We start from the raw sequence: 55,686 nt of genomic DNA on the forward strand, positions 1-55,686 counted from the left end.
CCCCCACGACCGTGAACCTGCAGACCTTGCCTTCCATGCCGTATCGCATGCTGCCCGACAGCTGCCAGTTCGAACTGCTGGATGTGGACGCGCTGCAGGACCCGGCCAGCGGCCGCCTGCTGCACCTGTACTCGCTGGTCGCCCGCTGCCTGTCGTGCGAAACGGTGTTCAAGGCCGAGGAAGGGCAGGGACTGGTCAGCCACTCCGCATCGCGGGTGGTGCGTTGCCCTGCCGGCTGCGGCCAACAGGCATTCAAGCCGTCGTTGTTGCGTGCCTGGAAGCCGCAGGTGGCCGCGCAGGCGTGAGGGCGCTGATGGGTGCTCACAGCACCCCGGGGTTGGCACGCCACACGGCGAAATTGAGTGCCGAGGCGAACGAGATCCAGGCAAGGTAGGGCAGTAACAGTACTGCGGCGCCACGCTGGATGCGCAGGAAGCCAAGGATCGTCGCGCACACCAGCACGATCAGGACAAGAATGTCAGCAAAGGCAAGCGCGCCCAGCTTCCAGCCGAAGAACAGCCAGCTCCACAAGGCGTTGACCGCGAGCTGCACTAGATAGAGTGTCAGCGCCGGACGCGCACCGCACCAGCCGCGCTCCCGCCAGACCAGCCAGGCGGCAACCGCCATCATTGCGTAGAGCAGGGTCCAGACCGGCCCAAATACACCGGCAGGCGGTGCCCAGGCCGGCAGGGTGAGGCTGGCGTAGAAGCTGGCAGCGGACGTGGAGGCCCATGCGCCCAATGCGGCCGCCGCAAAGGTAGCCGCGAACCATCCCAGAAGACCCAGTGCCTGTGAACTCCGCTTCATTGCGTACAACTCCATGATGCCTATGCCCCCTCATACGAACGGAGGAGGCAAATGGATGCGGGCCGGCGTCGATCAGTCTGAAGTGCCCGCGGCGCTCCCGCCCTGGCTTGAAGGCAGCAGGGAAGGGCGCTGGTCGAACCACTCGCGCGCCTTGGCGAGGTGCCAATGGCGCTGGTCGCCATCCAGCTCGATCCCAGCACCCAGCAGCCCCCAGCGCAGATATAGGTCGCCACGCTTGCGCTGCTCCAGCAGATCCAGGCGTGCGCGCACCGAAAGGCGATCATTCTCGGCCTGCAGGCCGTCGATGATCAGGTGGCCCGGCCGCCAGCGCAGCCTGGCCTGCGCATCGACCTGCCCGGAATCCAGCAGCGACAGGGTCCAGCGCGGGTAGTCGGTGCGCGTGGCAAACACCGCCAGCAGGGGGCGCGCATCGCTCAGGGTCAGGTCGGTGGTAGCGTCCACCTGGAATGGGGATTGCGCGTCGATGCGGCCCCGCTTGAACGCAGCACGGCCTTTCCATGCTGCGCTGGACCCGGTACCGGCCACCTGCACATTGCGCAGTTCGACGGTGGTGCCGGACAGGTCGAAGTGGCGTTGGTTGAAGTCGCCGCGGCGCAGGGTTGCGTTCACGTCCACATCGCCGCCCATGTCCAGGCCTGCGACCTTGGCGCTGGCGTTGCGACCCAGCAGGCGCGCCGTGCCATGGCCAACGCGGCCATCGGTGTCGAGCGTGGCATCGCCACTGAGGCTGCCAGTGCCACGCAACAGCCGCAGCTGCGACGACCCCAGGTAGCGGTTGTAGGCGGCAAGGTCCGGTATGGTGGCTTCGCTGAAACGCAGCCGGGCGCGTACACCCTTGCGCAGTTCCTGCAGGCGGCCGTCGCCGGTCAGGTCCACGGCCAGGTCGCGACCGTCGAACAGAGATACGTCCTTGGCATCGCTGGGGCGTGCACTGAAACGGGGCAGCCGGATCGCCAGCTGTGCCTGACTGGGCGTGCCGGCCTTCAATTCGCCATGCGCGCTGGCGGTGCCGGCCAGGCGCACGCCGGCAACTTCGGCCACGGCGGCCGCTGAGGGAATGTCCACGGTGCTGCCTTCGATCAGCTCGCCATGGCGCAGGCGCAGGTCGGCCTTCAGTGTGCCGCCGCCATCCAGCTGCAGCCACGGCTTGCGCACGAACAGGGCAGGGATCCAGTTGAGCGAGGTAAAGGTCCATTCGCCGCGCACGGTGCCGGAACTGCGCTCCAGCAGCAGGGCCGGCGCCTGGAACGGGATGTCGCGCCCGGTGATGTGGATGTTCGCATCGACTTCGCTGCCCGAGCCCGGCCGAGGCGGCAGGCGCGCCTGCAGGCGCAGGTCGTTGGCCACGTTGAGCTGCAGCGCGAGCAGGCCACGATCGGGCGCGCCATCGCCCAGATAGAGCGGAACCTGCCAGAGCGCGCGATCGCCGGGCTGCAGCTGGCCGTCGATCAGGTGGGCCGCCAACTGCAGGCGGCCGGGCACCGGCGCGCTGGAAATGCGCGGCTGCTGCGCATCGGTATCCATGCGCAGGCCCTGGCTGCGTGCATCAACGTCCAGCTGGGCATGCAGGATCTTCAGCTTGGCCAGCCCGGGCGCCTGGTCGCGGTAGTGGCGTGGATAGCTGAAGCGCGCGGTCAGGTTCATGTCGCCCAGCAGCTGCACACCGTCGAAGCTGGTGTCCGCTTTACTGAACGAGACCTTCGAATCGAACAGTTCGGACGGGCCGCCGCGTAGCTGTTTGAGGAACCCGACCGTGCCCTGGCCCTTGCCGATGATCAACAACTTGCCGAACCGAGCGCTGCGGATGCTGTCGCTGTGGATGGCATCGAAGCGCAGGGTCCAGCCCTGGTCGCTGCGCGGCGGTGGCGGAATGGCGTCCTCGACCCGGCTGATCTCGGCGGAGACCCCGGTGGCCTGCAGCCGGGGCACCCGCACCTCCCGCTTGAACAGGGGAAATACCGCCAATCGGGCGCTGGCGCGCTCGGCGTGCAGCACGTAGACGGTGTGGTTCACGTGGCCGCGCATGTGCACGTTCCAGGCAATGACGTGGCCCGGCAGCAGCGTGATGGCCGGGCCGGTGGTCATTACGAACTTGTGCGGCTTGCGGTTGGTGACCTGGTCGAACAGCGGGGTGTTGAGGAAAACGTTGCCGGCCAGCAGGTAGAGCGCGTAGATGCCCAGCAGGACATAGCCCGCGACGCGCCATCGGCGAAAACGGTGCGGGATGCGCGCGGAAGTAGGGGGCATGTACTGCTCTGCAGGCCGGAATTTCGTCAACTATTGCGGAACCGATGGCGGCGGTACGTGAAGCAGCCGCGGCCGGGTGGTTGGTTTCTGCTAGTGTCCGCCTGGGCCACTACGCCGATCCGCGAGGAATCGCATGGAAATCCGAGCTGCCACCGCAGGTGACTTCGACGCCATGTGGGCCATCTTCAGGGCCGCCATTGCGACCGAGGATGCGCTACCGTTCGCCGACACCTTCGAGGCCAGCACCTTCCGGAGCCACTGGTTCGGGTCGCAGCCGGCTTATGTGGCGCTTCTGGAAGGCCGCGTAGCCGGAATGTACAAGATGGGCGCCAACTTCCCCGATCTGGGGGCGCACATGGCCAGCGCCACCTACGTGGTCGACCCGACAGTGCAGGGGCGCGGCATTGGCCGGGCGCTGGTGGAGCACAGCCTGGACCGGGCGAGGGCGGAAGGCTTCCTGGCCATGCAGTTCAATTACGTGGTCAGCACCAATGCGCCGGCCGTCGCGTTGTACCGGACGCTGGGGTTTGCGGTGGTCGGAACGCTACCGGAGGCATTCCGGCATCGAACGCTGGGGCTGGTGGACGTGTTTGTGATGCACCGGTTTCTGTAGCGGCCTGGAGTAGAGCGAGCATGATCTTGCGAACATCCTGCGTCTTCGCACTCTGCACTTTCATGGGCGCCTGTGCCCTGCAGCCAAAGAGCATGCCACCGCAGGTCTCATCCGCAGGCTACACATCGGTCAGCTCGACCCTTCTGGCAGGCTGGATCCACCTGCGCAGTGAGAGCTATCTGCCTGGATCGAATCTTGCGTCCGGCGCCCCTGAGATCAAGGTATGCGAGTCTGTCGCACACAGGATCCAACTTGAGATCTACCCGGGCGTCGAGCCAGATGTTGAAAGAACCTGCCGGAACATAGATGCCTCCGCCACCGAAGCGGAGCGATGGTTCCCCAAGCGCAGTACCCGCTATTCGGTCATCATCGTGCCTGAAGGGCAATCCATTTCCGTGAGCAGGTGGAGCTTTGGCTATCGATCAGCGCATCTTGCGTTGGCTGTGGCGGCATTCGGTAACCAAGAGAGACGAGAGGGAAATCTTGTTGATCTAGTGGCGCATGAGACCTTTCATATACTCGGTCGAATTGCCGGGGATGCCCGTGGGCAGGATGAGTACCATGCCTACTACGCGGGCTTGTGCGCTCAGCTCGCGGTGCTTGGGTCGATTCCCGAATCCGTCTTGCCAGGAGCGCCGCTTCAAGGGGGTGTGGATGAACCAACGCGGGCATCTTCGGATTCGGCGTATCGGGTGAGGCGTGAAGCCTTGCTGCTGTCCCGCGATGGTTCGATCAAGGCGGGCGACGATGGCGGCAGAGCACTCGCTCTGCGCTGCATCGAGTTGCAGAAGGAGACAGCACGGCCAGATATCAATCGCGGCCCGAACGGATCGTAATGGGTCGTCCGCTGCCCTGGCTGAAGGGCTTGGTAGAGCAGGGGGGTCATGGCGCGCGACCGGCACTGGTTCCACGTACAAACGCCGCCGCCAGCTGCAACGCATCGCTGCTGCCGCGATCGCCGCGAAGTGCATGGACCAGTCGGCCGGGTGTGACGCCGGTCCAGCGCAGCAGGTCATGCGTGGCATGCGCCTGGTCGCTGTAACCATGGCGCGCGGCGGCCGAGGCGATGCTGGCTGCTTCGCCATCCAACGTGCGCAACAGCGCCTGCAGTCGGCGGACACGGGCATACTCTTTGGGTGTCATGCCCACAGCGGCCAGAAAGCGCGTCTGCAGGGTGCGCAACGAGACGCCAATCCGGCGAGCCAGTTCGGCGATGCGCAGGTCGCCATCAATGGCATCCAATGCCGCAACCGCCTGTTCAACGCTCTCATCCAGGGCAAAGCTGGCGCAGCGTTCGCGCAGGATCCGCCAGAGCGGCTCGGGCGAACCGCTTGCCGCACTGGCGCGGGCGGCGGTGCTGAACACTTCGGCAAAGGCAGCATCCAGTGTGTAAAGGTCCGGCGCCTGGTCTCGAAGCCCGGCCAACCGAGGGCCTGCAACCAGAGCGCTCGCTGCCGGCTGCAGCCGCACCCCGATGCAGAACACCGCGCCGACGGCCTGCAGACGGATCGGACCACATTGCTGAGCCGCAAAACAGAACGGCAGATCGGAACGGATCCGGCCATCGGCACCATGCAGATGCAGCGGCACGCCAAGCTCGGCAATCAGCTCGCAACGACCATCCGGGTAGATGACCTGTACGTCATTCCCGGGCGCCTCGTCCCGCAGCCACCACAGGCATTGGACATGCCGGCGCAGATCGCCGGGGGCAGGGTGCTCGAAGTAGTCCATGCGGCATCGGACGCCATCCTGCGCGTTTTTACAAGCGGGCCGGGCGCCATGCCGCTAACCTGCGGCGAACCCAACCAGGAGCTCAGAGCATGTTGAGGTCGAAGATGGTGATGCTGGGCGCAGGACTGGCGTTGGCGAGCGGCGCGGCCAACGCGGCGCCGGCCGAGTTCGACTGGCTGGCCGGGCATTGGTGCGGTGGCACCGAGGAGCGGCGGCTGGACGAGGTCTGGCTGCCGGAAGCTGGCGGCGCATTGCTCGGGATGTCCCGCACGCTGAGCCGCGGCAGCATGGAGTCATTCGAGTACATGCGGCTCGTGCCGGCGGGCAAAGCGGCTGGCTTTCATGTGCAGCCCAATGGCGTGGCGCCGACCACGTTCGTCATTGCCGAGCATGGCGAGAACTGGGTGGTGTTTGAGAATCCGCAGCATGATTTCCCGAATCGCATCGAGTACCGGCGTGATGGCGCTTCATTGAAGGCAAGCATCTCGGGACTTGGTGATGATGGGAAGATCCTGCGGATTCAGTTCGACTACCGGCGGTGTGGGGAGTAATTGGGAGCGGTGACTGGGAGGGGTGGTTGGAAGACTTGGCTATGGGGAGGCTGTCCCGGGGCTTTAGCCACCCGGGCACGGATCCGGCCTGTAACATAATATACATTATGCGAAATGGTATCAGGCGCTTCGGTCAGCACTGGTGCTCCTTCGTCGGCTCCGCGCTGCAATGGCTGGGCCTCTGGCTCGGCTCTTGCCTGCGGCCTGGGACCCCGGCCAAGGATGAGATCGCGGCATGATTGAGTTCGACCCGCACCACCGTATCGACTTGACCGGCCCTTGGGCCGGTTTTTCTTTCCTCGGCGACCGCCTGATTACGCCCGAAGGTCGCGAGCTGGAACCGCAGGATCTGGCCTGGCTGTCGCTCACCGCCTGCCAAGCACAGGAGTGGCGCCGGATGATGGCGCAGTTGCGATCGGCGCCCACCGAGAAGCCTTCCAGCGCAATGGATTCCGCGGAAGTGATCGACGTGGCCACATTGATGGCACGGCGCCAACGGCGGTTGTCCAGGGTGATGGCTGGCCCTGACGCCGATCCAGTGAAGGCAGTCCTGCCAGTACAGGGGCCGAGGCCTCGCCAGCGCGTGTGAGGCGTTTCCGTAGGGGCGCTGCCCCTACACCCCGGTCACTGCTCGCGGCAGCGTTGCCAGCCGCCTGCGGGCGAAGAAACCTGTTCCCATCCGTTTGAGAGCCTTCGGAAAGCTTGGCCGCCAATACAGGCGAGTCCAGAGCGCTTGGAAGCTTCGGACCCGAGCGAAGGGAGCCCAACGACGCTATCGGAAGGACCAGGGCGACCGGCGCGGCGCGCCTCATCTGAAAGCAGACGGGCTTCGAGGTGATCGCAGTACGTCTTTACGCCCGGGTGCGGGTGGTTCGGCCAGGCCAATTCGTAACAATTGAGCGGCGTGGTGGTCTTTGACATCGAGTTATAAGCAGGCTTCGGGGCCGCCGGGAGAGGCTTCGGCCTGGGGCCGGTAGCCGACTGCAGCTGCGCTGCGGCGGGAAATGCGAATGCCAGTGCTACGAAAAGGAAGCCAGCGCGGATATCCATACCCTACCCCTGTCAGGTTTGATTACTCCGACAAGGCTAGCGTCGATTGAACGCCCGGTCCATCCACCAGGCAAACCAGTAATGCAGGTCGAAGAATCTGCTCATGCACCGACTATAGCCGCAAGCACGACCAAAATTGCCAGGTGGCCCACGAAATACGCGTAAAAGGCCCGGCCTGATCGTGGAATCCGTGCCGGTAGTTCGCCCAGGACTATGACAGGCAGGGCCAACAACGCCCAGCCGTTCCCGTTGTAGAGGCAGAGCAGACCCATGCAAGCCCATACCCAGATCGGCAGCACCAGGTAGAGGCGTTGGCGACGCCAGTCCCAAGAGCCCAGCAGGAAGTGCGTGCGCCTTCCATGATTCTTGAACCACGCCCAGGCCGCCAGAACGAGCCATACGCCGGGCCAAGCGTAGTCAAGGACAACGGGAGTCACGATACATAGCAACGCAGCCAGCGCCCACTGACGACGTTCCAGCGCCCATATGCAGCCGGCCGCAGCGGCGAACGTCAGCAGGACATTGAGCGGCAACGCCTGGCCGAATGCCAGCACAGCCGCGGGAGTGGCAACCAAGCCCCAAAGTGCCAGGCGCCGAGCAGACTTCCCCGCATCGGCGCCAGGTTGCGCCAGGTTGTAAGCCATGACCAGAGCGAACACAGGGAACGCAACCCGACCCAGCTGAGACACACCTGGCACGTGACCAAGATCGAACACGGTCACGATGTGATCGCCGGTCATCAGCACCAGCGCCAGCCATTTAAGCAGTTCACGTCCACCGCTGGTCATAGCCGATTCTCCCCAGCTGGCGTTGTCATATAGGTGCTGGTCGGGATCGGCGGCGATTCGGGAAAGCTCCCCATTGCGCGAGGCTGCCGCTCAATAGCTACGCCCTGCCCCCGCTGCTCGATCTGATCCAGGGCGCGGTTGATCTGTGTATGACCGTCCACAAGCCTGTTCTCACGTCGAGGCAGATAGGGCTCGTACTGGCCGCGTCGCGCGACGTAACGGCACGTCGGTTCGTCCAGATCGTAACGACTGCCCTGTTCCGTCACGCAATTGCAGCTGGGTTCGTCATGTCCACCGAGGCCATTTTCGCCACCCAGCGAAGACATGCAGAAAACGCGCGGCGGTTCGCTGGGGACGCTGAGCGCATCGTCGTATACGGGGGCACTCCAGGGTTGGGATGGGACACGCGGTAGGAACTTGTCGACGTATTCCTTTAGCGGTTGTGCCGACTTTGCCGCCACCGCTCCGCCCGCCGTCGCTGACGCTCCGTCGCGCGGAGCGCTGACGCCACTGGCACCACCTGGGGCGGGAAGGTCGCCACCACTCATCCGCTTATCCATTCGCCCGAACGCGACGTACAGCATCACCACCGCAGCCACAATCAAGATCGGAAGCGCGATGTAGTACCAGGGAATCTTGCGCTCGGTGGTGTCAAGTTCGGTGGACTTGTACATGCCCATCGGGCGCTTGGGTAGCGTCTTGCGCTTGATCGTCAGCGGGGTGGCCTTCTCAGCCCGTGCCTCGAACTTGTCGAACTCGCGCAGGTGCACAAACTTCGTCCCGAAGCGGCGGCGCACATGAACGTGACGCTCAATCAGATCGTGTACGAACTGATCGCACTGCTTGTCGGGGGATTGGCTTACGAAGATGAAGTCCAAGCCCTTATGCCGATGCTTGGCAAGCTGCTCCACGTGATGCGGCACCTTCGCACCGGCTGGCCGCTTCGGAAGCATGCCATGCTCATACGCCTCATCAACCAGGGCGACAGCGCCATCAGGAAGGAAGTTCGGCCAGTCGCGGAACTGCTCCGGCGTCATCTCTAGAACGCCAGTTTTGGCATAGTCGAACTCGCGAATGTTGCACGCGTACACGATGCGCCCCTGATCTTTGAACTCAAGCAAGCGCTCGATGGCGTGAAGCGTCTTGCCGTGCCCAGGCTGGCCGGTATACCAGTAGATCATGAGCCCGCTCCCAGCTGGTCAGCGACAGCCTTCGGTACGATGAAGACCTTCCAGGCCATGCGCACAGTCAAGGCAGAGAGGATCATTGAGAAGGAAATGCCGACGCCAAGGTAAGAGAGCATCTGCATTGCGGGGCCGTCCAAACCGCCGATGAACTGCATCACGAACTCTTTAAGCTTCGGCAGCATCGCGTTGAACGTGACAGTGGTCAGGCCAAACGCCGCGAGCATCTTGCCGAGCATGCCGGCAGCGGCATCCTTTAGCTTGCCAACGAGCGACGTTGTCGCGTCTATGATCCAGTCAGACACCATGCCCATCAGAAGACCCGTCCCATAAGGATTTGAATTGCCGTGTATGCGCCGAAGATCAAGATCAAGGCGCGAAAGATCGCTGCGATGCGACAGAAGTACGGGAAATCAGCGGCGTTGACGGTTTTCCCCATAATCGTGATTGCCGGAGGCTCAGGACAGGTCCCGCCACCGCCGAACATGTTGCTCGTATCGAGGTTGCTCGTTGAAAGCCCGATGCCCCACTTCTTTGCGCTGGCAACGTCGGCTGCGCCGTCACCAATCGGCGTCACACCTCCCCTGCCCTCCAATGCATCGGCCACGCCATTGCCGTTGGCGTCTCCATTCGTACCGCCCTGCCCAGGCGTGTCCTGCTTTGACGCGAGCTTCTCCACGGCGCAAGCAGATCGCCATTGCATGAGCAGCTGTGTGTACTCCATCGCATTGCACTTCTCACCGGTGCAAGTAGGCATGCCAGATTGGGAGCAATGGCCGCCGCTGATGTTGTTGTTGCGCCGAGTGTTGCAGTCGATGCGCCACTGAATGCGTGCCTGCCCACACATGATGGGCGACCCGCTACATGACGGGGGTGAGTCGCATGTGTCACCGCCGGAAAAGCTCTCAGGGTCGTCAGTATCCGGCTGGCCGTCGTTGTCCTTATCCCTCTTGCATGTCCCATCTGCGCCGCGCACCTCGCCCTGGGCGCACTGACCATCACCAGGAATGCAGTTGCCGAGCGGACTGCGGATCATGCCCGCTAGACACTCTTCGTCCTTCTTCTTGCAGGAACCAGCCACCAGTGCCATGCCATCAGGGCACGGCTTCTCATCGGTGCAGGCGTTGCCCGTCTTTACCTTGCCCGGCGGACACTCTGGCTCAACAGGCTGGCACACACCAAGCATGGCGTTCCACACCATGTTCTTGCCCTGTGCGTTGCAGTCCGGCTTCTTGTCACAGGTCTTTCCATTTGTGGAGTAAGTCGTAGTGTCGTCACCGTTGTCACGATATGTCGATTCGCAACCGTTGATGCACCGCACCGATCCAGACGGAGGAAAAAACGGCGTGGTTGCACTACTACGCTCAGCGCATGACTTGCCCCAATAGAACGTCTGATGGCCCGTAGACCATAGGCCAGCATTGCATTTGCCAGTCTGCGTGATGTAGCCGCTAAACGATTTGCTGCTCGCGGAAACGCATGCTTCATACTGCGCAGGATTGTATCCACTGCTAAGCACGCGCCGTGCGTGGCTCCACGCCTCTGACAGTGCCTCGCCTTGATCGCACACGCGGTTGTTGGGATCCGTGCATCGATATTGCTGCGCGCCTGCGGTTCCGGAGAAAAGAAGCCCCATGCTTAGCAGAATCACAGCCACCAACGCGACCAAATTTCGATAAGCAATCATCACACGCCCTCGAACGCGATCCAGCATGCACCGCAGAACGCAACGATTACGAAGTACCCCATGACACTTCTCCCTAACAAAAAGGGGGCGAGCGTTTCCGCGCACCCCCGTGAGTGAACTTGCGCCCCGATCAACCCTTGGCGGCGCGCTTGGTGAAGGCCCACACCACCAAGATGCCCAGCAGCAGGGCGATGGCACCGATCACGATTGCCATGTCTGCATTGCCCTTCGAGACCTCGGCAGCGATTGCGGCGCCGGGGGACGTGCTGCCCGAGGCCAGGGCTGCGCCCGACGCAACCAGGGCACCGGCACCAGCGCCGATCTTGGTGAAGGTGGAGGCGCCAAAACGGCGCAGGGTGTTCATGTGCTTCATTGCGATTTCCTCGTCATCAGTAGACCCCTATGCGCGCAGCGCGGAATACGAGGCGCGCCTTCAACCCAATCGCCCAGGACAGAACAATCGCTCCTGCGACGAGGGTCCCATCGGCCAAATCCAGGGGAGGCAGAATTGGCTGGTGGTATGGCATCCAGACCGGCACCGAACACGTGCCGTCCTGCTGCACGTTCTCAGCAGCGCAACCGACGACGTAGAGAGGTGCCGGGCCAGACATGATCAGGCCGCCTTGCTAGCCGGCTGCGACTTCGCGCCTGCCGGATCAACCAGAGTCATGCGGCGGGCGAGTTCGACACCGAAGCGGCCCGGCACCAGGTCCGTGGTGAGATCCCATTCCTTCACCGCGCCGACCGGATAGCCCTTGTCCAGACCGTCGACTTCGACTTCGATTTGGATGCGCATGGCTTCGGTTTCGAGCGTTGCACGCTGGCTGTAGATCGGCTTCTGCATGCCCTTGCTGGTGGTCACGGTGCGGGTCTCGACGGCGGTATTGATCGTGATCTTCGGAGCGTTCATTGGTTCGATTCCTTGGTCTGTTGGATTGGCTTTATCGTTTCGTCGTTGGCGAATTTCGGGCGGTACTGTGGGGTCAAGCTAAGTCCCCCCCTACCCCCCCGCAGGGAGACGTGGTGGACCGCTTGTTGCCCCGTTGCGCGATGCTTGCATCAGTCCGCCCGGTGACCAGGTGTCGCCCTGGCCTATCGGATCGCGTGCTGCTGTCGCCTGCGATCAAGGCGTCTTGCTCCGGACGGCGCGTGTAGTCGATAGGCGGGGGGTTCCATGCCCCAAAATTCCGCGAGAAATCGACCACACCGCCTTTCGTGACGTACTTGCTTACGTAGCCGGTAATGTCTGCTTGGCTGCGCGGTGCTTCGATGCGATTACGGCCGAACTCCCGGTACCACCACTCGTGCCACTCGTAGCGGCTGGCGAGGCGGTTGAGGTCATCGGTAGGTGCAGCTGCAACGGCGTGGAAATGGAGGCGGCCATCGCGGTGGAACTCCTGCCCGCGAGCCCACTGAATGCCGCCGTGCCAGCGCGATGCCCATTTGGGACCGTAGATGCTGCGGTTGAGACAGCTGACGAAGTAGCGGAACGCTTTATCAGCCGCTTCCTCGTGCATTCCGCCTGTGCGACTGGTCTTGCTGAGCTTGAAAGTGAGCGTCCAGAACTGTTGCCAGGGAACGCGCTGGAGTAGCTCGGCGTATCCCTGCGCTTGGTAATCAACGTGCCGCAGCTGGTGCAGCAGTTCAGCGTCGCATCCGATGCTCGGAGGGTCTGTAGGCTGCCCCCGCACAGGTAGCACGGACTGTTGGGGAAGTGACTGTTCATCGGACATTGCCCTTCCGCCGCTTGAACCAGTAGCGAAGCGCCAGCCATGCCTGCTCGATCAGGATGGAGAGCAATGCCACTCCCAGCCAGACGGCGATGAGCGCGGCGCACCCCGCAAGACCCATATCGAACTCCACCAGTTCGGCGAATGAAGGAAACCTGCTCATGCGGCGCGCTCCTGCTCTTCAGCGAGTTCGGCAGCGGCGAGCAGGTTGCCGCGTTTGGTGGCTTCGATTTCCATGCGGCGAAGGTCGACGACCGCCTGGGCAACAAACTGGCTTTCGCGTGCAGTGCGACCAGCGGAGAACGCACGCCGATCAACACACCACGTCACGAATTTGGCTAACCCCAACGACACGGCTGCGATACACCCCAGCAGCACGGCGAGAACAAGTGCGTCCATGTGCCCTACCCCTCCCCAAGCCCCAAGGGGACCCCCCGACCGGCCTTGGGGTGCCGGTGGAGGGGCGCTCAACGCCGTTGAACGCGGAGCAATGTATAAAGGGGTTGAACACGGGTGTCAACAGGGTTGAACGATGCAGACGGTTACAGACCTCATCGATGCAGCGCGGAAAGCGCTGAACGTCAGTAGTGACGCGGAATTTGCGCGGCAGCTCGGCGTATCGCGCGGAACGATTGCGAACTGGAAATCAGGCTATTCGCTGCCGGATACCGTGATGTGCGCAACTTTGGCGGGCCTGACCGGCCTTCCGCTGGCCCGTGTCCTAGGGATCGTCGGAGAAGCACGAGCGGTCAGCCGCGAGGAAAAAGCGGTATGGCGCAAGCTCGCCGCCACAGCGATGGCGCTATGTCTGGCTCTAGGTTTCGCCCTACCCCACAAGGCTCAGGCGGCAGTCGCGGGCTTCGATAACGCCCACGGTGTATACATTATGCGAAATGTCGTATCCGTCGAATCTGGGCCTTTGTCGGCTCTGTGTGCCAATGGCTGGGCCTCTGGCTCGGCTCTTGCCTGCGCCCTCAGACCCCGGCCAAGGATGAGATCGCGGCATGATCGTGTTCGACCCGCACCACCGTATCGACTTGACCGGCCCTTGGGCCGGTTTTTCTTTCCTCGGTGATCGCCTGATCACCCCCGAAGGCCGCGAGCTGCTGCCCGAAGATCTGGCCTGGCTGTCGCTCACCGCCTGCCAAGCCCAAGAATGGCGCCGGATGATGGAAGCTGCCCGCTCGGCACCGTCGATCGACAGTTCCAAGCGTGGTGGTAATCGTGCTGCAGTAACGCGGGATCGTCCTGCCACAGTCGTCAATCTGCGGGATGTCGTGAGCCGACGCAAAGAGCGTTCGGCGGTGGCGATGGCTGGCCCTAGCGCCGAGCCTCCTGCGGCAGTCCCACCGGTACCGGGGCCGAGACCACGCCAGCGCGTGTGAGGCGCTCCCGTAGGGGTGCTGCCCCTACACCCCTCACAGCAGATGGAACCCATCAGGGGTTGGCGGTAGATCTCTGTTCTGATCGTAAGAAGTAATGGAGGAACTGCTGCAGATTGCCGCCGTAGTGGTTCGAAATACGGTGTCGGGGCTTGACGAGTGCCCATACTCGACAACGATGACGATGCGTATTACGTGTGTACCCTCACTGACCTTTCCAAAATCTGCATCCGTTAGCGTTTTTTCTTCCGAATTCACCAAGCACTGCACTTGTCCAGGCGCAAGAATGCCCAAAGTGCCTTCTCCTGAGCGCCGATTGATCTGAACTCGCTCAATTCCGAAGTGCTCGGTTGCGCTTTTGGATTCTACGAGATGCCAATAGGAGTCGTACCGAAGGCGGACCGCTGGCGAATTGCCGTCCACGGTTATCCATTGCGCAAACGCGACAGCTCGGCCGGTGCAGAGCCGCGCCGTTAGCACACAGGGGCCTTTAGTGACCACCCATGGTCGTATCTGAGCAAGCGCCATACGCTGTTGTAGCTGATTAGCGTCCCGGGAAAGCTTGAGTGCGCTCCGTGCGATCCATAACGACCCTAGTGTTCCAATCAATGCTATGCCATCAATCCAGTCTGCCATTGCTGCGTGCTCATACTGTTAGCAATCGATTGCGGAGTTTAGCGATCTTGGCAGCGAAGCCAATCGCCTCTCGCATTCCGTAGCTGCTCCCAGCCATTTGCGAGTCGGCGCATCGCGGTACCGCCCATGCTGGCCGTGGCGGTTCATTCTTACGTAACTTATGACTTCATCCCGTAGCCGCCTGCGCCACCAATTTCGCGCACCAGCCTGCAGTCGGCTGATTAAGGATGACGTACCCTCTCGTCTAAGAGTGGTTCCGAATCTGAGCAACGGATGATGCCGTGGCGCAAGCGCCGCGCGAGGACAGGTCAGGAGCTCCCTTCCCTACCCCCATAAATCTTCCTAATCCGGTGCCCCACCCCAAGGTCGGCTATCGGCCAGAAGCGGCCATCGAACGCCTGCAACTAGCCGACCCGTGAAACGAGTTTGGCTTGCTTGAGTTTTTCGAACTCTTCGTCACTTGAGCAGCGCACCAACAACTGCTCCTATAAGGCCTCCAATGGCACTGGCGAGAGCTATCCACCACCGCTTGTCCTTCTGGTGTTCAAGGGCCCGAGAATGAAGGTTCACGGCCGTGTCTACCAGCGCTTTGATGTCGGCAGGAGTCAGCGGAGTTCTAGACACCCGAGATTTCTGGTCAGGAGTTAGTTCGGCGTACTCAGCAGCCGAAAGCACGCGCTCCGCATCTACGTCAAATCGCTTCGGGAACTGCCTCCGCCACACCAGGGACGCCCTTTCTCTCGCTGAGTCCAGGCGAAAGAACTCTGGATGTTGAAAAAATACGGCTCGCCATTTCTCGGCTTGTTCTTGATCCGCGGAAATGCGATCAGCCCACCCTGAGAAAGGAAGCTTGTAATACTTGTAGACGGCCATCGCTTGAATCGCAGCGATGACATCGCCGAGCCTGTTCGGGTCAGCGAGATAGGGTGAACGTGCTACGGATCGTTGACGCCAACGATTGAACATGGTGAGTACTCGCGCCGGAATTTGGGTGAACCGCAAGCGGATTCGGCCAGAATTAATCGCTAAGTGACGGTCTACTTTGCACGCATGCGGCCACGAGCATCTTGCACTGCATGCTTGCCGGGAGCGATGCCGACCATACGACCGTCTGATCCTTGAACACCTCGGTAGCCTTGACGAATTGCGACCATGCGACCGTCCGAACCTTCTAGGCCACGACAGCCCGCAGGTATCTCGACCATGCGTCCATCACTGCCTTGCAACCCCCGAGCGCCCGATCTGATTGCAGCCATGCGCCCATCGCTCCCTTGAAGCCCCCGGCCGCCCTCAGGAATAGCCACCATCCGGCCATCGCTGCCTTGCAGTCCACGACCACCGGGCGGAATTGGAACCATGCGCCCATCGCTCCCCTGGAGCCCGCGCCAGCCGTCTGGAATGACGATCGCTTTGCCATCATTGCCGGTGAGAGTGTGCTTCATGATTATCTCCTTTGCGTGAATCGCCCGATCTTGCAGTAGCTGGATCTGGCCAACAAGCGGCCGTGTAACCAGTTGTCCCGTGATCTGCTCCCGATAAACAACCCTCATGGCGACTGCTTCGCCTTAGCAGGCGAAGCTACCTTCCGCCCAATTTCCAGCCTCCCCACATCGTCCACAGGCACAAGCACCGCGAGCTTCTGCGCCGGATCCCACAGCAAGTAGCTATCACCCAGCCGACCAACCAGGCTCACGCCGCCTTGCGCCTTGCCATCAACCGTCACACTCACCGTGTAACTGCTCCCGCCGCTGGTGATCGCCTTGGCACGCTCAGATCCGAGCCAGACTGACGAGATCGAGACATAAACAAGCATTGTCAGAGCATAGACCAGCCATGGTGAGTCCTTTACCGCAGCTGGCAGTACCGGTGACAGGCGCACGGCTATTGCACATACGCCCACCAATGCGCCACCTATCAGAAGCGGCCATCCATTCGACCACCAGATAATTGCTCCCAAACCTGCAAGGCACAGCACCAGGATCAGCCACATCACGGGGCTGGAAACCGTTGTATCGGCCGTTACCTTCCCCTCGATCCAGCCACCAAGCAACGCTGCAAAAAGCATGAAGAGCAACACCATACCGATGCCCGCAAGGCCTGCCAGCGCGAGCTCGCTTACGGCAACAAACTGAAATGGATCAAGACCGAAGTGTCCCCAATACGCCTTCAGATAGAGGGCCCCTTGAACCAAGCCGAACGTAACCAGCGCCGAACCCCAGCCCGCGACGTCGGCCATCGTCAGTGTCTTCTGCGTACGATCCATGTTTCCCCTTCCTTCAATGCAGCCCCGCCACATAGTGACATGTGGCGCCGCATGCAGCAGGACTCAACCCAATTAACGTGACGCGTCACGCTCGCGCGGCGGCCACCGACACGGGCAGAGGCATCTACATACAGAGCATGGGCTTGTCGCATCCGCCCTGCCCTTGCCGCCGCCAACCGAGCGGCAACAGAAAGCAGACCTGTGTCACGCAGGCCGCCGATAGCCTTGCAGCCCAAGGCCTCAGTCGCGTTGCGGCATATACAACGATTCTGAAAATGTTGAATGTGGTGACGGGATCGGCCTTACTGCATTGGCATCGCGCACAACCGGGCGTATTCCTGTTCATGCCACCGTAAACGGGTGGCCGGGCTTCGAAACCCCGGTTGTGCAATCGTAAAAAGCGCTTGCCAGTCGGCACCACTCCGTGCGGTGCCGGCTGGCAATCCGTCGGCCGGCTATGGCGGGCGGTGCGTGGGGGCCTTGCGCCCGCCGGTCTGATTGCACACCGGGTTTCGAACCTCGCACCGTCCGCCACCTTTATCGGTGGCGGCTTCTGCCTGCCCGCAAGGAGCCCTGCCATGACCAAGCGCTACTCCCCTGCCCCGCAACCGATCCAGGAAGAGGCCGCGAACGGCCCCGCACTGGACCGGAACACCCTCATTGCCCTGCTGCACAGCATTGGCTCGGGTGCCACATCCGATGGCCAACCCTGGCCAGAGCGCCACCTGATGCCGGGCCGACGCATTGCCTTGGCCGACACCGACTGCTCGCTGGCGGGCCTTCGCGTGGTGATGGAGATCCTGTTGGCCGCGCAGCGCGCCCGCGAGAACGGCGAGCTGGAACAGGACGTCGGCCCGCGCATCATGGAGGGGCTGATCATGGCCGGGCTGGGACTCACCGCGCACGCCAGCACGCGAGTGCGCCCGGAGGGTTGAGTGGCCTGCTGCAGCTGGGCGGCCACGGCGCTGTGCGTCGGGGTCGTGATTGCGGCACAGGCGCGGTGGCTTGAGCCACCCGCCCCCTCGCCTATCGCGTTCCAGCGCATCTCCAACGAACGATTCTCACAGCTGCGCCGGCAAGCGATCCGGTTCGTGGAGGTTCGGCCGGGGCACGGGTTCCAGTTCGTGGAACGGCTTGAAGGCGCCTCTTTCCAGATTCACTGCAGGGGCGTGCCCGTGCTGTGGCTGGAGAAGCGTCCGCAGCATGTGCTGTTGCAGGTCTCACTGGATGCGAAGCAGCGGGCGCCTGCCGTTCTGCCGTTGCGTGCGCTGCTTCAAGGGCAGTTGCAATCCGTGGACTATCTGGAGCAGGTGCTGGCGGGCGTGCCGGAGCCTGTTCTGATGGATCGGGTGTTGCTGATGCTCGCGGGCGGGGTGCCTGATGGGGTGCGATGTGGCATGCCGTAGTCGAGCATGGCTCGACTCTACAAGGGCGCTGGCTGCGAGGGCTCGGGTTCGTGGATGGAGCCTTCGAGCAGGGCGACGTAGGTGTCCAGGCGGGTACGCAGGCCGATCAGCATCCATCCCGCAAGGTAGAGCAACACCAGGGCGTAGATGAGGAAGGCACCCAGCGCCCCGACATCAAAGGCGCTGGCCCAATCACCCCACTGCCATCCACGGAACTGCAGGTAGAGGGCAATCAGCAGCGGAAACGGCCCGAGACGTTGCAGCCCGCCGTACATCAGGCCCATGCGCTCGATCATGCTTGTGCGCAGGTGGCTGACGTACTTGAGGCGACGCTCACGCTCGACCCTGGGAAATCCTCGGAGTTCAGCGATTACCGCTTGCCACCGGGAAAACTCGCCATCCATCTCCTGCGCATGCGAGAGCCGTGGCTGGACGAATTGGCGGATTCCGCGACGGGCGGCGAGAACGCCGCCTATGGCGAATCCTCCGATCTCCACCGCCAGGCACACCCTGACCAGAAGCAGCGCGGCCGTAAGCGGAAGCCATCGGTCAGGCAGCTGGCTGCCAAGAATGCCGATCGCGGCCGATAGGGCGCCCACACGGAACGACCACCTCTCCACCCTGCCCGCCTTCGGGTAGATGCTGTGCTCAACCAGCCCCTGCACCCGTTGGTAAAGCCAGTGGAAGGTCAGCTCCTGCGAATCGGTCTTTGCCGGCGAATCGAGTCCGCCCCCTGCCTGCATGTCCATTGCGCCCCCTGCCCCCGGCTACGATGCCGACCGTGGCATCGTAGCCGACGCGCTGCAGCTTTCAGAAATAGAACCCGATATTGAGGTTCAGCCGCGAATGCCAGCGCGAAGGTCCGCCGTTGTTGATGCCGATGCCATCGCCGCCGGCAAACCACATGTTGCGGCCGGCAATCCAGTCGACATAGGTGAGCATCACGCCCTTCTGCAGGCTGCAGCCGGTGACGTTCTGCCAGGAGTCGCGCACCCCGCTGCTGTGCCCCACCGGGCGCGTCATGCTGAGGTTGTTGTAGCAGGTCACATCGTCCAGCCAGCCGCGCCGGCCAAAGGAATAGGCAACGTTGGCACTGGGCACATCGGCCTCGGCCGCGATTTCAAACGGGGCCTGGAACGCCGACAGTGCGATGCGTTCGCCGGGCACGTTGTAGCGGTAGCGCGCCCATTGCAGTTGGGTGGTCCAGCCATCGCGCTTCCACTGAGCATGCACGGCCGCGGCCTGGTGGTCGTGATGGCGACGACTGCGTGTGTTCTGCACCTTGCCCGCGAAGGCCGATGCGCCAACCAGCAGTTCGCCGCCTGCCCAGTCGCGCGACTGCTCGACGCGCACATTGAACCGCTGCCGTTCGCGATACGGCAATGCATCGGTCTGTGCCACATCGAAGGAATAGCGGTCGTAGCGCGCCCCGGTTCCGTACTCGTCACCCGAGAACCAGCCGAGGTGCCAGGTGGTATTGCCGGCCTGGTGGATCACCACCACGCCCGGGTCGTAGTCGTCCTCGATGCCCAGGTAGTAGCCGGACCCGAACCAGAAACTCTGCGAGACCGTGGGCAGCAGCCCGAACGGCACCTGCTGGATGCCGGCCTTCAGCTGCGTGGCGTCGGTGAACTGCCAGCCCGCATAGGCGTGATGGATGGCATCGAAGCCGTCGTACCAGCGGTACTGCGCGGAGAAGGAGAAAGGCCCGCTGCCGGCATCGATGTCGGCGCGAAGCAGCTCCAGCTGCAGGCGGCTGGTGGGCCCGTAATCGAGCCAGCCATAGTTGAATCGAACGGCGCCACCGAGATCGAAATGAGGCGCTGTGTTGCGGTCTTCGCTGGCCGCGCGTGCATCAAGCGAGGGCGCGGCCAGTGCTGCGGCGATGATGATGGGAACTGCCTTCACGGTCGCGTCCTGCCTCCTGTTCTGCGAGTGAAAGCACTCGATTCCAGCCTCGACGCACGTCATGCCTCAATGTGAGGCATGACGTGCTGTGGCGTGCAGGTTACGCAATGGAGGGTGAAGCGAATGTCGGCCAGCCGTGCTCACATGCCCAGATCAGACAGCCCCGGGTGATCATCCGGGCGACGCCCCAGCGGCCAATGGAACTTGCGCTCGCTCTCCTTGATCGGCATGTCGTTGATGCTCGAGAACCGATGTTCCATCAACCCATCCGCTCCGAATTCCCAGTTCTCGTTTCCATAGGAACGGAACCAGTTGCCGGAGTCGTCGTGCCATTCATAGGCGTAGCGCACGGCGATACGGTTGCCGCTGAAGGCCCACAGTTCCTTGATCAAGCGGTAGTCCAGTTCCTTCTTCCATTTGCGGGCCAGGAACTGCCGCGCTTCCTCGCGGCCGTGGGTGAACTCGGCGCGGTTGCGCCAGCGGGTGTCGAGCGAATAGGCCAATGCAACCTTGTCGGCATCGCGGGAGTTCCAGCCATCCTCGGCAAGGCGAACCTTCTCGATGGCCGATTCAAGGGTGAACGGCGGCAGCGGCGGACGGGGTGCTTCTGTGGACACGGTGGGGCCTCCAATCAAGTGGATGAACGTGGTGCTTCGACGGGTTTTGACGACTCAGGCGTCAGCGCCTGGCCTGCTCCAGCAACACCTTTGCAACATCCCTGGCAGTGTCTGCGGCGTTGTAATCGCCCATCACGCGCGAGACGGTGATGGCGCCTTCCATGAGAACCAGCAGCTGCCGCGCCAGTGCGTCCGGCTGCTGGATATCCAGCAGCGTGGTGAGTTCCAGCGTGTAATCCAGCAGCTTCTGCTTGTGGTGTTTTGCGATGTGCCGAATCGGATCGTCGGGGTCGCCAACTTCGCCCGCGGTATTGATGAAGGCGCAGCCGCGATAGCCCTCGGACTCGAACCAGCCCTGGAGCACGGTGAACATGCCGAGGATGCGCGCCTCGGGGCTGTCGGCCTTGTCGCACTCCTGCTGGAACCAGTCCAGCCAGCGCACGTCGCGCGCGTTCAATGCCGCAGCGGCCACCTGGTCCTTGTTTTCAAAGTGCCGGTAGATGCTTTTGCGTGCCACGCCGGAGGTCTTCACCAGCAGGTCCATGCCGGTGGCGTGGATCCCGTTCTGGTAGATCAGCGCCTCGGCGGTGGCGAGGATCTTCTGCGCGGTGTCGGTGCCGGTCTTGTGCATGGCTGCAAGGTAGAACGAACGTTCTACATTGTCAACGCACGGCGGGCGGCGTTTCGGGTGCGCACATCCATGCAAGACGATCTATCAAGAAATCCGGACATTGCGTCACCCGGGCGCCTGATTGCAGGCGCAAAGTGCGCCTCACCACCCACCCATGAGAGTTCCCGCATGAACACCTTTGCCCGCACCCTGGCCGCTGCCACCCTCGCCCTCTCGGTCCAGGCCGGCCTGTCCGCGCAGGCCAGCGAACCGGCCAAGCCGGCGCCGATCACCAGCGTCGCGCGTACCGCCAGCTACATCACCACCGCCGATGGCGTGCAGCTCTACTACAAGGACTGGGGCCCGAAGGACGGCCCGGTCGTCACCTTCAGCCACGGCTGGCCGCTGAATTCGGACAGCTGGGAATCGCAGATGATCTTCCTGGCCAACCACGGCTACCGCGTCATCGCGCATGACCGTCGTGGCCACGGCCGTTCCAGCCAGCCGTGGGACGGCAACGATATGGATCACTACGCCGATGACCTGGCCACGGTGATCAACACGCTCGACCTGCATGACGTGACCTTGGTGGGCTTCTCCACTGGCGGCGGCGAAGTGGCGCGCTACATCGGCCGCCATGGCACCGGCCGGGTGAAGAAGGCGGTGCTGATCAGCTCGGTGCCGCCGTTCATGCTGAAGACCGCTGACAACCCCAACGGCCTGCCGATTGAAGTGTTCGACGGCATCCGCAAGGCGCAGATGGACAACCGCGCGCAGCTGTACAAGGACATCCCGTCGGGCCCGTTCTACGGGTTCAACCGCCCGGGCGCGAAGGTATCGCAGGGCTTGATTGATGCGTGGTGGGCGCAGGGCATGCAGGGCGGCCACAAGAACACCTACGATTCGATCGCTGCGTTCTCGGCCACCGATTTCCGCGCCGACCTGAAGAAGTTCGATGTGCCGACGCTGGTCATCCACGGCGATGACGACCAGATCGTGCCGATCGACATCTCTGGCCGCCAGTCGGCAAAGCTGATCAGGAACGCCCGGCTGATTGTGTATCCGGGCGCACCGCATGGCCTGACCGACACGCACAAGGATCGCGTCAACCAGGACCTGCTGACGTTCCTGCAGGAAAAGTAAGCCTCTTGGGGCTCTGGCGTCTCGCCGGAGCCCCTTGCCTCACCTCACGCTTTCGCAGCCGCGCGCCATGCGGGCCACGCTTCGCGGATGACGCCCACCGCGGACTTCAGGAACAGCAGCGCGATGACCACACCTACCACGATATCCGGCCAGCCACGACCGGTGAGCGCGACGCCACCGGCAGCCACCAGTACGCCGATATTGGCGGCGACGTCGTTGCGCGAGCACGCAAAGGTGCTTTTCATGTTGATGTTGAGCGTGCGGAACCGCCACAGCAACGCCAAGCACACCAGATTGGCTGCCAGCGCGATGGCGCCGAAGCCGAGCATCACGCCGCTGGAAGGGGGTACGCCGTTTGCCAGCTTGGCGATGACCTCCAGCACGAAGAACACAAAGAAGCCCAGGATCAGCGCCCCCTTGGCCAGGGCTGCACCGGCTTCCCAGCGCGCCCCCCGGTTCACCGCCCACAGGCTCAGGCCGTACACGATGGCGTCGCCCAGCATGTCGACAGCGTCGGCCTGCAGCGCGCTGGAGCGCGCCACGATGCCTGCGCCGAATTCGATCAGGAACATCGCCAGGTTGATGATCAGTACCGCCACCAGCACGCGCCGTTGCGCACTGTGGAGTGCCAGCGCTTCCAGCTCCTGGCGCTTGTGGCCGCAGCAGTGATCCATGGGTATCTCCGGCCAGGCCTGGCCTGGGCTTGAAAAGAGGTGGGGCAGCCGTTATCAACCCTGTAGCCCCTACAAGGTCAAGCCCATGTCCGCCCACCTCACCATCGGCCAGCTGGCCCGCCAGACCGGCACCAAGGCCGAGACCATCCGCTATTACGAAAAGATCGGCCTGCTCCAGCCGCCGCTGCGGTCGGACGGCAATTACCGTTACTACAGCGCACAGGACCAGCGGCGGCTGTCATTCGTGCGCCGGGCCCGGGAGCTGGGCTTTTCCATCGAGCAGATCCGCGAGCTGATCGCCTTGGGTGAGCAGCGCGAGCACGAATGCAGCTCGGTGGACGACGTGGTGAAGGCGCATATCGCCGACATCGCGTGCCGGGTCCGCGACCTGCAGGCGCTGCAGGGCGAACTGCAGCGGATGATCGGCAATTGCCCGGGCGGGCGCGTAGCCGATTGCAGGGTGCTGGAAGCACTTCAGTCGCGGGCATGACCCTGCTGCCCCATCCACATCAGAACGAAACCTGCGCTCGCATGCCCCGGGTATTTCCGGAGTCAGGCCCCTGGGCGTTGCCAACCTTGTTGTCGGTCTTCCAGTGAACGTAGTTCAGCATCAGGCGCGACCAGTTGTTGAGGTACCAGTTCACCCCGAGCGTCCATGCCGTGCCCGCGCCGCCCCGGGCCGCATCGAGAAAGTCGTAGCGGTCATAGCGCGCGGCCAGCTCGAAGGCGCCAACGCCACCTTCCTGCACCGGACGCAATACGCGCGTGGTACCCCAGACCCCAGAGCGGCTGCTGAAGCCGGGGCGCTCGCCGGTGATCAGCCAGCCTGCGTAGACCGATGTCGCCCGCTGGTCGACCGAGTCGACCGTGCGTGACTCGATGGTGCGGGTGGTGTGTTCGGCGAAGGCCCACACCGGGCCATACACTCCGCCCATCTCAAGCCCCCAGGCGCGGTTGTCGGTGACGTTGGCGATGGAGCTGGCCGACACGCGCACGTTGCCGTTCCAGCCCAGCGCGATCGGAGAGCTCTTGTTGATGCTGCCGACATCCTGGCCGAGATCCTCGTACCAGTACCAGCCTCCCAGATGCACGAAGCCTGCCTGGCCACGCAATGGGTTCCAGTGTGCGCGCAGCAGATACGCAATGGTGTCGCTGGCCGTGCTGTCATTGCCGATATCGTCACCGCTCACCGCCACGCTGGCGTGCCAGCCATCACCGATCACCTTGGTGGTGACGCCCAGCCCGTAGTACCCGCTCTGCTGGGCACCGACCGACGCCACCGCATTGCGCTGCATGAAAGGTGTATTGACGCCGCTGGTGCCACCATCGATCCCACGGTCCTTGAGCTTGTTGCCCACGTAGATTTCCGTTGGCAGGCCACCCAGCCGCGTGTCCCAGGACAGATAGGTGTCCTTCAGCGAGACATCGTTGCCCGCAAAGTCCGCATCGATCTTGTAACCCAGTGGTCCCATCCGACCTTCGGCACCGAGGCGTCCGCTGGCCAGGTCGGTGCCGGTGATGTTGCGTGCGTCGAATGCGGAACCGTGGGTACTGCTGAAATCGACCATCACCCGGCCGCGGGGGTGGAAGGTGAACTGGCCATCACTGCTGCGGAACTCAGGTCCACCCTTGCGCCAGCGCACATTGCCGTCACCGCCTCCCCCGGTTGCGGCGAGCTGTGCCACCTGCGCCTGCAGAATGGCCATGTCGTCCTGGCGGGTGTCAGCGATGGCCGCAGCCACCTGTGCATCGAGGCCCGCACCGCTGCCGGGTGCCACGCCGGTGCTTTGGGAGGCCCCCTCCAGTGCAGCCAGGCGTGCGCTCAGCTGCTCCAGCAGGGATGCCTGATCGCGCAGTTGCTTTGCCTGCTGCTGCACCTGCGCGCGCAATCCGGCTTCGGTATCGCCAGCCGCGGCCAGCACAGAGGGGGAAGCCAGCAACAGGCAGCCGCCGGCAGCCGCGCCAAGCGCGGCACGCTTCAGTGAATTCATGCAGTTCTCCCGAATGAAATACAGTGTGCGGCTCAGTCGCCCGCACCATCATCGTCCAGCGAGCGAGGTGGCTGAGCAGCAGCGGCGGGTATCGCGCTGGCATCGTGCGGCGGCAGCCGCGCAGGCGGCGGCCCGAGGTAGCCGTGGCTGCGTGCCCAGTTGGCGAAAAGCCGCGGCCACTGCGCCACCAATGTCCCGGGCTTGCCCAACCCCCAGCTGTGGCCTCCGGCTTCGAACAGATGCAGCTCCACCGGAATGCCTGCCGCATGCGTGGCCTGGTACATCGCCACGCTGTGGCCGACATCCACGGTGCGATCGTCCACGGCCTGGGCCAGGAACACCGGCGGCATGTCCTTGCGGACGTGCTGTTCGACCGAATAGGCCTGCTGTGCGTCGTGCTGGCTGGCCAGTTCCCGCTTCGACCGGGTGTGGTCCAGCGGCGGGCGCATTGAAACGACCGGATAGATCATGCCAAGGAAGTCCGGGCGCGCTGACAGCTGGTCGGCTGCATCCACCGGCGGATACAACGGGGCATCGAAGCGCGTAGCGACGATACCGGCCAGATTGCCGCCGGCGGAAAAGCCCAATGCGCCGATGCGCTCCGGATCGACCCCCAGGCTTGCGGCCTGCGCGCGCAGCAGCCGCATGGCGCGCTGGCCATCCTGGAAGGGCGAAACCGGCGCCCACCCATCGGCAGGCAGCCGGTAGTACACCACGGCGGCCGTGACGCCCAGCGATTGCAGCCACTGCGCCGTCGGCCTGGCGGCGCTACCGATCTGGATGCGGAAGTAGCCGCCACCGCCGAAAATCACCACGGCTGTTCCGTTCGGTTTCAGCGGTCGGTAGATCTCCATGCGCGCGTTACTGATTCCCGAGACCGCGCCCTTCGCGCTGCCTTCGGCGCCGATCCGTTCCGGGCCACGCGCGCGTTGCTGCCAGTGGTCCTGCGGCCACAGCGGAATCACCTCGGGTGCCGATGCAGGCGGCGCTGCCGGCACCGCACCGGCAAGCAAGGGATTCAGCAGGAACAGAAGCAGCGCCAAGCCGCGCAGTTTCCCCACATGCAGACTCATATCGCGCCCTCCCGTCGGCCTTTACGGGGCGAAGTGTGCGTCGAGTCGTGCTGGCCTCCTATAGCCGGATGGGACTAGCTGGGCCGTGCTCTTCTGTGTGCGCTGCAGCATCAAAGTGGATGCTGCTGGCTGGAGCGTCACCAGAGGATTCGCCATTACACGCTTCACCAGGCGTTCTTGTTTTCCCGCCCCTCCCCGCTCCAGCAACCGGCTTTGCTGCAGGAGGCGCTGCTTCCATGGGAAGCGACTGGCTCGAGGATCAGCCGAGCATGGCTCGGCTCTACAGGGAAGCCAACTCCTTCGCAAGGAACGGTGCCGTCCTGCTGGCTTTGGCCCGCGCCACCTGCTGCGGTGTTCCCTTCGCCACGATGGTGCCCCCTGCCCCGCCAGCGCCGGGGCCCACGTCAATGACCCAGTCCGCCTGCGCGACCGCGCGCATGTCGTGCTCGATCATCACCACGGTATTGCCGGCGTCCACCAGCCGCTGCAGCTGCACCAGCAGCCGGTCCGCATCGGAGGCATGCAGGCCGGTGGTGGGTTCATCCAGCACGTACAGCGTGCGCCCGCGCTGGCTGCGCTGCAGCTCGGTGGCCAGCTTGATGCGCTGGGCCTCGCCACCTGAAAGCTCGGTGGCCGGCTGGCCCAGCCTCAGGTAGCCCAGGCCGATTTCCCGCAGCAACTGCAGCGGGCGGGCGATGGCATCCTCTTCGCTGAAGAACGCACGCGCCTGGTCCACCGTCATCTGCAGCACTTCGGCGATAGTGCGGTCATTCCACTGCACCTTCAGCGTGGCTTCGTTGTAGCGCGCGCCATGGCAGGTCGGGCACGGCGCATAGACGCTGGGCATGAACAGCAGTTCGACACTGACAAACCCTTCGCCTTCGCAGGTTTCGCATCGGCCCTTGGCTACGTTGAACGAGAAACGACCGGCGTCGAAACGGCGGCGGCGCGCGGCCGGTGTTGCGGCGAACAGCTTGCGCACGTGATCGAACAGGCCGGTATAGGTAGCCAGATTGGAGCGCGGCGTGCGCCCGATCGGCTTCTGGTCGACCTGCACGACGCGTTGGATGGCATCCACGTCGCCGGCCAGGCGGCCTCGTGTTGCTTCGATCACGCTCGGCCCGTCGGTGGGCTCGTTGTCCGCACCCTCGTCCACAGGCTCGTGCCCCAGGTGCAGCAGCATCAGCTCCGGCAGCGCCTGTGCCATCAGGCTGGACTTGCCCGAGCCGGAAATGCCGGTGACGGCGGTCAGCAACCCCAGTGGCACCTGTGCGTCCACACCTTGCAGGTTGTGCCGATGGATGCCTTGCAGCTGCAGCCAGTTGCCGGCGCTGCGCTGGCGGCTGGCGGGCGCAGGCACCTGGTCGAAAAGATACCGGGCCGTGCGCGAGTCCTGGACGTGGCGCAGGCCATCGGGCTCGCCGCTGTAGAGAACCCGCCCGCCGTGCTCGCCCGCCTCCGGGCCCACATCCACCAGCCACTGCGCGCGGCGCATCAGGTCCAGATCGTGTTCAACCACGAACACCGAGTTGCCGCCGTCGCGCAGCCGGTCCAGTGCGTCGTACAGCGCCTGGCTGTCGGCAGGATGCAGGCCCGCCGAGGGCTCATCAAGCACGTACAGCACGCCGAACAGCAGCGAGCTGAGCTGTGTGGCCAACCGCAGGCGCTGCAGTTCGCCGGCTGACAGCGTGGGTGTGGCGCGATCCAGCGAGAGATAGCCCAGGCCCAGTTCACGCAGCTGGCGTACCCGCGCCATCACCCCGCCTGCCAGCCGCTGGGCAGCCAGGCGCTTCTCTTCGGACAGGGCCGAGGTCAGCCGCACGTCGGGGGCGCCCTCGTGGGTCGCTTGGCCACTCGCGGCCCGACGCGCGCGATCGCGGGGTGTCGCACTCCTGCGGGTGCGAGCGCCCTTGCTGTGCGCGCTGAAATCACCTTGTGCCACCGGCTCCAGCAGCTCCGCCAGCTGGTCCAGTGGCAGGCGCATGAACTCACCGATATCCACGCCGGCAAAGGTGACCGACAGCGCCTCCGGCTTCAGGCGCTTTCCGTGGCAGGCCGGGCACAGCTTGCCTTCCATGTAGCGCGACACGCGCTTGCGCATCAGCGCGCTCTGGGTGCTGGCAAAGGTGTGCAGCACGTAGCGGCGCGCACCGGTATAGGTGCCCATGTAGCTGGGTTCGAGCTTGCGCTTGAGCGCGGTGCGGGTCTCGGCAGGGGTGAACCCGGCGTAGACCGGCACGCTGGGCGTTTCCTCGGTGAACAGGATCCAGTCGCGGTCCTTCTTCGGCAGCTTTTTCCACGGCACGTCGATGTCGTAGCCGAGCGTGACCAGGATGTCGCGCAGGTTCTGGCCATGCCAGGCCGGCGGCCAGGACGCGATGGCGCGCTCACGGATGGTCAGCGACGGGTCCGGCACCATCAGCGCTTCGGTCACTTCGTAGACATGCCCCAGGCCGTGGCAGGTGCTGCAGGCGCCCTGCGGCATGTTCGGCGAGAAGTCCTCCGCGTACAGCATGGGCTGATGGGCCGGGTAGGCCCCGGCGCGGGAGTACATCATGCGCACCAGGCTGGACAGCGTGGTCACGCTGCCCACCGATGAGCGCGCATTGCTGGCCCCGCGCTGCTGCTGCAGGGCCACTGCCGGCGGCAGGCCGTCGATGGCATCCACATCGGGCACGCCTACCTGGTCGATCAGGCGCCGTGCATACGGCGCCACCGACTCGAAGTAGCGCCGCTGCGCTTCGGCGAACACGGTGCCGAAGGCCAGCGACGACTTGCCCGAACCCGAGACCCCGGAGAACACCACCAGTGCATTGCGCGGAATGGAGACATCGACATTCTTGAGATTGTGCTCGCGCGCACCGCGCACCTCGACGCAACCACTGGCGGCGGCAGCGCATGACGACTCGCCAAAGGGGGTGTTGGACATCGTTACGATCCTGCAGGCAGTGAGTGGCGCGCGCCAGGGCGCACCCAGGGATGCATTCTCGCTGCTGCGGGGTGAATGTGGTGAGGGTGAGCGCGGTATCGATCTAAACCCGCAATGCCTCCAGCACCAGGCTGAACGCCGGGGAAGGCTGCCGTCGGCTGGGGTAGTACAGGTGATAGCCGGGGAACAGTGGGCACCAGTCTTCCAGCACCCGCACCAACCGACCGCTTTCAAGGTGAGCCGCAAGCTCATCGACAGGCAGATGCACCAGTCCCAGGCCGTCAAGCTCGGCATCGACCATGTGCGGTGACGTACTGAACACCAGCGGGCCATCCACGCGCACATTGATCTCGCGACCCTTCTTCTCGTACTCCCACACGTACAGTCCACCGCTGGTGGGCAGGCGGATGTTGATGCATCGGTGGCCGGTCAGATCACCTGGCATCTTCGGGATTCCGTGTGCAGCGAAGTAGCCCGGCGTCCCTGCGGTGGCCATGCGCAGGCGTGGGCCGATGGGCAGGGCAACCATGTCCTTGTCGATGGATTCGCCAAGTCGAACACCGGCGTCGAAGCGGTCGGCAACGATGTCACGCAATGCATAGCTGACGTCGAACTCGATGCGGATGTCCGGATAGCGATGCAGCAGCGGCATCAGCTTGGGGAGCAGAACGGTGCGCAGCACGTGGTCGCCGCTGGTGATCCTGACCTGCCCGGCTGGCGTGTCTCTCAGCGCAGTAAGGGCTTCGAGCTCCATTTCGATGTCGTCGAAGTGGTTGCCGATCGACTGCAGCAGGCGCTCGCCGGCGGTGGTCGGCGAAACGCTGCGCGTCGTGCGGGTCAGCAGCCGGATTCCCAAGCTCTCTTCCAGGGTCTTGATTGCCTGGCTCAGTGCAGACTGGGTAACTCCGAGCACACCCGCCGCGCGGGTGAAGCTGCCCTCCCGCGCTACGGTCACGAAAGCCAGGAGGTCATTGAAGTTGCGTCGTGCCATGGGCGCAGTGTGTCACAGGGATTAATTAGCGCAACTAATTGACCTATTCGCAATTGATTATCTAATCAAGTGTCCGTGCGTGGTCCAGACTGGCCCCCTCCCCCAACCACGGGAGCTTCGGCAGCCGGAGCCTTCCGCCGTCATCGCCCTTCTGGGCCTGGAAACCTTCATGAGTTCACTCAATCCTCCCCCGGCCGGGGCGGGCGTGGCCGCGCCTGCCCGCTCGGCAACCCCCAGGGAATGGGGCGCCGTGCTGGCCCTGTCACTCGGCGCGTTCGCCCTGGTTGCTTCCGAGTTCATGCCGGTCAGCCTGCTGACACCCATCGCCACCGACCTGCGGGTCAGTGAAGGCCAAGCCGGACAGGCCATTGCGGTGTCCGGCGCGTTCGCCCTTGTTACCAGCCTGCTGGTCTCGCCACTGGCCGGGCAGCTGGACCGCAAATGGCTGCTGCTGGGCCTCACCACCGCGATGATCCTCTCGGGCACGCTGGCGGCCCTGGCGTCCAGCTTCCCGGTGTTCATGCTGGGCCGTGCACTGATCGGCGTGGCCATCGGTGGCTTCTGGGCCATGTCGGCGGCCACCGCCATGCGCCTGGTTCCCTCCCACCAGGTGCCCCGCGCACTGGCGATCGTCAACGGCGGCAACGCGCTTGCCACGGTCATTGCTGCACCGATGGGCAGTTACTTCGGCGCCATCATCGGCTGGCGCGGCGCATTCTTCTCGCTGGTGCCGGTGGCCGTAGTGGCCCTGTTGTGGAAAATCGCCGCGTTGCCACCGATGAAGGCGACCGGCGGGCGCGCTTCGTGGAATGTGTTCGCGCTGTTGAAGCGCCCGCCGGTGGCGTGGGGCATGGTGGGCGTGAGCCTGTTCTTCATGGGCCAGTTCTCGCTGTTCACCTACCTGCGGCCGTTCGTGGAAGCCACGCTGCACGTATCGCCTTCAACGTTGTCGCTGTTGCTGCTGTTGATGGGCGCTGCGGGCCTGGCCGGCACGGTGTTGATCGAGCCCTTCGTGCACAAGGCAATGTTCCGCACGCTGGTGCTGCTGCCAGCGCTGATGGCCCTGGTGGCTGCGTGCATGATCCTCATCGGCAACACGCTGCCGAGGGTGGCGGTGTTGTTCGCGCTGTGGGGCCTGCTTGGCACGTCGGCGCCCGTGGCCTGGTGGTCGTGGCTGGCCCGCACCCTGCCCGATGACGGAGAGGCCGGCGGCGGCCTGATGGTGGCCGTGGTGCAGATGGCCATCGCCATTGGTGCCACCGTGGGCGGCCTGCTGCTGGACCACCAGGGCTACCGCGCCACGTTCTGGTTCAGCGCCCTCCTGCTGCTGGGCTCGATGGTCACCTCGTACATCGCGGCGCGCTCGGCGCAGCGGCAACGCGTGCCTGTTCATTCCTGAAGGAGTTCCCCGTGCACTATTCCTCTCTGGGCCGCTCGGGCCTGAAGATCAGCCGGCTGGGCCTTGGCACCATGAACTTCGGCGAGCTTGCCGATGAGGCGACCAGCTTTGCCATCATGGATGCTGCCGTGGACGCCGGCATCAACCTGTTCGACAGCGCCGATGTCTACGGCGGGGCACAGTCACCGGACATGGCGCAGGGCTTCGGCCTCTCGGAAGAGATCATCGGGCGCTGGCTGAAGCGCAGTGGCAAGCGTGACGGCCTGGTACTGGCGACCAAGGTGTACCAGCCGATGGGGCCGGGCCCGAATGATCGTCGTCTGTCGGCGTATCACATCCGCCGCGCCTGCGAGGCCAGCCTGCGCCGGCTGCAGACCGACCATATCGACCTGTACCAGATGCACCACGTGGACCGGGCCACGCCCTGGGAAGAGATCTGGCAGGCCATGGAACAGCTGATCCGCGAAGGCAAGATCACCTACGTGGGCAGCAGCAACTTCGCCGGCTGGGACATCGCCACCGCACAGGGCGTGGCCTCTGCACGGCACAGCTTTGGCCTGGTGGCCGAGCAGAGCCTGTACAACCTGACCCAGCGCACGGTGGAGCTGGAAGTGATCCCGGCACTGCGCTACCACGGGCTGGGCCTGATTCCCTGGAGCCCGATCGGCATGGGGTTGCTGGGCGGCGTGCTGAAGAAGGTGGCCTGCGGCCGTCGTGCCACCCCGCAGCTCCTGCACCGCATTGAACGCCTGCGACCCCAGCTCGAAGCGTACGAGGCGTTCTGCGATCAACTGGGCGAAGCACCGGCCGATGTGGCCCTGGCCTGGCTGCTGCACAACCCGGTGGTCACCACCGCGCTGAGCGGGCCGCGCACGGTGGACCAGCTTTTGCAGAACCTGAAGGCCCCTCGCCTGAAGCTCTCAGGCGAGTCATTGGCTCGGCTGGATGCGATCTGGCCCGGCCCTGGCGGCGAGGCACCCAATGCCTACGCCTGGTAATCCCCCAACTCCTGGAGCACTCCCCATGTCCATGTTTCTCGGCACCTTGATGTCCATGGCCGCGCCTGCGGCTGGCGGCGGCTCGACCAGCGCCGATCTGAACGTAACGCCTGCGGGCAGCGCATCGTCCGTTGCGGGTTCCGCTGACTACTTCACCGGCAACGTGCGCATCGATGGCGGCTTCCAACGCCCTGCGCCGGCACGCGTAGGCGGTGCAACGGTTACCTTTGAGCCCGGCGCACGCACGGCCTGGCACACCCACCCGCTGGGCCAGACCCTCATCGTGACGGCAGGCGTGGGCTGGGTGCAGCAGTGGGGTCAGCCGCGCCAGCAGATCCGTCCGGGTGACACCGTGTGGATCGCCCCGGGCGTGAAGCACTGGCATGGCGCGAGTGCCGCGGTAGCGATGACCCACATTGCGATTGCCGAGGCGGTGGATGGCAGCCCGGTGACGTGGCTGGAGAAGGTAAGCGACGAGCAGTATTCGGAGATGAGCGAATGAAGACGCTGCTGCTGTCTCTGGCTCTCGCCACCATCCCCTTCATTGCAGTTGGACAGGACATGACCCACGGCGCGGACAATTTCTATCGAAGCACCCAGCTCATCACTGAAAAGGTGCACTTCAGCAACCAGTACCACATGCAGATCGTCGGCAATCTGTACGTACCGAAGAATGGAAAGCCCGGGCACGCCCTGCCTGCCATCATCGTGGGCCACCCGATGGGCGCGGTGAAGGAGCAGAGCGCGGATCTCTACGCGCAGAAGCTTGCCGAACAGGGCTTCGTGACGTTGGCCATCGATCAGTCGTTCTGGGGCGAAAGTGCGGGTGAGCCGCGGAATGCGGTTGCGCCGGACATCTATGCCGAAGCCTTCAGCGCCGCCGTCGACTACCTGGGCATGCAGCCACAGGTGGATCGCGAACGGATCGGCGTGCTTGGCATTTGTGGCAGTGGCAGTTTCGTGATCAGTGCGGCCAAGATCGACCCGCGCATGAAAGCCATTGCCACTGTCAGCATGTATGACATGGGTGCTGCGAACCGCAGTGCCCTCAACCGCTCGCAGAGTGTAGAGCAGCGCAAGGCCGTGATTGCTGCCGCCGCACGCCAGCGCTGGGTTGAAGCCGAGGGCGGCGCCACGCAGTACACCTCCGGCACCGTGCATAGGCTTGAGGCCGACACTCATCCGATCCAGCGCGAGTTCTACGACTTCTACCGTACTTCGCGCGGCGAGTTCACCCCGGCCGGCTCATCACCGGAGCTCACCACGCACCCGACGCTGACCAGCAATGTGAAGTTCATGAACTTCTATCCGTTCAACGACATCGAGACCATTTCGCCGCGTCCGATGCTGTTCATCGCGGGTGATCAGGCGCATTCAAGGGAATTCAGCGAGGAAGCCTACCGGCTGGCGGGACAACCGAAGAGGCTGCTGTGGGTGAAGGGTGCAGGCCATGTGGATCTGTATGACCGGACCGATCTAATTCCCTTTGCAGAGCTGGGGGCGTTCTTCCGGAAGAGCCTGGATGGAAGCATGTGATAGGCCGACACCCCCCCTACCCTCACCCCGGCCGCAGCATCGCCACCAACCCTCCCATCAGGGCGCTCCCTGCCGCCACGACCAGCCACGCCTTCCCTACACTACGGGTACTGAAGATGCCCACGGCGACCGCGATCAACAGCACGAACCCCAGCAGCGAACTGGTCAGGACCGAAACGGACGTGCGTACATTCACCAGCGAGGGCAGCAACAGCGCCAGTGCCGTGGCGGTGATCGCGGTGAACACGTAGGCCCCCACCGAAGCAGCCAGCACCCGGCTCGCGACCTGCCAGCGATGGGCCGCGCCCTGCCCGGGTGCGGGCTTGGCACTGCGCGCGGCCTCGTGCGTCTGTGGCCAGCGGCGCTGCAGCATCAGGGCCATTCTTGCCAGCATCAACCCGAAGGCCAGTGCGACCAGCTCCACGCCGGCCTGCTGCCATGCGCCCCGCTGCAGGTACATCAGCAGTCCCTGCCCGGTGGTTGCCAGATTCACCAGCGGCAGTGCCAGGCACAGCGCGGCGGCCAGCCACAACTGCTCGATCCAGGCTGCGCGCGGTGGGCGGCACAGTGCGTGCAGCACCGAGGCCGCGCAGGTTAGAAGGAAAATGCGTATCTCCCACGCGCTGCGATCGCTCATTTCCAGTGGCAGCAACCGATTGCCGTGCAGGTAGACGATGCTTGCCAGTGCCACCCCGGCCAGCGATGCCACGTTGAACGCCTCCACGCAACGGTAGATGCCTGCCGTGGCGGCGCCGAACTCATGCTCGCTGCGCTTGCGCCGCTTGATGGAGAACAGCAGCGTGCCGATGGCGATCATCGCCGTGCCCAGCAGGCCGCTGATGAAGTACAGCCACTTCATCGGCCAGCCACCGAAATCGGCCTTGTGCAGGGCTTCGATGGTTTCGTGTACCTGCACGGCACCCAGTTGCGGCGGATGCGCTGCATGCTGTTGCAGGAGCCTGCCACTGGCCGCATCGAAAGTCACCCGGCTGGCCTCGCTCAACAGGTGCTTGCCGGTGTTCCCCGCTGTCTTGCGGCCCTCCACTTCCACCACGCTGTGCACGGTGCCGGGCGCCTGGATCATCACCAGTGCCGGCGGCTGACCGCTGATGGCCTGTGCCCGCGCAAGCAGGTCCGGCAGGTTCGGCAGCTGCGCGCCCGCAACCAGGATGCCGGCCGGGACAGGTCGCGCAGGCGCCAGTTCGGCTTCATAGCGCGCATAGGCGTCATCGGCATCGCCATAGGCTGCCTGTACGGGCCACGGCAGATAGCTGCTGTAGAAGAAGGTCAGCCCGGTGTAGCCGATCATGAACAGGAACGGCAGGGTCAGCACGGCACTCAGGTTGTGCGCGTCCAGCCAGCTGCGTTGCCCCTTGCCCGGGCGGAAGGTGAAGAAGTCCTTGAAGATGCGCTTGTGCACCACCACGCCGGACACCAGCGCCAGCAGCATGCAGGCGGTGATCCAGCCGACCAGCCAGTAACCGGCCATGCCGCCGTGCAGGGTGTAATGGAACGACATGAAGTGGCGGCCGCCTTCGGTTTCCCGAAGGCGAGGTGGAGGTTGCGGCATGCCGGTGCCGGCCTCTACCCAGCGTTCGTGCGCGCTGCCGCCGTCATCCTCCCATGAGAGCTGCAGCGGCCAGCCGTGCTGGGCAGGCCAACGGATCTGCCATGCCCGTGCATCGGCGGCGTTTGCAGCCAGCCATTGCTGCGCACGCACCGCCTGCGTTCCCGTGTCCACCGTCGGCGAGGAGGCCGGCACCGGGCCGGCCTCCATCCATCGCGTGATCGGCTCGCGGAACACGCTGAGCGTGCCGGTGAGGAAGATCGCGCACAACAGCCAGCCGCAGGTGAGGCCGCACCAGGTGTGCAGCCACGACATGCTCTGCCGGAAGCCCGCCTTCATGCCATCCCCGTGGCGGGCATGCCCTCGTCCCGCCGGTTGCGGAGGATCACAGCGCGCCGCGCAGCGTCAGCATCACGTTGCGGGGTTCGCCAAAGAAGTTGCCGCGGCGGATCTGGCTGATCATCGCGTAATAGCGCGTGTCGAACAGGTTGGCCACGTTGACGCCCACGCTCCAGCGCGGATTGATCCGGTAGCCGGCACGCAGGTCCCACACCGCGCGTCCCGCCGCACCCATGCGCCAGTCCGGGTCGTCGTAGGCCGGATAGGAATAGCTGCTCTGTGCAGAGACGCCACCGCCCACGGAGAACGCATTCCACCGGCCGGGCAGCTGGTAGGACGTTGACAGGCGCAGCAGATGGCGCGGCGTTTCGGCGCTGATGGTGGCGCCTTCATCGTCGCGGCTGGTGACGTGGGTATAGCCCGCCATCATCTGCCAGCCGGGCGCCAGTTCGCCGCTGGTTTCGAGTTCAAAGCCCTTGCTGCTCAGCTTTCCGCCATTGCGGTAGCAGTCGGACGAGGCCAGCGAGCCGGGGCAACTGCCCGGGTCGGAGGCGTCCACCACGGCGTTGCCGGTCTTGCGGATGGAAAACACCGCAGCGGAGACGTTCAGGCGCCCATCGTTCAGTTCGCCCTTCACGCCCAGCTCGTAGTTGGCGCCGATGGCGGGATCGAGCACCGCACCGGATGAGGTGACGTAGGAACTCTGCGGCTGGAAGGTATCGGCGTAGCTGGCGTAGACCGACCACTGCGGGCCCAGGTCGTAGACGAGGCCGGCGTACGGGGTGAATTCGTGCTTCTGTTCGTAGTCGCGGCTCTTGGCGCCGGTGAAGCCATCGTTGGACTGGTACTTCACCCAGCTCAGCCGGCCACCCAGCGTGAGGTGCAGCGGTTCTGCCAGCTGCAGGCGCAGGTTGCTGTACACGCCGCTCTGCTGGGCGCGGGCGTTTTCTGACCAGTCCCATGCGGGCTGGAGAGGCTCTGCGATGCCGCTGTGGTCCGGTGCATAGACATCGATCGGCACGTCGATGGCCAGGTCCGCCGAGCTCTGGCGGGTACGCTGGCGCGACCACATCGCCCCCAGCAGCAGCTGGTGGGTGCGGCCGAAGGCGTCGAAACTGCCGGTGGTGTGCAGGTCGATGCCATCGCTGCGCACGCGCGATCGGTTGAAGTAGATGTCATAGAAGCGCGAGCCGATGCCGGTGGCCCGGTCCACCCCGCCCACCGGAACCGCAACGCGCTGGTCCAGGTCCGATTCGGTGCGGTTCACCGACAGGCGCGCCTTCCAGCGCTCGTTGAAGCGGTGCTCCGCTTCGGCGAAGGCTTCGTCAACGGAGCCTTCCTGGCGGTTCCAGTCCTGGATGAGCGAGGTGGAACGCTTGATGTCCAGAGCCCCGCCATCGGTATAGCGCGGCAGGCCGAACAGCCAGTAGCCGTCGGTGTCACTGGCCTGGTGACGCAGGCCGAAGGTGAGCGTGGTGTCCTGGCCCAGGTCGGCATCGATCACGCCGTAGGCCACCGGCGTCTTCGATGAGGTGCCGCGCTGGAAGTAGTCGCGGTCCTGGTAGGCGGCGACGACTCGGCCACGTACCGTGCCAGCGGCATTGAGCGGGCCGCCACCGTCGGCCTCGAGGCGATAGTTGTCCCACGAGCCCAGGGTGGCCGCCAGATCCAGGTGGGCCTGGTCGCGCGGGCGCTTGCGCACCATGTTGATCGCCCCGCTGGGGTCGGCCGCGCCGAGCATCATGCCGCCGGCACCGCGCAGCACTTCAACCCGCTCCAGCACGGCGGTGTCGATCGGCAGCCAGCCCACCGGGGCATAGACAATGCCGGCCACGCCATCGACCAGATAGTTGCTGTCGTCCACGGTGAAGCTGCGGATCGAGAACTTGTGGTTGCCGAAGTTGCGGGCGGTCTTGGTCACGCCCGTGGTCTGCGCCAGTGCCTCGTCCAGCGTGGTGAGGTTGCGGTCATCCAGCTGCTGGCGGGTGATCACGCTGACCGATTGCGGGGTCTGGCGGATGCTCTGCCCCAGCTTGCCCAGGCTCAGCTCACGTGTCGTGTAGGAGCCATCGCCTGGGCCATTGGCGGTCACATTCACCGTCTGCAGGGTGGTCTGGGCATCCTTGCTGCGCGCAGGTGATGCTGCGTCCTGCGCCAGCGTGAACACGCCGGGGCGGGTGGCGTTGACACGCACCCCACTGCCCTCCAGCAGGCGCGCCAGTGCTTCCTGCGGCGTGTAGCTGCCTGTCACGGCCGGCGCGCGACGGCCGGCCACTGCCGATTCACTGAACAACACCTGCTGCCGTGACTGCTCGGAGAATCGGCGCAGTGCCGCATCCAGCGGTTGGGCTGGAATATTGAACGGCATGCGCTGTGCCGGCTGCGCCTGCGCGATGGCCGGCGCAGCCAGTGCGCTGGAAATGCACACGGCCAGCAGCGGCAGCCGCGTGGCCTGTACCCCGGTAGAGAACGCGCGGGCGACAAGTGCGCGCTTGATCTTCATGTACCCCATTACCGCTCCATCATGCTTGGCCACCACTGGCCTCACTGGGGTAAACGGAAAACAGCGATGGGGTGGGAACCCGTGCTGAAAAAAATTCTTCTTGCGGCGTCAGCGCGCCACAGGCCGCTCGTCGATGCGATAGCCGCCCTGCGCCGTGCGGGTCACCCGCACAGGCAACAGATCCGGCAGCGCCTCGACGAAGCTGGCCGGGGCGTCGGTGGCGGCGTAGCCAGAAACGGGCAGGAATTTCAGCCCCGGCTGGCCCAGCGTGACCGGTTGGCCCAGATACTGCGCGACTTCCTGCGCCACTTCGTCCAGCGGGGTGCGCCGGAACACCAGGCGCCCGTTGCGCCAACCGCCGATGCTGTCTGCACTGGCAGAAATGGGACGATACGTGGCTGTGGCAGTCGTCACGGCCAGGCCCTGTTCGGCGTACAGGCTGACCGGCGTGGTGCCTTCGGTGCGATCCGGCTGTACCCGCACGTGCCCATGCAGCACCTTGACCAGCACTTCGCCCGGCCCGTTGCGCACATTGAAGGCGGTGCCGACCACGGTCACTCGGCTGCGCTGGGCATCGACGGTGAAGGGCCGCTCGGCCGCCGGGGCGACCTCGAAGAACGCCTCGCCCCGGCTGAGCAACACTTCGCGACGGTCGCGATAGAAGTGCACGGCCAGCGTGCTGCGGGCGTTGAGCGAAATCCGTGAGCCGTCCGGCAGTTGCAGATCACGGATCTCGCCAGCGCCGGTGCTCAGGTCCTGCACGTAGCTGGGCGTGGTGTACCACCCGTAGCCGACCCAACCCAGGGCCAGGAGCGCCACCGCCGCAGCGGTCGCCACGCGAGGAAGGCGTCGTGACCGCGCGCGGCGGGTCATGCCGTCCCGTCGCAGGGCGGCAGGCGCCGCTGGCGCAGGCGCGGCCTGAGTGTCCGAGGCCAATGCGGGGCGTGGCAGCTGGCCGAGGTCGTGCCAGGTCTGGGCCACTTCGGTGAAGGCCTGCTGGTGCGCTTCGCTTTCGGCGAGCCAGTGCTGCAGGGCCGCCTCGTCATCCGGGTGCCAGTCCACACCCTGCCGTCGCAGCAGCCACGTAGCCGCCGCCTCGTGCAGGGCAAACGGGTCAGAACCTGCGGCAGAAGGGAGATCGGTCATCGGCAGGGAAGATCGGCGTCAGTGGCAGGCGCCAACCCCTCGCCTGCCGCGCTGGACCGATGCAGTTCCTGCATCTGTTCCAGCGACGCATAGCGTACCCGCACTTGGCAGTAGGCAACCGCGCGCGACAGGTGCTTGACCACCATGCGGCGGGAGATCTGCATGCGGGCGGCCACCTCTTCCTGGGTCAGGCCATCGAAGCGGCAGAGCACGAAGGCTTCGCGTTGGCGCTCGGGCAGTTCGGCCATCGCGTCTGCCAGGCGCTGCAGGCGCTGGCGCTGTGCGGTGAGTTGCAGCGGGCACTGTGATTCATCGCTGGCCATCGGATGGCCGGCATCCTCCGCATCTGCCAGGGGCACGGTCTGCACGCGGCGGCCTGCGCTGCGCTCGCGGTATTCGTCGGCCACGGTGTTCATTACCGTCCGGCGAAGGTAGGCGCCCTGCTGGTCGCTGGACGCCAGCGAAGGGTTTGCCGCAATCCATTTGACTGCGCCGTCGTGCAGGGCGTCCTCAGCGTCCCTTCCTCTGACACGCGCAAGGCCACGCAGGATGGGCGCCCGCCAACGGGCATAGGCTTTGGAAAGCAGGTTCCCGCCCGTGGATGAGCCGCTCTCGGCCAGGCCGGTCTCTGCTGATGCGCTGTGGTTCGCGGCCCCGCCCGTGCCCCGGCCTAGCGCGGACACGGCGCCCTCAGGACAGATGCCTGCAGTCTGCACAGGTAGGGCGGGACGTTCACTTGGATAGCCGGCGGATTGGCCGCACTAGGCGACAGAGGGGAGGAATCCTGCAAGTGTAGTGAGAGTCATTTGCAATTGGAACTCCCCCGCCCTGCCCGTCCCCCCTCACGAAAGGCGCGCCGGTGCTACATCACTCGCGCGGCGGCCCGGCACCCTCGGCAACCCTCACGAAGACGGGGTTGGAATAGAACCACAGGTCGTCCCACGGATCCTCGCCGGGCGTGTCCGCCAGTGCATCCACCGCACCGGTGCTGTTGCCCCGCACCCGCACGAAGCCACCGCGCGGCGGCACCGGCACTGACCCGCGCGCCACGATCCAGTCGCCTTCACGCCGCCACGTTGCCGCGTCGAATCCCCGTCGCTGCATCTGCAGTGCACCGTCCTCATCCCTGCTGCCCACGATCAGCTCGATGCGCTTCAGCGCCGTGTGCTGCCCGTTGGCGTTGGCGCGCGCCGGCTGCCGTGCCCGCACCTCCAGCTGCATCGTCTGCGCTGGCGCCAGCACCAGTATGCCGCCCATTCCGGCGCTGGAGTCGCCCGAGGCTACCCGCAGCTCCAAGGCGTCGATCAGGTCGCCGGTGACGGTGAACATGCGGCCGTTGCGCAGGGCATCCAGGATGTCTTCGGCCTCCGGCCGCGCCCATGCGTACGTCTTGCTGTACTCACCCGGGTCGTAATCGCGTCCGCCATCGCGCAGGTTTACATGCGAGTCGGAGTTGGCGGTAATCCAGAAGCGGATGCCATCAGCCAGCATCTGGTCCCAGATTCCGCCGACCTGCGCGGTCATCTGGTCGTAGCCGCCCAGTGTCGGCGCGGCCGCGTTACGGTACAGCCCGCGTTCGCTGCGGATGGCCTGGTGCCCGGGGGCGCCCTCCATGCCCACCAACACATGGGGTGCGGCCGCATGCCAGCCGCGCAGCTCGCCCGGCGTTACCTCGCCCCACTCACCGATGCCGGTCGCGGTACGCGAAGGATGGTTGATGAACATCAGCGGCGCAGGGACCAGCCCGCGCAGGTAGGCCAGCGCTGCCTGCATCTGCTGTTCGCTATCGCGGCTGCCGTGCAGTGGCTCGCTGCGGTTGAAGTCCCGCTCGGCGATGACCAGCTGCTCGCGTTCCTGCGGGCCGGGCGCGATGATCAGCGAGGCGTGCTCGCCGGCCGGCACATCGAATTCCATGCCGTTGAACTGGATCACTTCGGGCACATCGGTGCGCGCCTGCAGCAGCGCCGGATAGGCATGGTCGCGGGTGACCGCGGAGTGGCCGGGGCCACCGTGGTCGGTGTGGACCATCCAGCGCAGGCCGAAGGCCCTGGCCTGCGCCGCGTTGTGGCTGCGGCTGTACGGCGAGTCGCCACCACGCACGGGCGTGGGCGGCGTGGTGCGGCGGTCCCAGTCCACGCTCCATTCGCTGTGCACATGGTGGTCGCCGGCCAGCCATTGGCGGCCAGCGTCGTCTGCCGGCGTTGCCGCCGCCGGGGCCGAGAATGCCGGGGCCGCCGCTGCGAACAGCGCCAGCATTACAAGATTCTTCATGGATTCACCTCTGAAAAGCGCGCGGACGACGCACGGACCCTCGCGGGTCCGCACGCTGCCGGTGCGTGGATGCCTGCTTAGAAGTCCGCGCGCAGGCCCAGGCTGATGCGACGGCCCGAGGTCTCATCCATGGTCGGGAAGGACGGGTCCATGGTGTAACCGCTGGTCCGCTCGTTGGTGAGGTTGATGCCCTTCAGGCTGATCTTGATGTTGTCGGTGATGCGGTAGCCGATCGACACATCCATCTGGCCGTAGGCATCGCGCCAGATCGGGTACAGGTTGTAGCCGATCGATTCGACGTAGGCGCCCTTGTGGTTGTAGGACACGCGGGCGTCGAAGCGCGAATTCTCGTAGTAGGCGGTGAGGTTCCAGGTCTTCTCCGACAGCCCCGGCATCGGGGTGCGGATGCCCAGGCTGGATTCGCCGGCCAGCGAGCTGTCCAGCATGGTGTAGTTGGCATTGATGCCAAACCCGTCCAGCCACGGCGTGAACATGTTCAACGGCAGCTGTGCCACCAGTTCAACGCCATCGACCTGGTAGGAGCCCTTGGCATTCACCGGCTGGTAGACGTCGAAATCGTAGATGCCATTGAGGCTGCCGTTGGCGTTGTATACCGCCACATCCTGCACCACGCCGGTCAGGGAGTTGATCACCACGCCATCGATGTTCTTGCGGAAGTAGCTGGCGGCGAACAGCGCGCCGTTGTCCAGGTACTTCTCCAGGCCAACTTCCCACTGCTTGGCATAAGTCGGCTTCAGCTCAGGATTGCCATCGGTGAAACGGTAGGAGCCCCAGCTGGCGGTGCGCTTGTAGGCGATGTCGGTCAGCGCCGGGCGCATCATCACCTTGGACGCCGCCGCGCGCAGCAGCAGGCCGTGCGACAGCTCGGCGGTCATGTTGAAGCTGGGCAGCAGATCGTCGTAGCTGCCGTCCTTCGACACCGGGGTGTCGGTGTAGCCGGTGCTGCCGTTGGGCAGCTGGATCGGGTGATAGCCGAACGAATCGACCTTGGTATCCACGTAGCGCGCACCCGCATTGACGGTGAACGGCACGCTGCCGATATCGAAGGCGAAGTCGGCCATCGCGTAGAAGCTCATCACCTTCTCGTCCACCTGGTAGAACTGGCCAGGATCGAACGGGGTCTGGAAGCCCGCGTAGCGGAACGCGCTGCGTGCGTAGTCGTTGGAGATCTGCTGCCACGCCAGCCCCTTGTTGGAGTAGCTGCCGCCGGGAACGATGTCGTCGATGTACTGCAGCGGGCTGTCGGCCATCGTGCGGGTGTTGACCCAGGCGCTGCTGCCTGCGCTCGGCCCGGTGATCTTCAGCTCGCCGTACTGGCGCTCCTTGGAGCGGTCGGTGTAGCGCGCACCGAACCGGACCGTGTGCAGCGCGGGCAGGAAGGCCATGTCCAGCAGGCGCGTGACATTGACCTGGGCGGCGTACTTGTCATCCTTCACCTTCTCCAGCGTGGTCTCGTAGGCCTCGAACAGGTACCGGCTCGGGTCGTTGTACATGTCGAAGCTGCCGGCGGCGGCGGTCGGGATGGTCTCACCGCTGCTGCCGGTCCAGCGGGTGCGCGACGGCGCATAGGCCACGTGCTTGAGGTTGGAGAAATCCGAGGTCTTTTCCGCGCCGGAGTAGCCCACCAGCGCATCCACGTACCAACGGTCGCCCTTCCAGTCCATCGCCATGCTGTACTGGCTGTAGTCGGTCTTGTTGATCCGCTCCTTGCTCAGCATCTCGTGCTGGGTGGCGGTGTAGGACACATCGCGCAGCACCACCATGCCGTACTCGGACAGCGTAGTGGCATCGTAGGCATGGATGGTGTCGAACGTACTGCGGCTGGAGGCCGAATAGGCGGCCGCATCGTACTCGTCCTCGGTGCTGTCATAGCCGCCGACCATCGCGTCGAAGGTCAGGCTGAAGTTGTTGCTGGGCTTGTACTGCAATGACCCGGTGGCGCCCCACTTGTCCTGCTCGTTGAGGTAGACGCGGTCGCCCACCTTGTCCTGGAACACGACCCGGTTGGTCTGCTCGGCATCGTTGCGATTGGTGATGTTGACGCCCGCATCGCGCAGCAGCACGGCCTGCGCCTGGGTGCCGCGGGTGCCCGAGGCAGTGAGGAAGCGCGAGGACGGCCGGAAGTTGATGCCCGAGGTGGAGTCGGTGCGGTTGGTGCGCTTGGACTGCGAGTAGGAGACCAGCGCGCCCCAGTCACCCCAGGTATCGGCGGCGAGGAAGGCAAAACGCGGGTCCACCTCCTCCGAGATGCTGTTGTGCGCGCCCTCGGCGGAGAACACCAGCTTGCGTTCGTTGTAGTCGAACGGGCGTGCCGTGGAGATCTTCACCGAGCCGGCAATGCCGCCCTCTTCGTCGGCGGCGGTGGGCGACTTCTGCACGGTCACCTGCTGGATGATCTCCGAGGCGAACATGTCGAATTCCACGTCGCGGCCGCCACTGCCCGAGGCGGTCGCCAGATCGTTGATCGAAACGTGGGTGTACTCCGAAGGCAGGCCACGCACATTGACCTTGGTGCCCAGCCCCTTGTTGCGCTCGATGGTCACGCCCGGCATTCGCTGCAGGGCTTCAGCGAGGTTCTGTTCGGGAAAATCGGCCACGTCGGTCGCGACGATCGAATCTGAAAAGCCCACCGTGGCGCGCTTGATGTCCACGGCCTTCTCCAGGCTGCGGCTGTAGCTGCCGGTGACCTGGATGGTTTCAAGGTTGGCGGCCTGCGCACCGGAACTCGCAGCGCCGGCCGGTGCCGATGCCGCAACTGCGCCCACCACCGCCTCGGGTGCTGCCAGCGCGGAGGTGGCGGCCGGTGCGCTGGCGTCCTGTGCTTCGATGGTGACCGTGGTGGCATTGAGATAGCGGTAGCGCAGGCCGGTGCCGGCCAGCAGGCGGGTGAGCGCTGCGTCCGCGCTCAGGCCGGCCGGTACGCCCGGCGTGCGCGGATTGCCCGCATTCTGCGCGTTGTAGACGAACTGCAGGCCAGTCTGGCGCGACAGCGCGTTGAGCGCCCCATCCAGCGGCTGCGGGGCGATCGCTTCGCTGGCGACGCGTGCCGGTTCTGCGGCGTTGGCGCCGGCCGTGGCGGTGATCTGCAGTGCAAGGGCAATGGAAAGGAACAGGGTGCGGCGCATCGTAGGGTCCAGTAGGGAATGGCGGTGGTCGCGGAACAGGTGTGTTCCTGCATTCCCCATCTACGAGGGCGCAGCGCGCCGATCGGGCACCACTTGTTCGATGAATTTTTTCTTACAGCGCCTGCGGCGCTCCAGCGCGCAACCGCACATGGATTCCGTCCGGCGCCACCTGCGTAACCAGTGTTGGTTGCTGGTCGAGGAACGCGCGCAGCGACGCCACGTCATCTGCGCGCAGGTTGCCGGTCAGGCGCAGCGCACCGGCGTCATCGCTCACGTGCAGGCGCAGCGTGTTGCGCCGGTTGAAGCGGTCGGCCACGTCGCGCAGCGCCTCGTCGCGGAACAGCACCCGCCCGGTCCACCATGCCGTCATGCTGGCGGCATCTTCCTCACGGATGCGCACGCGCTGGTCACGGTAGTCGACCTGTGCCGCCTGCCCGGCGCCGAGGTCGGCCAGCATACGGCCGCGGCCACCATCGCCGCGCACGTGCACGCGCCCCTCGCTGACTCCGATGCGGGCCTGCTCGCGCAGCAGCGAAACATCGAACGTGGTGCCGATGTCCGTCACCTGCAGGCCAGCGGCATGTACCGCGAACGGGCGCCGGTCCTTGGCCACGACGAAACTGGCCTGGCCACGTTCGAGCTCGACGCGCCGCCCCAGCAGGGTCATGCGTACCGATATCTCGCTTTCAGCGTCCAGGCGCACTACGGTGCTGTCGGGCAGCGTGACCTGCCGCGGCATGCCATGTGCGGCCACATAGTGCCCGGTGCGCGGCCAGGCGATGGTGGCGCCTACGCCTACAGCCAGCATCAGCGCCGCTGCGGCCGCGATGCGCGGCAAGCCGGGTGCGGGCCGGGCCCGGCGCTGGTTTGATGCGGCGGCCGGGCGTGGCGACAACCGCACGACGTTGTGATCATTGCGCGTCGGCGCGGGAGCCTTCAACAGTGCGTCGACGTCATCCGGCATGCCGCGCAGCGCATCGCCCAACGCACCGGCCACCTCGCTGATGGCCATGTACTCGCGCAGGTGTTCGGGGGAGACCAGCAGCCACTGCATAAAGGCGTGCCGCTGCGAAGGGCTGAGGTCGCCTTCGCGCTGCAGCGCGTGCCACTGCGCGGCGGCCAGGGTCAGCGCCGATGGATGTTCAGTGGCCACGCTCACGACCTCCCTGCCGGTTCGGCCAGCGCCCGGCGGCACACCGAAAGCCCGCGTACCACGTGCTTCTTCACCATATGCGCTGACACGCCCATGCGTTCGGCGATCTGCTTGTAGCTCAATCCATCGCGGTACTGCATGACCAGCACCGCCCGGGTGTGTTCGGGCAGGGTCTCCAGCAACGTCTGCAGCCGTTGGCGGCGCTGCTCCCGTTCGGCGGCGTCTTCCACGCATTCCCCGCTGGCCAGGTTTTGGCCCGGGCCTTCGATCTCTTCGATGGACAGGGTCGACCAGCGCCGGCGCGCGGCCTGCTCGCGCGCCAGATTCTGCGCGACGGTGAACAGGTACGCTTCGGGGTTGGCGATCGGCTCGCCCTTGCCTTCATGCGCACGCAGCAGGCGCAGATAGGTTTCCTGCACCAGGTCTTCGGCGTCCTGCCGCGCACCGCGTCGCACGAAGAAGCCTCGCAATAGTGGCGCGTGCTCTTCGAACATGCGCGCCAGGCGCCGTCTTGCCTGTTCGGCCACCTGCGTCGCCCCTGCCCCCTGAAGTGCGCCGCAAGGTACGGGCGCGGTGTGACGCCTTCATGACGGCTTCACGTTGGCCATGGAGATGTTTCTTCTCCCACCCCGCTACGTATCGGCGGCATCCAGGCTGGCCCCTGTACGCCGCGGCTGGCATCCTACGGCCCGGTAATCACTTCGAAACCGGCCGCTTTCCATTCGGGAAAGCCATCCTCCAGGCGCCGCACGGTGAAGCCCAGCGCCCTCAGTTTTTCCACGACCTCGAAGGACCTCACGCAATACGGGCCTCGGCAGTAGGCCACGATCTCCCTGTCCCTGGGCAGGTTGATCAATGCCGCTTCCAGTTCCGAGGCGGGAACGTTCAAGGCACCGGGAAGATGGCCCAGGGCGTACTCCGACGAAGGCCGAACATCCAGAAGGGTCACTCCATCCGTCGCCAGGCGCTCCAGCAGCGCTTCGCGCGATACGGGTTCAAGGGCATCGCGCTGTTCGAAGAAGTCCCGCATGACACCCTGCACTTCGGCAACATTGCGCTCGCCGAAGCAGCCCAGCGCCCGCAGCAGCGCAACGACCTCGGCCTCCCCGGACAGGCTGTAGTAGATGCGCTTGCCCTGGCGATCGGGCTCCACCAGCCGGGCCCGCCGCAGCAACTGCAGGTGCCGCGAGGTATTGGCCACGCTCAACCCGGTCGCCTCCGCCAGCGCCTCGACGCTGCGCGGCCCCTGCGAAATCGCCTCCAGCAGCTCCAGCCGGTGAACATGCCCGATCGCCTGGGCGACGTCAGCCAGGGCGTGATAGATCGCCTGCCTGGGCTGGGGGATTGACTTTGCCTTGTCCATACTCAAACATTATGCATATTGATTGAATGTTAGTCCAGTCACTGGCTGAACCCGCGTCACGGCACCCATCCTATCCAAGAAGCGTCCCCATGCCCGGCAACCCCATGCATCGGCAGGTGTTCCTGCTGGCCAGCGCCCAGGCGCTGTTCCAGATTGTCTCGGTGATCGTCATGACCGTCGGCGGGCTGGCGGGTGCTCACCTCGCCCCTGCCCCGCAATGGGCCACCCTCCCCATCGCGACCATGTTCCTGGGAACGGCATTGACCACCTTCCCCGCCGCCATGTGGATGGCCAGGGCCGGGCGGCGGGTCGGATTCATCTGCGGCTCGCTGCTGGGCTTGGCCGGCGGCGGCATTGCCGCACTGGGAATCGCCCGCCATTCGATGGCCTTGCTGGCTGCCGGCACGCTGCTGGTGGGGGCATACCAGGCCTTCGCGCAGTTCTATCGTTTCGCCGCCAGCGAGGTGGCAGACGAAGCGTTCCGCCCCCGGGCGATTTCGCTGGTGATGGCCGGCGGCATCATTGCGGCGCTGGTCGGGCCATCGCTGGCCCGCCTGGGCGGCCCGTTGTTGCAGGCGGAATATCAAGGCTCCTTCATCATCCTCGCCGTGGTCTCGCTGGTGGCGACCGGGGTGCTGGCGGGATTGCGAATGCCGGCCACCTCGAAAACCGAGCCGGGTGAGCCCGCTGGGCGCCCATGGCAGCAGATCGTGTTCCAGCCCGCGTACCTGGTGGCGCTGTTCGGCGCTGCGACCGGCTATGGAATCATGATCCTGGCGATGACGGCGACGCCGATTGCCATGGTCCACCACCATCACGCCCTTGGAAGTGCCGCGACGGTGATCCAGCTCCATGTGCTGGGCATGTTCCTGCCCTCGTTCTTTGCCGGATCGCTGATCGCTCGTTTTGGCGCTGTCCGCATCATGCTGGCCGGTGCGGTGATCTTCGTCGGGCATGTACTGATGACGACCACCGGCACTGGATTCGGGTCCTTTGCGACGGCGCTGGTCATGCTCGGCGTGGGCTGGAACTTCATGTACGTGGGAGGCACGGCACTGCTCACCACGACCTACACGCAGGCCGAGCGCGCCCGGGCACAGGCGATCAACGATATGACCATCTTCGTTGTGGGTCTGGGCTGTTCGTTTGGTGCGGGAGGCCTGTTGGATGCGCTTGGCTGGCAGCGCATGAACCTGGTGCTGGTTCCGTGGCTGCTTGCCGCGGCAGCGGCACTGGCCTGGCTTGGGCGTAAAGGGCGGCGCGCCGCCCTGGCATCGGGTGTGTAGACGAGGTGTTGCGCTGCTCGAGGGTCATTACTGTGACGCGTCACGCTCGAGCGGAACTCAGCCCGCGATCCCCAGCCCCTTGCCCGCCGCGTCCAGCCGCAACGAAGCCAGGTAGCGGCAGTACTTGCCGATGAACAGGCCGGTGAACCCACCCGACAGCAGCAGGTACGCCGCGCTGGCGCCGGCATGGGTGGTCAATGCCGGCGACACCGCAAAGGCGACTTCGAAGCCGTACTTCACCAGGAACGTGACCAGCAGCAGCGGCAACACGCTGTAGTCCGCATTGCGCCAGAGCTTCCCGGTGGCGCTGTCGAACGTCAGTTTCACGTGGCCCAGCAGCAGCCACCCCAGCGCCGCGCCCGAGCCGATGCCGGCCAGCCACTCTCCCCAGGCACTCAGGGACATCCCGTAGCGGTGACTGATCGACCAGGCGCCCCAGACGGTGAACAGCACGGGCACGACGGCCAGCTTCTGCAGGGAGGTTTCGCCCGGCTTCATGGCGGCAATGCCGCGCGTGACCAGGAAGGCCAGAAGCAGCCAGACCCAGGTCGGCGTCTGCGAGGCAAGGTGCTGGAGCATGTTCATGGGTCGTCCCTCTGCTGAGTGGTGGCGGAGCGTCTCCGTCTTGGCGCTCACTATTCGCTTCCAGCCGGGTTGCGGCCAGTGACAGCTGTCAGCCATCGCGGATTACGCTGCGACGCGCACCAACTCAGCCCCCTGTGGCCACATGCCGTTAACGGCCCGCCCCTATGCTGAGGCTTCATTGGAAGCCCACGAGGCACGATTCATGACCAAGCTGCACACCCTGCTGCTGACCGGCGGCCTGCTCGCCTTGAGCCCGCTGGCCGCGGCCGAGAGCGTGAACCTGACCAACAGCGCCGACGGTGCCAACCGCGAAGCCGGCATCACGGCGGTGAAGAAGAAGCTGCAGGATGCGTGTACCGACCGCAAGGGCTCGCCCGATGCCGCCTCGTTCGAAGTGGTGTTCGAGAAGACCAGCGAAAACCCCAACGTGCCGAAGCCCTACTATGTGGACGGCCGGATGAAGTGCGACCTGCCGGGCTGAAGGGCCAGGCCCTACTCCTGTTCCAGCTCCTTCAATACGGCGCGCAGGCGCGCATCATTGGGCGCCAGCGCCGCCGCCGTGCGGTAGCTGTTGATCGCCTGCTTGCGCTGGCCATTGGCCCGGTAGGCTTCGCCCAGGCTGTCATGCACATTCGCCGATTGCGGGTGCGCGCGCGCATTCCACTGGAACACGGCCACTGATTCCGGCACGCGCTTCATCCTCAACAGCCGATAGCCCAGTGAGTTCAGCGCCTGCTCGGAGGTGTCGTACTGGCTGGCCGCAGGCCCCAGTGCCTCATAGGCGCGGGTCATGCCCGGCACACCCGATGACAGTGCGGCCGGCACCAGCAGGGTGCCCAGATTCTTCCGGGCCAGGGTAACCGGCATGCCGTGCAGCACGCCCATCAGTTGCTTGCCGAGGCTCGCTGCGGTTTCGCCCTGCCAATAGTTGTCCAGCACGATCACCACCGACTGGTCCTGCCCGGCGCGGAGCCAGTAGGTCTGGTAGCCCGGAACGCTGCCTGTATGCGATTCCACCGGGTAGCTGCCACCTGCAGGCAAGGGCCAGTTCTCCACTTCCCAGCCGTAGCCATAGCCCGAGCGATGGTTGGTCCACATGGCCTGCCGCGAAGGCGCGCTCAGCAGCGAATCATCCTGCAGGGCCTGGTCCAGCCGCAGCAGATCGTCAACGGTGGAGTACAGGCCGGCGGCCGAGAACGAGACGCTCGGATCGATGGGCATCGGGCGCGCCAGGCTGAAGTCCGGCCGGGTCTGGTAGCCGGTCGCCAGGCGCGGAATGAGTGCGCTGGCGCGGTACAGCCCGCTGTTGGTCATGCCGGCCTTGTCCAGGATCCGGCGCTGCAGGTTGGCTTCGTAGCTGGCACCCGTTGCCTTCTCGATGATCAGGCCGAGCAGGAAGTAGCCATTGTTGTTGTAGCGCCACTCGGCCCCCGGCGCGCTCTGCAGCGTGCCAGGAATCCACGCTTTGGCGAAGTCATCGGGCGCCAGGGAGAGCCGGGCCTGCGTCTGCCACCACGGGTCTTCGTAACTGCGCGGCAGGTCGGCAATGCCGGACGTGTGATTCAACAGCTGTGCCACCGTGACCGCAGCTGCGGGCGTGCCGGCATAGAGCGCGGGCAGGTACTCGCCCAGTGTGCCGTCCAGCCGCAATGTGCCTTCCTGCACCAGCTGCATCACCAGGATGGCGGTGATCGGCTTGCTCAACGAGCCGATGCGGAAGACACCATTCTCGACGTTCGGCACCTGCCATTCGCGGTTGGCCAGTCCATGGGCGCCCCGATACAGGATGCGCCCGTGCTGGGCGACAAGCACGACGCCGTTGAAATCACGATTCGCTGCATAGCTGCCCACCAGCTGCGCGATCTCGGCCGGGCCAGCGGCCGCCCTCGCCTGCCCGGCGATGCCGGCCAGCAACACCAGCGAACCCGCCGCTGCGGAAACCACCCTCAGCACTGACCGCTTCCACTCCATGGAGAACTGCAGGATGGCGTTGGGCATCTACCTACCTCACGAGTCGATGCCGCAGTGTAGCGGTGCCGGGCTGCTGCGAACGCGGCCCGGCCGCCATGACTGATGGCCTATGAGGGGCTGGACGCCGGTGCGTGCCGTCGGTAGCGCTCGATCCACGCCAGCGATGCTGCGATGCCGCCAAACGGGAAGAAGTGCGGACTGACCGCGCCATGGGCGTCGGTCAGCCCCCGCACGAGGCGGTCGACAAACACCTCCGGCCCGGCCGTTCCCAGCAACCGGCCGATCGAGATGCCGTACCGCGCCAGCATCGAGGCACTGGCTCCCACGCCACACATCGCGGCGTAGCGCGCCAGCCGCGTGATGCTGGCCGGCCCTGGCACGCCCACCAGCACCGGAACGCGGATGCCGCGGGAGCGCAGATCATCCAGCCAGGCCAGGACGATGTCGGCATCAAAGGCGAACTGGGTGATGATCAACGGCGCCATGCGCCGCGCCTCGATGGCCTGGCACTTGCGTTCAAGCACCTGCCAGCGCTCGCCACTGCCCATCACCGGGTGGCCTTCCGGGTGCCCGCCGATGGCGACCACCTTGATGCCGGAGCCTTCGAGAATGCCGGTGTCGATGATCGCGGCACTGTCGGCGAACGGCCCGGCCGGCGCCGCCAGATCGCCGGCGATCAACAGGCATCGTTCCACCCCGGCCTCGCTCGCGGCACGCTGCATGAAACGCTCAAGCGCAGCCCGCGACTCGATGCGGCGCGCCGACAGATGTGGCATCGGCTCGAAACCCAGCTGGCGCACGATGCGTGCCGCTGCCAGCCGCGCGTTGTCGTCTTCGCTTGCCAGGTACGGAATGGAAATGGTCGTGCCCGGCGGGATGCGATCTGCTTCGGCGCGCAACGCAGGCAGGGCCTTCGCGCCGACCTCCAGCGAATACCTGTTGATGAAAGCCGCTGCCTGGGCAGGCGCACGTGCGGACATCACCCGCCCCCGCGCACGTTGCTGGCGATGGGCGTGCTGTTGCGGGCCAGTTCGACGAAGGCCTGCAGGTAGTCGATGGTGGTGTCCGCCTCGCGTGCCCCCAGGTAGATCTGCTTGGGTATGCCCTTCGCACCCAGGCGCACCGGCACCACGTCCATGCGCGCGGCGTACTCTTCCACCAGCCAGCGCGGCATGGCGGCGACCCCGCGCCCGCTGGCCACCATCTGCATCATGATGTCGGTGGTTTCAATGGTCTTGTGGCGACGCGGCGTGATGCCGGCCGGCAGCAGGAACTGGTTGTAGATGTCCAGCCGCTCGAACGGCACCGGGTAGCTGATCAGCACCTCCTGGCCGAGCTGGCGCGGCTTTACGTGGTCGACCCTGGCCAGGGCATGGCTGCTGGCCACCACCAGAACCTGCTCGTAGTCGAACACGGGCACGAACTTCAGGCCGGGCTTGAGCAGCGGATCGGGGGTGACCAGCAGGTCGATCTCGTAGCCGAACAGCGCGCCGATGCCGCCGAACTGGAACTTCTGCTTGACGTCCACGTCCACGTCCGGCCACGCGGCCAGGTAGGGCGAGACGATCTTCAGCAGCCACTGGTAGCAGGGGTGGCATTCCATGCCGATGCGCAGCGCGCCGCGCTCGCCCTGTGCGAACTGGCCCAATCGCTCCTCGGCCAGGTCCAGCTGCGGCAGCACGCGATTGGCCACCGCCAGCAGGTACTGCCCGGCCTGGGTCAGGCGCAGGCTGCGGCCTTCGCGCAACCAGACATCGGTACCGAGCTGCTGCTCCAGCTTCTTCATGCTGTGGCTGAGCGCCGACTGGGTCAGGTTGAGGACGCCGGCAGCGGCGGTCAACGAGCCCTGCTGCTCGACCTGCTGCACGATGCTGAGGTGGATCCGCTCCAGCATGATGATGAATCCCGCTCATGGATTGGTGAAGTAATACCATTTTACGTCATGGAAGGGCATGGCTAGCATCGGCTCATGCCTTCGGTTGCCTGTACGCCCGGCCACCCCGCCGGCCTGCAGGACTGCGTCCGCGCAGACCACCCGAAGCAGCCCCTCCCCAGCTGAAAGCAATCCGATGACCCGCCCCCTCCGTATCGTCGCCGTTTCCGGCGGACTGCAGCGCCCCTCGCGGGCTGCAACCCTGGCCGAGCACCTGCTGGACCTGATCGGCGAAGACATTGCCTGCGAACCGCACCTGATCGAGCTGGGCGAGCTGGCGCCGCAGCTCGCCGGTGCGCTGTGGCGCTCGCAGCTGCCCGAGGCGGTGGAGCGGCAGCTGGCCGCGGTCGAGCAGGCCGACGTGCTGGTGGTGGCCACGCCGGTCTACCGCGGCTCCTACACCGGGCTGTTCAAGCACTTTTTCGACTTCATCCACCAGGACGCGCTGGTCGATACCCCCATCCTGCTGGCCGCCACTGGCGGCAGCGAACGCCACGCGCTGGTGATCGACCACCAGCTGCGGCCGCTCTTCAGCTTCTTCCAGGCCCGCACCCTGCCGCTGGGCGTCTATGCCACCGACCGCGATTTCGCCGATGGCCGCGTGCACAACGAGGCGCTGATGCAGCGGGCACGGCTGGCGGTACAGCGGGCGCTGCCCCTGCTTGCCCTGTCCCATCGCGTCGCGCCGGCCACCGCCGAGATTGCAGCAGCCCTTTGAATGCCGAATGCCGCAGAGCGGCATTCGGATGTGACCCCGCAACCCGGAACGCCCCCCATGACGACCGACGACTTTACCTTCAGCATCACGCGCATCCCCTTCAACGAGGACTACCAGCCCGCTGATGGCACGCGCATCACCACCAATTTCGCCAACCTGGCCCGTGGTGCCTCGCGGCAGGAAAACTTGCGCAACACGATCAGCATGATCAACAACCGCTTCAACGACCTGGCCCATTGGGACAACCCCAATGCCGACCGTTACGCGGTCGAGCTGGACATCATCTCGGTGGAGATGCACATCGACGGCGGCGATGGCAGTAATCCGTTCCCGCTGATCGAAGTGCTGCGGCCGACCATCGTTGACACGCAGACCGGCACGCGCACCGAAGGCATCGTCGGCAACAACTTCTCGTCCTACGTGCGCGATTACGACTTCAGCGTGGTGCTGCCGGCCAGCAACGAGGGCAAGGCCACCTTCGGCATTCCGGACGGCTTCGGCGACCTGCACGGCAAGCTGTTCAGGCACTTCCTGGCGTCGGACGCCTACCGTGCCAACTTCAGCAAGGCGCCGGTGATCTGCATCAGCGTGTCCAGCAGCAAGACCTATCACCGCACCGAGAACCATCACCCGATCCTGGGCGTGGAGTACCGGCAGGGCGAGTCCTCTCCCACCGACCAGTACTTCGACAAGATGGGCCTGCAGGTGCGCTACTTCATGCCGCCGGGCAGCGTCGCGCCGCTGGCGTTCTACTTCCGCGGCGACCTGCTGGGCGACTACTCGAACCTGGAGCTGATCGGCACCATCAGCACCATGGAAGCGTTCCAGAAGATCTACCGCCCGGAGATCTACAACGCCAATTCGGTGGCCGGCAAGGTCTACCAGCCCAGCCTGAAGCACCAGGACTATTCCTCCACCCGCATCGTCTACGACCGCGAAGAGCGCAGCCAGCTGGCGGTCAAGCAGGGCCGGTTCACCGAAGAGCACTTCATCAAGCCGTACCGCGCCGTGCTTGAGAAGTGGGCTGCCCGCTGATCCATCGATTTCCATTCGCCCCCAGGAAACAACACGCAATGTCGACGAAGAAACTGCTCCCCACCTCCACCGCCGGCAGCCTGCCCAAGCCATCCTGGCTGGCGGAGCCCGAAAAGCTCTGGTCGCCCTGGAAGCTGCAGGACGACGCCTTGACCGAAGGCAAGCAGGACGCGCTGCGCCTGTCCCTGCAGGAACAGCAGCATGCCGGTATCGATATCGTCAGCGACGGTGAGCAGACCCGGCAGCACTTCGTGACCACGTTCATCGAGCACCTCAGCGGCGTCGATTTCGAGAAGCGCGAGACCGTGCGCATCCGCAACCGCTACGATGCCAGCGTGCCCACCGTGGTCGGCGCGGTCAGCCGCCCGAAGCCGGTGTTCGTGGAGGATGCGAAGTTCCTCCGGCGGCAGACCTCGCAGCCGATCAAGTGGGCCCTGCCCGGCCCGATGACCATGATCGACACCTTGTACGACGCGCACTACAAGAGCCGCGAGAAGCTGGCGTGGGAGTTCGCGAAGCTCCTCAATGAGGAAGCCAGGGAGCTGGAAGCTGCGGGCGTGGACATCATCCAGTTCGATGAGCCGGCCTTCAACGTGTTCTTCGACGAAGTGAACGACTGGGGCGTGGCCGCCCTGGAACGGGCCGTGGAAGGCCTGAAGTGCGAAACCGCCGTGCATATCTGCTACGGCTATGGCATCAAGGCCA

Annotated in this window: 56 protein-coding genes (1 of these 56 only partly in view); 19 read left to right on the forward strand and 37 right to left on the reverse strand. The window is 65.0% G+C overall.

The annotated features are described in order from the left end of the window. Positions 1 to 11: 11 nt before the first annotated feature. Positions 12 to 305, forward strand: a complete 294-nt coding sequence (locus N7590_RS04070; RefSeq protein WP_053509060.1) for a hypothetical protein — start codon at positions 12 to 14, stop codon at positions 303 to 305. Positions 306 to 321: 16 nt separating this feature from the next. On the opposite strand, the gene N7590_RS04075 is transcribed toward N7590_RS04070, so the two are convergent. Both N7590_RS04075 and N7590_RS04080 read right to left on the reverse strand, forming a co-directional pair. Further along, positions 322 to 807, reverse strand: coding sequence for a TspO/MBR family protein (locus N7590_RS04075; protein WP_164240854.1), 486 nt, complete (start codon positions 805 to 807; stop codon positions 322 to 324). 72 nt (positions 808 to 879) lie between these two features. Beyond that, complete coding sequence (locus tag N7590_RS04080; protein WP_164240853.1) at positions 880 to 3,075, reverse strand: hypothetical protein; 2,196 nt, start codon at positions 3,073 to 3,075, stop codon at positions 880 to 882. A 133-nt stretch (positions 3,076 to 3,208) separates the two neighbouring features. Between N7590_RS04080 and N7590_RS04085 the strand changes: the two genes are divergently transcribed. Together N7590_RS04085 and N7590_RS04090 are read left to right on the forward strand one after the other, a co-directional pair. Next, positions 3,209 to 3,688 carry a GNAT family N-acetyltransferase gene (locus tag N7590_RS04085; protein ID WP_164240852.1) on the forward strand — a complete coding sequence of 160 codons (480 nt, stop codon included), beginning with the start codon at positions 3,209 to 3,211 and terminating at the stop codon, positions 3,686 to 3,688. A 20-nt stretch (positions 3,689 to 3,708) separates the two neighbouring features. Beyond that, positions 3,709 to 4,524, forward strand: coding sequence for a hypothetical protein (locus N7590_RS04090; RefSeq protein WP_164240851.1), 816 nt, complete (start codon positions 3,709 to 3,711; stop codon positions 4,522 to 4,524). A 46-nt stretch (positions 4,525 to 4,570) separates the two neighbouring features. Here N7590_RS04090 and N7590_RS04095 read toward each other — a convergent pair whose 3' ends face one another. Further along, positions 4,571 to 5,419, reverse strand: coding sequence for an AraC family transcriptional regulator (locus tag N7590_RS04095; RefSeq protein ID WP_164240850.1), 849 nt, complete (start codon positions 5,417 to 5,419; stop codon positions 4,571 to 4,573). Positions 5,420 to 5,508: 89 nt separating this feature from the next. Between N7590_RS04095 and N7590_RS04100 the strand changes: the two genes are divergently transcribed. Continuing rightward, positions 5,509 to 5,970 carry a DUF6265 family protein gene (locus tag N7590_RS04100; protein ID WP_164240849.1) on the forward strand — a complete coding sequence of 154 codons (462 nt, stop codon included), beginning with the start codon at positions 5,509 to 5,511 and terminating at the stop codon, positions 5,968 to 5,970. Positions 5,971 to 6,205: 235 nt separating this feature from the next. Beyond that, positions 6,206 to 6,559 (forward strand): DUF3653 domain-containing protein, encoded by a 354-nt coding sequence (locus N7590_RS04105; protein WP_279935178.1) that lies wholly within the window; start codon positions 6,206 to 6,208, stop codon positions 6,557 to 6,559. Between the two features lie 562 nt (positions 6,560 to 7,121). Here the strand turns inward: N7590_RS04105 and N7590_RS04110 are convergent. From N7590_RS04110 to N7590_RS04150, 9 genes are all read right to left on the reverse strand, one after another. Next, positions 7,122 to 7,808, reverse strand: coding sequence for a TraX family protein (locus N7590_RS04110; RefSeq protein ID WP_279935179.1), 687 nt, complete (start codon positions 7,806 to 7,808; stop codon positions 7,122 to 7,124). Then, a complete protein-coding gene (locus N7590_RS04115; RefSeq protein WP_021201813.1) occupies positions 7,805 to 8,989 on the reverse strand; it encodes a zonular occludens toxin domain-containing protein in 1,185 nt (394 codons plus the stop codon). Before N7590_RS04115 ends, N7590_RS04110 begins: the two co-directional genes overlap by 4 nt. After that, positions 8,986 to 9,306 carry a DUF2523 family protein gene (locus N7590_RS04120; protein ID WP_021201814.1) on the reverse strand — a complete coding sequence of 107 codons (321 nt, stop codon included), beginning with the start codon at positions 9,304 to 9,306 and terminating at the stop codon, positions 8,986 to 8,988. Before N7590_RS04120 ends, N7590_RS04115 begins: the two co-directional genes overlap by 4 nt. Further along, positions 9,306 to 10,679 (reverse strand): hypothetical protein, encoded by a 1,374-nt coding sequence (locus tag N7590_RS04125; protein ID WP_279935180.1) that lies wholly within the window; start codon positions 10,677 to 10,679, stop codon positions 9,306 to 9,308. Before N7590_RS04125 ends, N7590_RS04120 begins: the two co-directional genes overlap by 1 nt. A 130-nt stretch (positions 10,680 to 10,809) precedes the next feature. Further along, a complete protein-coding gene (locus N7590_RS04130; RefSeq protein WP_021201816.1) occupies positions 10,810 to 11,052 on the reverse strand; it encodes a hypothetical protein in 243 nt (80 codons plus the stop codon). Between the two features lie 240 nt (positions 11,053 to 11,292). After that, positions 11,293 to 11,589, reverse strand: coding sequence for a hypothetical protein (locus N7590_RS04135; protein WP_021201818.1), 297 nt, complete (start codon positions 11,587 to 11,589; stop codon positions 11,293 to 11,295). 73 nt (positions 11,590 to 11,662) lie between these two features. Continuing rightward, the gene (locus N7590_RS04140) at positions 11,663 to 12,412 is read right to left on the reverse strand and encodes a hypothetical protein (protein ID WP_279935181.1); all 750 of its coding nucleotides are present in this window, start codon (positions 12,410 to 12,412) and stop codon (positions 11,663 to 11,665) included. After that, positions 12,402 to 12,572 (reverse strand): hypothetical protein, encoded by a 171-nt coding sequence (locus N7590_RS04145; RefSeq protein WP_279935182.1) that lies wholly within the window; start codon positions 12,570 to 12,572, stop codon positions 12,402 to 12,404. The genes N7590_RS04140 and N7590_RS04145 overlap by 11 nt, the downstream gene beginning before the upstream one ends. Further along, positions 12,569 to 12,808, reverse strand: a complete 240-nt coding sequence (locus N7590_RS04150; RefSeq protein ID WP_154350807.1) for a hypothetical protein — start codon at positions 12,806 to 12,808, stop codon at positions 12,569 to 12,571. Before N7590_RS04150 ends, N7590_RS04145 begins: the two co-directional genes overlap by 4 nt. A 605-nt stretch (positions 12,809 to 13,413) precedes the next feature. On the opposite strand from N7590_RS04150, the gene N7590_RS04155 reads away from it, so the two are divergent. After that, positions 13,414 to 13,794, forward strand: a complete 381-nt coding sequence (locus N7590_RS04155) for a DUF3653 domain-containing protein (protein WP_279935184.1) — start codon at positions 13,414 to 13,416, stop codon at positions 13,792 to 13,794. 1,089 nt (positions 13,795 to 14,883) lie between these two features. On the opposite strand, the gene N7590_RS04160 is transcribed toward N7590_RS04155, so the two are convergent. The 3 genes from N7590_RS04160 to N7590_RS04170 form a co-directional block, all read right to left on the reverse strand. Further along, positions 14,884 to 15,393 (reverse strand): N-carbamoyl-L-amino acid amidohydrolase, encoded by a 510-nt coding sequence (locus N7590_RS04160; protein WP_164241280.1) that lies wholly within the window; start codon positions 15,391 to 15,393, stop codon positions 14,884 to 14,886. A 71-nt stretch (positions 15,394 to 15,464) separates the two neighbouring features. Further along, positions 15,465 to 15,869 carry a hypothetical protein gene (locus N7590_RS04165; RefSeq protein WP_164241279.1) on the reverse strand — a complete coding sequence of 135 codons (405 nt, stop codon included), beginning with the start codon at positions 15,867 to 15,869 and terminating at the stop codon, positions 15,465 to 15,467. A 104-nt stretch (positions 15,870 to 15,973) separates the two neighbouring features. Then, on the reverse strand, positions 15,974 to 16,690 hold the full coding sequence (locus N7590_RS04170; protein ID WP_164241278.1) for a hypothetical protein: 717 nt from the start codon (positions 16,688 to 16,690) through the stop codon (positions 15,974 to 15,976). Between the two features lie 578 nt (positions 16,691 to 17,268). On the opposite strand from N7590_RS04170, the gene N7590_RS04175 reads away from it, so the two are divergent. Then, positions 17,269 to 17,625, forward strand: a complete 357-nt coding sequence (locus tag N7590_RS04175; protein ID WP_164241277.1) for a hypothetical protein — start codon at positions 17,269 to 17,271, stop codon at positions 17,623 to 17,625. After that, positions 17,626 to 18,096, forward strand: a complete 471-nt coding sequence (locus N7590_RS04180; protein ID WP_164241276.1) for a hypothetical protein — start codon at positions 17,626 to 17,628, stop codon at positions 18,094 to 18,096. 17 nt (positions 18,097 to 18,113) lie between these two features. Here N7590_RS04180 and N7590_RS04185 read toward each other — a convergent pair whose 3' ends face one another. The 4 genes from N7590_RS04185 to N7590_RS04200 form a co-directional block, all read right to left on the reverse strand. Beyond that, positions 18,114 to 18,845 (reverse strand): hypothetical protein, encoded by a 732-nt coding sequence (locus N7590_RS04185; protein ID WP_164241275.1) that lies wholly within the window; start codon positions 18,843 to 18,845, stop codon positions 18,114 to 18,116. A 61-nt stretch (positions 18,846 to 18,906) separates the two neighbouring features. Further along, positions 18,907 to 20,004: a hypothetical protein gene (locus N7590_RS04190; protein WP_164241274.1), complete on the reverse strand. Its 1,098-nt coding sequence runs from the start codon at positions 20,002 to 20,004 to the stop codon at positions 18,907 to 18,909. A 140-nt stretch (positions 20,005 to 20,144) separates the two neighbouring features. After that, positions 20,145 to 20,621, reverse strand: a complete 477-nt coding sequence (locus N7590_RS04195; RefSeq protein ID WP_049458548.1) for a nuclear transport factor 2 family protein — start codon at positions 20,619 to 20,621, stop codon at positions 20,145 to 20,147. A gap of 61 nt (positions 20,622 to 20,682) precedes the next feature. Further along, the gene (locus tag N7590_RS04200; protein ID WP_164241273.1) at positions 20,683 to 21,252 is read right to left on the reverse strand and encodes a TetR family transcriptional regulator; all 570 of its coding nucleotides are present in this window, start codon (positions 21,250 to 21,252) and stop codon (positions 20,683 to 20,685) included. Positions 21,253 to 21,420: 168 nt separating this feature from the next. On the opposite strand from N7590_RS04200, the gene N7590_RS04205 reads away from it, so the two are divergent. Continuing rightward, on the forward strand, positions 21,421 to 22,374 hold the full coding sequence (locus N7590_RS04205; RefSeq protein ID WP_164241272.1) for an alpha/beta hydrolase: 954 nt from the start codon (positions 21,421 to 21,423) through the stop codon (positions 22,372 to 22,374). A 44-nt stretch (positions 22,375 to 22,418) separates the two neighbouring features. Here the strand turns inward: N7590_RS04205 and N7590_RS04210 are convergent, their stop codons facing one another. Further along, a complete protein-coding gene (locus N7590_RS04210; protein WP_164241271.1) occupies positions 22,419 to 23,048 on the reverse strand; it encodes a cation transporter in 630 nt (209 codons plus the stop codon). An 85-nt stretch (positions 23,049 to 23,133) separates the two neighbouring features. Between N7590_RS04210 and N7590_RS04215 the strand changes: the two genes are divergently transcribed. After that, a complete protein-coding gene (locus N7590_RS04215; protein WP_164241270.1) occupies positions 23,134 to 23,538 on the forward strand; it encodes a helix-turn-helix domain-containing protein in 405 nt (134 codons plus the stop codon). A 19-nt stretch (positions 23,539 to 23,557) separates the two neighbouring features. Here the strand turns inward: N7590_RS04215 and N7590_RS04220 are convergent, their stop codons facing one another. From N7590_RS04220 to N7590_RS04235, 4 genes are all read right to left on the reverse strand, one after another. Continuing rightward, complete coding sequence (locus N7590_RS04220; protein ID WP_279935186.1) at positions 23,558 to 25,039, reverse strand: porin; 1,482 nt, start codon at positions 25,037 to 25,039, stop codon at positions 23,558 to 23,560. Between the two features lie 32 nt (positions 25,040 to 25,071). Continuing rightward, the gene (locus N7590_RS04225) at positions 25,072 to 26,112 is read right to left on the reverse strand and encodes an alpha/beta hydrolase (protein WP_164241268.1); all 1,041 of its coding nucleotides are present in this window, start codon (positions 26,110 to 26,112) and stop codon (positions 25,072 to 25,074) included. Between the two features lie 280 nt (positions 26,113 to 26,392). Beyond that, positions 26,393 to 29,041, reverse strand: a complete 2,649-nt coding sequence (locus tag N7590_RS04230; protein ID WP_164241267.1) for an excinuclease ABC subunit UvrA — start codon at positions 29,039 to 29,041, stop codon at positions 26,393 to 26,395. Between the two features lie 103 nt (positions 29,042 to 29,144). Then, on the reverse strand, positions 29,145 to 30,032 hold the full coding sequence (locus N7590_RS04235) for a LysR family transcriptional regulator (protein WP_279935187.1): 888 nt from the start codon (positions 30,030 to 30,032) through the stop codon (positions 29,145 to 29,147). Positions 30,033 to 30,201: 169 nt separating this feature from the next. Here N7590_RS04235 and N7590_RS04240 point away from each other — a divergent pair, with 169 nt between their 5' ends. From N7590_RS04240 to N7590_RS04255, 4 genes are read left to right on the forward strand one after another with little or no spacing between them, the layout of a single operon-like run. Next, complete coding sequence (locus N7590_RS04240) at positions 30,202 to 31,431, forward strand: MFS transporter (protein WP_164241266.1); 1,230 nt, start codon at positions 30,202 to 30,204, stop codon at positions 31,429 to 31,431. Between the two features lie 11 nt (positions 31,432 to 31,442). After that, positions 31,443 to 32,429, forward strand: a complete 987-nt coding sequence (locus N7590_RS04245) for an aldo/keto reductase (RefSeq protein WP_164241265.1) — start codon at positions 31,443 to 31,445, stop codon at positions 32,427 to 32,429. A 25-nt stretch (positions 32,430 to 32,454) separates the two neighbouring features. After that, a complete protein-coding gene (locus N7590_RS04250; RefSeq protein ID WP_164241264.1) occupies positions 32,455 to 32,931 on the forward strand; it encodes a cupin domain-containing protein in 477 nt (158 codons plus the stop codon). Next, positions 32,928 to 33,965, forward strand: a complete 1,038-nt coding sequence (locus N7590_RS04255) for an alpha/beta hydrolase (RefSeq protein WP_053508465.1) — start codon at positions 32,928 to 32,930, stop codon at positions 33,963 to 33,965. The genes N7590_RS04250 and N7590_RS04255 overlap by 4 nt, the downstream gene beginning before the upstream one ends. Before the next feature lie 22 nt (positions 33,966 to 33,987). On the opposite strand, the gene N7590_RS04260 is transcribed toward N7590_RS04255, so the two are convergent. The 9 genes from N7590_RS04260 to N7590_RS04300 form a co-directional block, all read right to left on the reverse strand. Further along, complete coding sequence (locus tag N7590_RS04260) at positions 33,988 to 35,871, reverse strand: PepSY-associated TM helix domain-containing protein (RefSeq protein WP_164241263.1); 1,884 nt, start codon at positions 35,869 to 35,871, stop codon at positions 33,988 to 33,990. Between the two features lie 46 nt (positions 35,872 to 35,917). Continuing rightward, a complete protein-coding gene (locus tag N7590_RS04265) occupies positions 35,918 to 38,374 on the reverse strand; it encodes a TonB-dependent siderophore receptor (protein ID WP_279935188.1) in 2,457 nt (818 codons plus the stop codon). A 108-nt stretch (positions 38,375 to 38,482) separates the two neighbouring features. Next, a complete protein-coding gene (locus tag N7590_RS04270) occupies positions 38,483 to 39,520 on the reverse strand; it encodes a FecR domain-containing protein (protein WP_164241261.1) in 1,038 nt (345 codons plus the stop codon). Further along, positions 39,517 to 40,236 (reverse strand): sigma-70 family RNA polymerase sigma factor, encoded by a 720-nt coding sequence (locus N7590_RS04275; RefSeq protein WP_345781927.1) that lies wholly within the window; start codon positions 40,234 to 40,236, stop codon positions 39,517 to 39,519. Before N7590_RS04275 ends, N7590_RS04270 begins: the two co-directional genes overlap by 4 nt. A gap of 151 nt (positions 40,237 to 40,387) precedes the next feature. Then, positions 40,388 to 41,791 carry a hypothetical protein gene (locus N7590_RS04280; protein WP_239544223.1) on the reverse strand — a complete coding sequence of 468 codons (1,404 nt, stop codon included), beginning with the start codon at positions 41,789 to 41,791 and terminating at the stop codon, positions 40,388 to 40,390. Positions 41,792 to 41,868: 77 nt separating this feature from the next. Beyond that, positions 41,869 to 44,937 carry a TonB-dependent receptor gene (locus N7590_RS04285; RefSeq protein WP_279935189.1) on the reverse strand — a complete coding sequence of 1,023 codons (3,069 nt, stop codon included), beginning with the start codon at positions 44,935 to 44,937 and terminating at the stop codon, positions 41,869 to 41,871. Positions 44,938 to 45,049: 112 nt separating this feature from the next. Then, positions 45,050 to 46,090, reverse strand: a complete 1,041-nt coding sequence (locus N7590_RS04290) for a FecR domain-containing protein (protein ID WP_164241259.1) — start codon at positions 46,088 to 46,090, stop codon at positions 45,050 to 45,052. A gap of 2 nt (positions 46,091 to 46,092) precedes the next feature. After that, positions 46,093 to 46,617 (reverse strand): sigma-70 family RNA polymerase sigma factor, encoded by a 525-nt coding sequence (locus N7590_RS04295; RefSeq protein WP_053449790.1) that lies wholly within the window; start codon positions 46,615 to 46,617, stop codon positions 46,093 to 46,095. A gap of 155 nt (positions 46,618 to 46,772) precedes the next feature. Then, positions 46,773 to 47,453 carry a metalloregulator ArsR/SmtB family transcription factor gene (locus N7590_RS04300; protein ID WP_164241258.1) on the reverse strand — a complete coding sequence of 227 codons (681 nt, stop codon included), beginning with the start codon at positions 47,451 to 47,453 and terminating at the stop codon, positions 46,773 to 46,775. 89 nt (positions 47,454 to 47,542) lie between these two features. Between N7590_RS04300 and N7590_RS04305 the strand changes: the two genes are divergently transcribed. Further along, entirely contained in the window at positions 47,543 to 48,739 is a 1,197-nt protein-coding gene (locus tag N7590_RS04305) for an MFS transporter (RefSeq protein ID WP_164241257.1), read from the forward strand. A gap of 57 nt (positions 48,740 to 48,796) precedes the next feature. Here N7590_RS04305 and N7590_RS04310 read toward each other — a convergent pair whose 3' ends face one another. Further along, positions 48,797 to 49,324, reverse strand: coding sequence for a DUF6622 family protein (locus N7590_RS04310; protein ID WP_164241282.1), 528 nt, complete (start codon positions 49,322 to 49,324; stop codon positions 48,797 to 48,799). 202 nt (positions 49,325 to 49,526) lie between these two features. Here N7590_RS04310 and N7590_RS04315 point away from each other — a divergent pair, with 202 nt between their 5' ends. Beyond that, positions 49,527 to 49,805 carry a hypothetical protein gene (locus N7590_RS04315; RefSeq protein ID WP_164241256.1) on the forward strand — a complete coding sequence of 93 codons (279 nt, stop codon included), beginning with the start codon at positions 49,527 to 49,529 and terminating at the stop codon, positions 49,803 to 49,805. 11 nt (positions 49,806 to 49,816) lie between these two features. Here the strand turns inward: N7590_RS04315 and N7590_RS04320 are convergent, their stop codons facing one another. The 3 genes from N7590_RS04320 to N7590_RS04330 all read right to left on the reverse strand — a co-directional run bounded on the left by N7590_RS04320 (position 49,817) and on the right by N7590_RS04330 (position 53,189). Continuing rightward, positions 49,817 to 51,322 carry a serine hydrolase gene (locus N7590_RS04320; RefSeq protein WP_164241255.1) on the reverse strand — a complete coding sequence of 502 codons (1,506 nt, stop codon included), beginning with the start codon at positions 51,320 to 51,322 and terminating at the stop codon, positions 49,817 to 49,819. 80 nt (positions 51,323 to 51,402) lie between these two features. Continuing rightward, complete coding sequence (locus N7590_RS04325; protein WP_164241254.1) at positions 51,403 to 52,275, reverse strand: methylenetetrahydrofolate reductase; 873 nt, start codon at positions 52,273 to 52,275, stop codon at positions 51,403 to 51,405. Next, a complete protein-coding gene (locus tag N7590_RS04330; RefSeq protein WP_053449798.1) occupies positions 52,275 to 53,189 on the reverse strand; it encodes a LysR family transcriptional regulator in 915 nt (304 codons plus the stop codon). The genes N7590_RS04325 and N7590_RS04330 overlap by 1 nt, the downstream gene beginning before the upstream one ends. A gap of 175 nt (positions 53,190 to 53,364) precedes the next feature. Here N7590_RS04330 and msuE point away from each other — a divergent pair, with 175 nt between their 5' ends. The 3 genes in view from msuE to N7590_RS04345 are tightly spaced (at most 57 nt apart) and all read left to right on the forward strand, a layout consistent with a single transcriptional unit that may run on beyond the window. After that, complete coding sequence (gene msuE, locus N7590_RS04335; RefSeq protein ID WP_164241253.1) at positions 53,365 to 53,946, forward strand: FMN reductase; 582 nt, start codon at positions 53,365 to 53,367, stop codon at positions 53,944 to 53,946. 57 nt (positions 53,947 to 54,003) lie between these two features. Continuing rightward, entirely contained in the window at positions 54,004 to 54,981 is a 978-nt protein-coding gene (locus tag N7590_RS04340; RefSeq protein WP_164241252.1) for a DUF1852 domain-containing protein, read from the forward strand. Positions 54,982 to 55,019: 38 nt separating this feature from the next. After that, positions 55,020 to 55,686: the 5' portion of a methionine synthase gene (locus tag N7590_RS04345; protein WP_164241251.1), read on the forward strand. Its footprint extends 368 nt past the window's final position; only the first 667 of its 1,035 coding nucleotides appear in the window; its start codon is at positions 55,020 to 55,022; its stop codon lies beyond the right edge, outside the window.

The organism is Stenotrophomonas sp. GD04024, from assembly GCF_029837545.1.
Classification (GTDB): domain Bacteria; phylum Pseudomonadota; class Gammaproteobacteria; order Xanthomonadales; family Xanthomonadaceae; genus Stenotrophomonas; species Stenotrophomonas forensis.

Excerpts from the sequence above, each read along its gene's own strand:
- N7590_RS04090 (WP_164240851.1), top strand. The coding sequence starts at position 3,709 with ATGATCTTGCGAACATCCTGCGTCTTCGCACTCTGCACTTTCATGGGC.
- N7590_RS04260 (WP_164241263.1), bottom strand. The coding sequence starts at position 35,871 with ATGAAGGCGGGCTTCCGGCAGAGCATGTCGTGGCTGCACACCTGGTGC.
- N7590_RS04320 (WP_164241255.1), bottom strand. The coding sequence starts at position 51,322 with ATGCCCAACGCCATCCTGCAGTTCTCCATGGAGTGGAAGCGGTCAGTG.
- N7590_RS04285 (WP_279935189.1), bottom strand. The coding sequence starts at position 44,937 with ATGCGCCGCACCCTGTTCCTTTCCATTGCCCTTGCACTGCAGATCACC.
- N7590_RS04130 (WP_021201816.1), bottom strand. The coding sequence starts at position 11,052 with ATGAAGCACATGAACACCCTGCGCCGTTTTGGCGCCTCCACCTTCACC.
- N7590_RS04340 (WP_164241252.1), top strand. The coding sequence starts at position 54,004 with ATGACGACCGACGACTTTACCTTCAGCATCACGCGCATCCCCTTCAAC.
- N7590_RS04145 (WP_279935182.1), bottom strand. The coding sequence starts at position 12,572 with ATGAGCAGGTTTCCTTCATTCGCCGAACTGGTGGAGTTCGATATGGGT.
- N7590_RS04170 (WP_164241278.1), bottom strand. The coding sequence starts at position 16,690 with ATGGATCGTACGCAGAAGACACTGACGATGGCCGACGTCGCGGGCTGG.
- N7590_RS04235 (WP_279935187.1), bottom strand. The coding sequence starts at position 30,032 with ATGGCACGACGCAACTTCAATGACCTCCTGGCTTTCGTGACCGTAGCG.
- N7590_RS04300 (WP_164241258.1), bottom strand. The coding sequence starts at position 47,453 with ATGGACAAGGCAAAGTCAATCCCCCAGCCCAGGCAGGCGATCTATCAC.
- N7590_RS04105 (WP_279935178.1), top strand. The coding sequence starts at position 6,206 with ATGATTGAGTTCGACCCGCACCACCGTATCGACTTGACCGGCCCTTGG.
- N7590_RS04240 (WP_164241266.1), top strand. The coding sequence starts at position 30,202 with ATGAGTTCACTCAATCCTCCCCCGGCCGGGGCGGGCGTGGCCGCGCCT.
- N7590_RS04120 (WP_021201814.1), bottom strand. The coding sequence starts at position 9,306 with ATGGGCATGGTGTCTGACTGGATCATAGACGCGACAACGTCGCTCGTT.
- N7590_RS04305 (WP_164241257.1), top strand. The coding sequence starts at position 47,543 with ATGCCCGGCAACCCCATGCATCGGCAGGTGTTCCTGCTGGCCAGCGCC.
- N7590_RS04310 (WP_164241282.1), bottom strand. The coding sequence starts at position 49,324 with ATGAACATGCTCCAGCACCTTGCCTCGCAGACGCCGACCTGGGTCTGG.
- N7590_RS04315 (WP_164241256.1), top strand. The coding sequence starts at position 49,527 with ATGACCAAGCTGCACACCCTGCTGCTGACCGGCGGCCTGCTCGCCTTG.
- N7590_RS04215 (WP_164241270.1), top strand. The coding sequence starts at position 23,134 with ATGTCCGCCCACCTCACCATCGGCCAGCTGGCCCGCCAGACCGGCACC.
- N7590_RS04205 (WP_164241272.1), top strand. The coding sequence starts at position 21,421 with ATGAACACCTTTGCCCGCACCCTGGCCGCTGCCACCCTCGCCCTCTCG.
- N7590_RS04110 (WP_279935179.1), bottom strand. The coding sequence starts at position 7,808 with ATGACCAGCGGTGGACGTGAACTGCTTAAATGGCTGGCGCTGGTGCTG.
- N7590_RS04280 (WP_239544223.1), bottom strand. The coding sequence starts at position 41,791 with ATGAAGAATCTTGTAATGCTGGCGCTGTTCGCAGCGGCGGCCCCGGCA.
- N7590_RS04200 (WP_164241273.1), bottom strand. The coding sequence starts at position 21,252 with ATGCACAAGACCGGCACCGACACCGCGCAGAAGATCCTCGCCACCGCC.
- N7590_RS04265 (WP_279935188.1), bottom strand. The coding sequence starts at position 38,374 with ATGAAGATCAAGCGCGCACTTGTCGCCCGCGCGTTCTCTACCGGGGTA.
- N7590_RS04250 (WP_164241264.1), top strand. The coding sequence starts at position 32,455 with ATGTCCATGTTTCTCGGCACCTTGATGTCCATGGCCGCGCCTGCGGCT.
- N7590_RS04225 (WP_164241268.1), bottom strand. The coding sequence starts at position 26,112 with ATGAGTCTGCATGTGGGGAAACTGCGCGGCTTGGCGCTGCTTCTGTTC.
- N7590_RS04115 (WP_021201813.1), bottom strand. The coding sequence starts at position 8,989 with ATGATCTACTGGTATACCGGCCAGCCTGGGCACGGCAAGACGCTTCAC.
- N7590_RS04155 (WP_279935184.1), top strand. The coding sequence starts at position 13,414 with ATGATCGTGTTCGACCCGCACCACCGTATCGACTTGACCGGCCCTTGG.
- N7590_RS04185 (WP_164241275.1), bottom strand. The coding sequence starts at position 18,845 with ATGGACATGCAGGCAGGGGGCGGACTCGATTCGCCGGCAAAGACCGAT.
- N7590_RS04125 (WP_279935180.1), bottom strand. The coding sequence starts at position 10,679 with ATGATTGCTTATCGAAATTTGGTCGCGTTGGTGGCTGTGATTCTGCTA.
- N7590_RS04135 (WP_021201818.1), bottom strand. The coding sequence starts at position 11,589 with ATGAACGCTCCGAAGATCACGATCAATACCGCCGTCGAGACCCGCACC.
- N7590_RS04100 (WP_164240849.1), top strand. The coding sequence starts at position 5,509 with ATGTTGAGGTCGAAGATGGTGATGCTGGGCGCAGGACTGGCGTTGGCG.
- N7590_RS04330 (WP_053449798.1), bottom strand. The coding sequence starts at position 53,189 with ATGCTGGAGCGGATCCACCTCAGCATCGTGCAGCAGGTCGAGCAGCAG.
- N7590_RS04270 (WP_164241261.1), bottom strand. The coding sequence starts at position 39,520 with ATGACCGATCTCCCTTCTGCCGCAGGTTCTGACCCGTTTGCCCTGCAC.
- msuE (WP_164241253.1), top strand. The coding sequence starts at position 53,365 with ATGACCCGCCCCCTCCGTATCGTCGCCGTTTCCGGCGGACTGCAGCGC.
- N7590_RS04160 (WP_164241280.1), bottom strand. The coding sequence starts at position 15,393 with ATGTTCAATCGTTGGCGTCAACGATCCGTAGCACGTTCACCCTATCTC.
- N7590_RS04255 (WP_053508465.1), top strand. The coding sequence starts at position 32,928 with ATGAAGACGCTGCTGCTGTCTCTGGCTCTCGCCACCATCCCCTTCATT.
- N7590_RS04165 (WP_164241279.1), bottom strand. The coding sequence starts at position 15,869 with ATGAAGCACACTCTCACCGGCAATGATGGCAAAGCGATCGTCATTCCA.
- N7590_RS04220 (WP_279935186.1), bottom strand. The coding sequence starts at position 25,039 with ATGAATTCACTGAAGCGTGCCGCGCTTGGCGCGGCTGCCGGCGGCTGC.
- N7590_RS04095 (WP_164240850.1), bottom strand. The coding sequence starts at position 5,419 with ATGGACTACTTCGAGCACCCTGCCCCCGGCGATCTGCGCCGGCATGTC.
- N7590_RS04150 (WP_154350807.1), bottom strand. The coding sequence starts at position 12,808 with ATGGACGCACTTGTTCTCGCCGTGCTGCTGGGGTGTATCGCAGCCGTG.
- N7590_RS04210 (WP_164241271.1), bottom strand. The coding sequence starts at position 23,048 with ATGGATCACTGCTGCGGCCACAAGCGCCAGGAGCTGGAAGCGCTGGCA.
- N7590_RS04140 (WP_279935181.1), bottom strand. The coding sequence starts at position 12,412 with ATGTCCGATGAACAGTCACTTCCCCAACAGTCCGTGCTACCTGTGCGG.
- N7590_RS04080 (WP_164240853.1), bottom strand. The coding sequence starts at position 3,075 with ATGCCCCCTACTTCCGCGCGCATCCCGCACCGTTTTCGCCGATGGCGC.
- N7590_RS04075 (WP_164240854.1), bottom strand. The coding sequence starts at position 807 with ATGAAGCGGAGTTCACAGGCACTGGGTCTTCTGGGATGGTTCGCGGCT.
- N7590_RS04085 (WP_164240852.1), top strand. The coding sequence starts at position 3,209 with ATGGAAATCCGAGCTGCCACCGCAGGTGACTTCGACGCCATGTGGGCC.
- N7590_RS04230 (WP_164241267.1), bottom strand. The coding sequence starts at position 29,041 with ATGTCCAACACCCCCTTTGGCGAGTCGTCATGCGCTGCCGCCGCCAGT.
- N7590_RS04175 (WP_164241277.1), top strand. The coding sequence starts at position 17,269 with ATGACCAAGCGCTACTCCCCTGCCCCGCAACCGATCCAGGAAGAGGCC.
- N7590_RS04325 (WP_164241254.1), bottom strand. The coding sequence starts at position 52,275 with ATGTCCGCACGTGCGCCTGCCCAGGCAGCGGCTTTCATCAACAGGTAT.